We start from the raw sequence: 57,671 nt of genomic DNA, 5'->3' as shown, positions 1-57,671 counted from the left end.
CAAGGTAATATCCAGCTTCTCAGCAGTCTGAACAATAGTCTGGCGGTAGGCTTCGGATACGTTATTCTTTATCGTTGTTTTTGCCTTCGAATAAGATATAAGTCCAAGTGACATAACTACGATTACAGTGGAACATAAGAATATTAGAAATAACTTCACACCGACGGATTGGATAGGATTAACTCTCTTGATTTGGCTTCCCCAACCCAACATCATTTTCTTAGCATCTAACTTTGATGTCTTTCCTGTACCTACTTCATTGCTCTGTACATTTACGGATTTTTTATTGTTCTTCTTCATCTCTCTAACCTTCTCTCTTTATGCTTTTCACTAATACTATTTTGATCAGGATCCCCATCATGATCATCTACCCGCTAATATTAGAGGACATATGAAAGCGCTAACCATATTATATATCGGTTTATTAGGCCTTTTTTCTTAGCTTTACTATACTTTTTTTATAACTTTTAACCTATGTATTCTGAAACAAAAAAACTCCCTTCGTTCTACCCTCCTTTTGGATTTATTTGTTAGTTACTAATATATATATCTTATTGTTAGCTTTGTCAAAAGAAAAACAGGGATGCTCTTATAGAAAGAACATCCCTGTATCTTATTAAGATTTTCTCTTACGCATCATATCAAAGTATGCTACCGGCTGATCTACCTTCATGCGGACACGTTGCAGAGGATGACGAGCTGCGTCAAGCGGGTTGCCTGCTTCATCCCACAATTCCGCTACAGTCTGCTTAAAGAATGTATCATTGGGTCCGAAGAATTCAACTTCCTGCCCTGGCTTGAAGTGATTGCGTTGCTGAATGAGCGCCATTCCACTTTCAGCATCGTATTCTAGTACAAGTCCGGCAAAATCATAAGGAGCGGCTTTTTCTTCAGGCTCATAGATATGATCTTCATGATCCGGAGTATCATAGAAGAACCCTGTGTTAAGCGGACGATTCGCCGCTTTATTCAGCTCATCCAGCCACTCTTGCTTCAACTCGTACCCTTCCGGATCAGCCATGTAAGCATCAATAGCTTTACGATAAGCGTTAACTACAGTAGCTACATAGTGAATCGACTTCATTCGTCCCTCGATCTTGAAGCTGTCAATGCCTACTTCAATGAGTTCAGGGATACTTTCCAGCATGCACAAATCCTTAGATCCCATGGAGAAAGGATTATCTCCTTGCTGATGCAGTGGAATCTGAGTTACACCCGGAAGCAAAGGTGCCGGAGATTGTACTTCTGCTTCAGCTTGATCTTCTTCTGACACCCAAGTGCCTTCAGGACGCGCATCCTCGAACAAATCATATTTCCAACGGCATGACTGACAGCAGCCTCCACGATTGGAGTCACGGTCTGTAAAGTGATTGGATAATACACATCGACCGGAGTATGAAGAGCACATCGCACCATGGATAAAGCTCTCGATTTCAATGTCAACATGCTTCTTAATCTCAGCGATCTCTTCCAGGCTTGTCTCACGTCCGAGTACTACACGTGGCAGACCCTCTTCTTTCCAGAAGGATACCGCTTGCCAGTTCAGTGTAGACTGCTGAGTACTCAAATGTACCTCTAATCCAGGTACTAAACGGCGTGCTGTATCTACAATGACCGGATCAGCAACGATAATAGCCGCAATGCCAACTTCATATAAGTTACGCAGATATTCTTCAATCCCTGCGACATCTTCATTGTGAGCATAAATGTTCGTTGCAACAAATACCTTAGCGCCGTATTTCTTGGCGAATTCAACACCTTCACGCATTTCCTCAAAGCTGAAATTGTCTGCTCCTGAACGCAAACCGTATTTCTGCCCTCCGATATAAACAGCATCCGCACCATAGTGTACTGCGAATTTTAATTTCTCCAAATTACCGGCCGGAGCTAGGAGCTCCGGTTTGTCCAGACGGTAACGTTTGCCCTTGTATTGCGGCTTTGTCATGGTTCCCATTCCTGTTCTCCCCTCCATCGCCCCACAAAGTGATGTCTATGCATGCTTACTGCACCTAGTCTTTGCGGGGAACTAAAAAACTTTCATTAAATTAAACTTAATATACTTGCTCTTTATAGAAAAATCCGAAGCTTAGCTCCCGTTCTGGATCCTGCAACGTTCTGACAGCTTCCATCCAATCCTCTTGGAAAGAGTATGCTTCTGGATCAGCTACATAGAGATCAATAGCTTTGCGATAAGTCTTAACAACCGCCACATTATACGCTGTTGATTTCAACAATCCTTCAATCTTAAAACTCTGTACGCCTGCAGCCATAAGGATATGAAGATCCTCCAAAATACAAATATCTTCCGAACTCATAATATGTGTACCGTTCTCGTCTTCATAGATTGGGAACTTTTGGTCATCTCGTTCTGCCTCGATCAAAAATAGACCACGTTCCTTACCAAGACTGCCGCCCTCGCTTGGACGTCCTTGATGTGACATATAGCTTTCTACAAGCTTACGCTTGGAATGGTATATATTGGTCATGCCATGAACCTGAACCTGTGCCTCTACCTCTAAAAGCGGAACCATTTCCGTCATTTCATCCATATTCAGCTCACGGGCAAGAACGACGCGAGTAGCACCTTTACGCCCCCAATAATTCGCGGTTGCGTAATTGGTAGAGGTCATTTCCGCATTCCAATGCAGATTCATGCCCGGTGCTTCCTTCTTCACTGTGGTTAACACAGCAGGATCACCGAACTCAACACCGTCAACACCAACTTCACCTATCGCCTTCACATAGGCAGGGAGCTCTTCGAGAAGAAGGTTGGACATGAGTCCACCTAGTCCAGCATATACTTTGCAGCCACGCGCATGTGCCATTTCTACAACAGCAGCTGTATCCTCCAGAGAGAAATGTCCGGCAAGACGCATGCCAAAACGGTCATCCCCGATGAGCAATGCATCTGCTCCGGCATCCAGCAAAGCAGCAGCTTCCTCTAAGGATGCTGCTGTCGCCAACAATTCCGGTTTGTTAATCATGTTGTACCTCCTACTTGTACAGTTATTTCAACCGCACCACTCTTCATTTTAATATTTTATTTCGATTCTTGCTTACTTTTTTCGATATTGGCTAAATGTTCCTTGTAGGTCTTAGCAAACAAATGGCCCTGTGTACCATCTTTCTTAGTCACATAGAAGTAGTATTCAGATGCCTCAGGTTCAAGTGCCGCCTGAATGGAGGCCAGCCCCGGATTACTAATAGGTCCCGGAGGAAGCCCAATATTTCTATACGTATTATAAGGACTGTCAACTTCCAAATCTTTATATAACAGTCTTTCCTTCTGTTTGTCGAGCAAATATTGAACCGTAGCATCAATCTCCAGCTTCTGCTCTTTCTTTAAGCGGTTATAAATCACGCCAGCAACTAGTGGTCGTTCACTATCTACCACAACCTCACGCTCGACTAACGAGGCCACTGTCAACAGCTCATGAAGTGTCATTCCACGCGCTTCTAGCTTTTGCTTCCAATTCGGAATCGTGTCCAGTTTCTTCTGGAACTGATCCAATAATGCCTCTACAACTTCCTGCGGCGTACTATCCTTGGCTAGTTCATACGTCTCAGGGAACAAATACCCTTCAAGCCGATGACGAAGGTTCTTATTCTGTGGGATACCTAGAACATCAATTCCCTTCAAGCCCGCACCGGTATCCATTATTTCGAGAAAAATAGCAGCATCCTGATTCCAAGCCTCAGCAAGCTTCTTGGCAATCTGCTCAGCAGTATATCCTTCCGGAATCGTAAAAGTTACGGTCTCTTCCTTAACAACATCACCCGCATTTAGCCTCTCGATGAGCTCGTCATAGGTGTCTCCTGGACTAGCAACATAAGTACCAGCTTTGAAGCTGGAACCTTCTTTGGTCCATTTCAAATACCCCTTAAAAAAAAGACTGTTCCTAATAATGCCATTTTGTTCGAGCAGATCAGCAATTTCAGCGCTGCCCATGCCCTTCTCTATCGTAAATGTTACGGCAGGTCCTGCAGGTTCTACCGGCTGCATCCCGTTCCAAATGTACCAAGCGCCTCCGCCTCCTGCTGCTACCAGCAAAAGAATAACAATAAGCACAGTACGGATTGCGGATTTCAAGTCAGGTTCCTCACTTTCCGACTATAAAGTATAAAAGTGTACTACTTAAAATTCAATACATATTTCATGATCATGATTGTTGTTTTAATTATATTGATCGTATTCCAAGCAAAAAGAGCGCGGAATTCTCCGCCCTCTTCCGTACTCATCATAAATGTAACGTACATGTTTAAAGCTTATTCTGCATCGTCCACTGGAAAAGTCATCTCATCATATAGCTCAGAGATGTCTTCCCACTCTTCATCGTCCACGATGTTCTCTAGTTCCGGAAGTCCGTTAGGAGAGACAACGATACGCAGAATTTCATATTCCACGTCTTTACCGGTGCCTTTCAGCACCGCATAGCCAATACCACCGACTTCAAATTCGGCGATAATATCGTAAATGGAAGACTTGCCCTGCTCATCTTCCAGTTCTACTGTTTCTCCATAGGCTTCCTTAAGCCGCGAAGTCCATACCGCTTGATCAGCGGATAAATCAGTCATTCTCAGATCCTCCGTCCAACTCGTCAACCAGTGTGTTGAAAGTCTCTTCGACAATCGCCCACTCCTCGTCATTATCGATCATGAACAATTGAAGATCGTCGCCTTCTTCCACATAACGGAACGCATAAACCTCATCGGTTTCCTCGTCCTCGGAATCAAGCGGAACCACCATCATGTACTTAGCGTCCGAGCCATCAACCTCAAACTTCATAATGACCTCGAATTCCTCTTCATTACCTTCCTCATCAGGAATATAGATAATTTCCGGTTCTTCCTCTTGGCCAATCTGTTCGTTTGTCATATCCTCGCACCCCTCACCTTTTACTGTTAGCATCCAAAAAATTTTGCAAAATCAGGGCTGCAGCCATTTTGTCCACAATCCCTTTGCGTTTCTTCCGGCTGACGTCCCCTTCAATCAGCACCCGCTCTGCGGATACCGTCGTCAGACGCTCATCCCAAAGGTGTACGGGCATTGCAAATTGCTCCCGTAGCTTGTCAGCGAACTCTATGCAGATTTCGCCCCGGGGTCCTACTGAGCCGTTCATATTCTTCGGTAGACCAACTACAATCTCTCCAATTTCGTGCTCCGTAACAAGTTCACGAATACGTTCGAACTCATTACCAGTACCGCGGCGCTCAATCGTTTCAAGAGCTTGTGCCGTCCATCCAAAAACATCGCTTGTGGCTACACCGATTCTACGGTCGCCGTAATCCAATCCTAACTTCTTCATCATCTGGGATTATCCACCTTGTGATTGACGAGGTAGAATCTAACCAGCTCTTCAATCAGCTCATCACGTTCTTTTCTCCGGACCAAACTTCTCGCATTGTTATGACGCGGAATGTAAGCTGGGTCTCCGGAAAGTAGATACCCTACGATCTGATTGATCGGATGATACTCTTTCTCCACCAGTGCATCGTATACAGCGAGCAATATTTCCTGGGGAGAAGCTTCCTTTTCGTCGCCCTTCACATTGAATTTGACCGTTTTGTCCATGGAGTCCATTTGTGACACCTTCCTTCTGCAAAATCACCCTAAAAGGGCGGCTTCGCAAAGTTGCTACTGTGCAGCTCACTTGCTTCCTTTATCATAACATATTCATAGCCCAACGAGGAAATCCTGCGCGTGGAATAACGCTTTTTTTGGCATTTCCTCTACAAAAATAATGATATTTTTGGCTTTTAAGCTATTGTCAAGCACAACTATTCATGAAAATCTAACCACCTGTTAATAAAGAGTAGCGGTACTGATGTCAAACTCTCAGTACCGCTATGTTTTTTCGTAATACGTTTAAATTAAGAAATAGTTTCGTAATTTTTATTTATGCTAGGGAAGCCACTAATTCTTCTGCTTTAGCCAGTGCCTCGCCAAGCTTGGAGGCATCTTTACCACCAGCTTGTGCCATATCTGGACGTCCGCCACCGCCGCCACCGCATACTGCTGCGACTTCTTTAACGATCTTACCAGCGTGGAAGCCCTTCTTCACCAGATCCTGTGGTACAGCTACAACAAAGTTCACCTTGTCGTCCATGGCAGCACCCAGAACAAGTACAGCATCCGGGAGCTTCGATTTCAATTCATCTGCAGTAGAACGCAGAGCGTCCATATTTCCTGCTTGAACAGCAACAGCAAGAAGCTGTGTACCTGCACCAACCGTCTTCACACTGCTTGTTAGTTCAGCGGCAAATGTTGCGCTCAGCTTAGATTGCAAGGATTCATTCTCACGCGAAAGCTCACGCACTTGGTTATGCAATGCTTCAATCCGTTTTGGAACGTCGTTCAGAGAAGACTTCAGTAGACCCGCAGATTGCTTGAGCAGATCCAGTTGGCTCTCAGTGAACTGATAAGCGTAACGTCCAGTCACTGCTTCGATACGGCGCACTCCGGAACCAATACCACTTTCGCTAAGCAGCTTGAAAATTCCAATTTGAGACGTGTTGGATACATGGCATCCACCACAAAGCTCAAGGCTGTAATCGCCGACTTGAACGACACGGACAATATTGCCATATTTTTCACCAAATAATGCCATAGCGCCCATAGCCTTAGCTTCGTCAATTGGCTTGTTCTCAATGACTACATCAAGGCCACGCCAAATCTGTGCATTCACACGATGCTCGATGTCGCTTAGTTCTTCCGGTGTAATCGCTCCGAAGTGGGAGAAGTCAAACCGTAAACGTGCACCTTCTACTAAAGATCCTGCTTGGTTGACATGACCGCCAAGAACCTCTTTGAGCGCTTTATGCAGTAGATGAGTAGCTGTATGGTTCTTCACGATATCTTCACGCTGTGCACGATCCACTTCAGCGCGAACCGATTCGCCTACTTTCAATTCTCCAGCTTCCACAGTTACCAAATGTACATGTTGACCATGTGGAGCCTTGAACAATCCTTTAACCTTAGCTGTAACTGAACCGCCAGTAAGCAGACCTGTGTCACTTACTTGTCCACCACTTTCAGCATAGAACGGTGTTGCCTCAAGAATTACTTGGCACTCTACGCCTTCGCCAGCGGTATCGACCAATTCATCACCCACAACAATAGCCATGATTTTCGACTCTGTTACCGAGTCATTATATCCAACAAATTCACTTTTAACCGTCAGATCCGCTAATGCGCCACCTTGGATCTTCATGCTGCCACCGTCATGACGTGCAGCTCTTGCACGATCACGCTGTTCTTGCATAGCGACATCGAAGCCTTCACGGTCTACAGTTAATCCTTGCTCTGCTGCGAAATCTTCAGTCAGGTCAAATGGGAATCCGTAAGTGTCATATAGCTTAAATGCATCAGCTCCAGCAATCGTGCTGTGCCCATCTGCTTTTGCTTTAGCGCTGATCTCACCCAAGATAGCCAATCCATCAGACAATGTCTCATGGAAACGTTCTTCTTCTGTACGGATAATCTTGGCGATATATTCCCGATTCTCGACAACGGATGGATAATATACACCCATAATCTCACCAACGGTTTCCGTCAACTCATGCAGGAACGGACGATCCAGACCCAGGGTCTTTCCGTAACGAACAGCACGGCGTAGCAAACGGCGGATAATATAACCACGACCTTCATTAGAAGGAAGTACTCCATCCCCTACGGCAAAAGTAACGGTACGCACATGGTCAGCGATAACTTTAAGCGCGATATCCTGCTCAACATTATCTTTATAAGTTACACCAGCAAGCTCAGCTGTTTTTTGAATAATCGGTTGGAACAAATCGGTATCGAAGTTGGAATCTACATCTTGAAGAATGGATGCAAAACGCTCCAGTCCAGCACCGGTATCAATGTTCTTGTTCGGAAGCGGCGTATAGCTGCCATCCTTGTTATGGTTGAATTGTGAGAACACAAGGTTCCATACTTCAAGCCAACGTTCGTTTTCTCCGCCTGGATACATTTCTGGATCACTCATGTCGCTGCCATAAGCTTCGCCGCGGTCATAAAAGATTTCCGAACAAGGACCACAAGGGCCTTCGCCGATATCCCAGAAGTTCTCATCTCCCAGCTTAATGATGCGTTCTGCTGGCAAGCCCACTTTTTCATTCCACAGCTTGAATGCCTCTTCATCCTCAGCATACACAGTGACGGAGATACGTTCTGGATCGAAGCCGATCCACTCCTTGCCAGTCAAGAATTCCCAAGCCCATGTGATAGCTTCTTCTTTGAAATAATCGCCGATAGAGAAGTTACCTAACATTTCGAAGAATGTATGGTGACGGCGTGTCTTCCCTACATTCTCGATATCATTGGTACGAATACATTTCTGCGAGTTCGTCAGGCGCGGATTCTCAGGAATCTCACGGCCATCGAAGTATGCTTTCAGCGGCGCCATACCTGCGTTGATCCACAACAGCGAAGGATCGTTATGCGGTACGAGAGATGCACTAGGTTCAATCTTGTGACCTTTACTTTCAAAAAACTTAAGCCATTTGGAACGAATTTCACTTGCTTTCATTGTTTACAGCTCCCGTCTCATCTTTTTAATTCGGCTCATGCGCCAGATTGTACAAATTTTCTAAAAAATAAAAACAAAAAAACGCCCCTGAATAATTCAGGGACGATTAATATCGCGGTACCACCCTGGTTATCGCCTTGACCCAATTTACGGGAAAGTTAAAGGGCGATCGCCTTGTCGCGGCTGATAACGGGTGCCCCCGGTGAGTTTGTGATCTCACACTCCGAAATTAGCTTTCCACCGGCCTGTCTTCAAGGTTCTCCCAGCCATTACGAAATGCTTTCGTAAAGGAACCTGTTCTCTGATCAAGCCATCCTCCGGCGTACTTCATTTTCATCAACGTTTTATCCGATTTACATTTTAACATTTCAAGTATAGCCAGTGCCCCTTCATCTGTCAATCTAAGGAGGAGTTAAGGATAACGTGAGAATATATGATTTTTGTAATGGTGAACTCGGGCACTTAAAGAATATAGTAAATCTCAGATATCATTTGGAAAATTATGTATTAAAAATAATGCTCTAGAATACGCAATGCTCGGGTAAAACCTAAGGAGGATTACAAATCATGCTGCGCAATAAAGTAACTGAGGAGCTATCGATTGTTAAAGTTAAGCCTACATCAATACGCTTTATCGTCAGTCTCATTTTTATTCATATTCTCTTCACTCTAACGGTTAACCTTGTCCTTTTTGCAAATGGAACTTTAAGCGTTATTGCCAAAAGCACAAACGGATGGATCAACGAAACGTTAGCTGCAAATCTGTTCGGTCTTGTGTTAGAAGTGGTTATTTTCTTATGTATAATAGCTAAATTATCACCTAAGGATTTGGGGTTAACAAAAAATAAGTTATTAGCAGGACTTTTCGGTACTTTATTATTTTGGCTCGCAATTAACATTGTTGATTTAGGTATGACATTACTGACTCACTCAAGTTTAACATTCAATAATGATATCTTTACGAATTCGAACGTCGTCTTTGGTGAATTCCTGGGTCAGATTTTCGGAAATGCTTTACTGGAAGAAGTTTTGTTTCGGGGCTTTCTGCTAGTTCAAATCTATCTCTTATTAAAAAAAGTCAATAACAATCCTTCACGCATTGGTTATGCAATGCTTATCTCACAATCTATCTTTGCCGCTATACATATCCCCAATCGGATCTATTCAGGATTAGTCGGAATGGATTTTGTTTATGATTTTATCGTACTAGTAATTCTAGGGGTCATATTCTCATTACTCTATGTCTTAACCAAGAATCTATTTTTCGTGATTGGCGTCCATTCCTTAATGAATGTTCAGATTATGTTTTGGAATAGTAGTTTTACTCATACAGCAACGTTAATCTGTGTGTTGTTACTGACTTGTCTTTTAATTTGTTTCAAAAGGAAGGAATTCCGAGCGCAGAAATCAGAGAGGGCAGTGCCAAGCTGAATAAATGGAATCAGAGAACTTTCTAGAATCGAGACTGACCCAATTGTAATCATAATCAGCTAAAGCAAGCAGTCGATAACCAAAACGGAGGGCAGCAATTCTCTAGTAAATATGAGAAAAGCTGCCCTGTGCTGTATTTTTACGTTTTTAATATAAAAGAGCTACGTTTCCGTCAGCTGGCGTAGGCAGTACGTATCCTTAACAACAATTCTAAATCAGCTTGTGTGCAAACCACTTTTCGCCCCTGAATCGCCAAAGAAAAATACCCCCGCGAACGGCCCACTCGCAGTTCATCGCCAGCCAGACACCCATGACGCCGTAGCCCAGTACGATCCCAAGGATGTATCCAAAAATCACCCGAAACAGCCACATCGTCAGCATTGAGGTAATTGAGGTGAAGCGGGAATCTCCCGCTGCCCGCAGTGCGGACGGCAAAATAAAGCTGACGGCCCACAGCGGAACTTGGGCAATGGAATTCACCAGCAGCACCACAAACAGATCGTCAATGATCTCGGGAGGTGGGGAAAAGATCGATACCAGCGGGTGGAATAGCGGCATCAGAATCAAGGCGATCAACGCCAAAGAGCCAGACCCGATCCAGAGAAAGGACTTGATGAACTTTCTGGCTTCTGAGACATTCCCCCGCCCAATACATTGGCCGACCACCGTTACAATAGTAAGCGACAGCGCGCTGGCTGGAATTTGAAACACCAGAGCCAGCGAGCCGGCAATGGCATTGGTCGCAATGGCATAAGTGCCTAGGCTGACAATAAACACCTGAGTGAGCAGTTTCCCCCCGTTGAAGAACATCTGCTCCGCTGCGAACGGCACGCCGATGAACATGATTCTCCTCAGCATGGTCAGAGGGATTCGGAATAGGTCACGAAAACGCACCCGCAGGGCCGTATCCACCTTGAACAGATACACCAGGGCACAAACCATACCTGCATACCGCGCGATATTAATCGCAAGCGTCATCCCCAGCACACCCATGTGCAACAGGTTAATGAAGACCACGTTCAGGATAACATACAGCAAGTTCATGATGAGCGACAGCATCAAAGAAGCCCGTGTCTTGCCCACTCCTCGCAGAGCTCCGCATACCGCCTGAACCACCGCGATGCCCAGATATGAGATGCTGCTGCCGATCAAGTAGATGCGGGCATTGTCAAGCACTTCGGGTGAGGCGGTGCCGAACAAAAGGTTCAATATAGGAGTATGTAAGCCCATCAGGAGCAGACCGATTCCCAAAGCGATCAGCGACACCGAAGCGACCGAAGCGGCCGTAGCCTGGGACACCATCCGGTCGTTTCCGCTCCCTTTGTACTGCGCGACTACCACTGTCCCCCCGGTTGCAACCGCCACGAACACATTGATCAGAAAAATATTCAGCGAATCCACCATATTCACTGCACTGACCGCTGCCATCCCGGACGAGCTGATCATTGCGGTATTTACCAGATTAAGTCCAATAATGAAGGCTTGGTCAATCAGAATTGGAATAAATAAAGCTATAATTTGCCGATAATCCATCCCCTCCCCAGAAAGATATTTCTCCAGCAATCTTTTCTTCTGAAGACTCGCGCGAAGCTGCATAACATATCACATTCTTTTCTGTAAAATGGAAAAAACTCTTCATCCGAAGAGCTTTTCAACAAATTATACCCATTATACCGTGGGCACTTTACATTCAGTTTACTATAGATACACTTTTAAGTCTTTAATCAGGAGTCAAAAAACAGCAACTGTCCTCTACATATTTGGAGAACATAAACTTCATCAGAATTATGCAACTTCGGACCATCAGACCATAGAATCATTCGTTCATCAAAAGTATTGGCAAAAGTCTTTAAGCAGATTGCGTTATGCTTGATGTTTATGATCGATCTTTGCATTTACGCAAGAAAAACGCCTGACGGCTTCCTTGGAGATAGAGTAGAGTTACAAGCTGAGTACATCCGTAATTCCATAATCGTATCTATATACACCTTCGTAGTGAGGTTCCGAGAGACGGACCATATTGCACTTATTCCCTAATAATAAACCTATTCCCGGGTGACTTGGGGCGGATAACGGCGCTGGCTCGCTTACGTTACCATCAGCACATTGTATTTGGTTTTTCGCATACATTCGGCTCGTTTACGTTACCATCAGCACATTGTATTCGGTTTTCCGCATACATTTGGCTCGTTTACGTTACCGTCGGCACATTGTATTTGGTTTTTCGCATACATTTGGCTCGTTTACGTTACCATCAGCACATTGTATTTGGTTTTTCGCATACATTCGGCTCGTATACGTTAATGGCGGCACATTGTATTCGATTTTTCGCATACATTTGGCTCGCTTACTTACCGTCGGCACATTGTATTTGGTTTTTCGCATACATTTGGCTCGCTTACGTTACCATCAGCACATTGTATTTGGTTTTTCGCATACATTCGGCTCGTTTACGTTACCATCAGCACATTGTATTCGGTTTTTCGCATACATTTGGCTCGCTTACGTTACCGTCGGCACATTGTATTCGGTTTTCCGCATACATTTGGCTCGTTTACGTTACCGTCGGCACATTGTATTTGGTTTTTCGCATACATTCGGCTCGTATACGTTACCGTCGGCACATTGTATTCGATTTTTCGCATACATTTGGCTCGTTTACGTTACCATTAGCACATTGTATTCGGTTTTTCGCATACATTTGGCTCGTTTACATTAGCGTCGGCACATTGTATTCGATTTTTCGCATACATTTGGCTCGTTTACGTTACTGGCGGCACATTGTATTCGGTTTTTCACATACATTTGGCTCGTTTACATTAGCGTCGGCACATTGTATTCGATTTTTCGCATACATTTGTCCGTAAGCTTGACTAAAACATGCATTTCGAAGGATATAAGGTCCGCTCGGCCCGTTATACATCCTAAAGAGGCGTGTGCTCAATTAAAAACAGGGCTCCCCATGGCCACCAGTTGAATATAGGCCATCCCATAAATTCATTTCACATTTCTCCGCAATCTCGAAATTTTATAAATTCTATTCCATAAAAAAAACCGCGCTAGGCGCGGATTCTTAAAGAAACTATTAAGCCTTGTATTATTTTGCACTCTCGGCAATCGTCTTATAAGCCGCTAAATCTGTATACACTTCCACCTTAAGCGGATTGCGTTTATGTTTGGTAATTTTATAGAAGTGATAGACAAACACTGCAATATTAGCTGCTAAAGATAATGCACTCACAACCCAAAGCGCCGTTTCGCTGTGAGAAGATTGTACGGAGAACTTTGAATCGCCAACAAACGCCGGGAACGACATTGTAAACATCATCCAAATCGCCAAGGTTTGTGCACGGTGCTGTAGCCATGCTCCTTTTTTGAAGAAGAATGCTGGAATTGTACAAGAGATTAGAAGAGCTGCACCTGCATAGAAGGAATGGTCAGAAACTGCGTTATATACATAGGCAAAGTTCCAAATGTCATAAGCAATGATCCAGAACCACAGCTGGTCCGGCCACAACATATCCTTACTCTTGTCTTTACTAATAACAATACCCATCCAACCAGAAATCGTAATAATGTTCAGAATACCTGCGATCCCGTTCATAATGTTCCAAGGACCACCTACCATCATTACGCCATCCACCATGCCTTGCAAGCTGTACACTTGGAAATCACGGATAACTGCTTCAAGAATGTTAACTGCAAGGATAATCGCCGGGAACATTAATATATATTTATTTTTGTCCCATCCTTTAACATAACGGATAGCCATAAACCCTATACATCCTGCCAAGGCAGAATATACTTTTACCCAGTGAAACCATGTTCCAGTACTGGAGCCTTCGCCTGCCGTATTCGGCCAGACCGCTATGGTAAGAACAATAGGGACAACGATAAACAGAATGATTGAGAACCACTTGCTTCTTCGAGCTATTTCGTTGAAAATCATTAATCCTGCAAGTACCACTAACCACATTAGAGCAGAGTACCAAGGAATCGATTCGAATAAAAACATAATGTATTCCTCCTTCATATTTTGTATATAAGCTATGTCTTGAGTCCAATATATCCCATCCTCCTTCGAACGATCAAACCACTCAAAACGTTGATTTATCAAGGTTTTCATAGTCTCATTTCGAGTTGAGTTTACACATCAATAGGACTGGAATTCATCCAAGGTCCTACCCCAAGTAAGGGAATCTATTAGAAACTATGTCTACAGAACTACAGACTGTAAACCTAACTCGAACGTAAAATAACCCCACAAAGTGGAGTTTTGCTTTAATGCTTACTCAGTTAATTTGTGAGAGGCCCAAAATATATACTTTATGCAATATAAAAAAAACCTTGCCGACAAATTTCTTTGTGGACAAGGCTTACTACTCACGCATTTTTAAAAAAATCTTTCAACTAAGTATTTCGAATATACGATACAGTTCTCCAGTGTAGGAAAATTCATGATTTCTCCAGCATAATAGATCTTATCTCTTCCCTGCATCTGATCAAGCCGTTCATAGAAGCCTTCACGAATCGCATTAGAATCTACATGGGGGAACTGCTTCCAGCGCTTCATCATATACAGACGGATATTCTCGCCGCCAAGCTCGCGAAGTTTATTTTCTACCTTTTCCCTCATCTCGAGATCTGTCATCTCATCATTCTCCGCTACATAAACCGTAACTAGATCCGTTGTTCCCATATCTGCCCACCTGTAATACCATGCCATCATATGTCCCTTGCGTTCAGGATTCATATTGCAGGGGATATATCCAGAAAGCTCCGGCAACCCCTTCACTCTGTAAGCATATACCCGAAACCGTTCATAGATTATACACTCAAACAATGCTCTGTCTACCGAAGATAAGTGAATCATATCGCCCAGATGCTCTAAGGAAGCAGTATAAATAACCTTGTCAAAATAAAAGATATCCTGGTTTGTTTCCACCCGAACTTGACCATTTCCCTCTTGCTCCATATGTAGCACTTCACAAGTCAGACGCAGATCCTCTACTTGGTCGGCCATTCTTCTAATGAGTTCAGTAACTCCCTTAGGCCAGGTTATCATGTGAGTGATCTCAATAAAGGATAATAAATTATCATAAGTAAGAAATTTCAATACATAGGCGGCCGGCACATCCTGAATACTCCCAAAACCAAAAGTATTGAAGTAATGCATATATACCTGCCCAATTACAGATAGATCATTCTCCGTACACCAATCTGAAAAGGGCTGACATAGATCTGCCGGTAAGTGTAGAAAACCCGGTTCTTGTAGTGACTTATAACGTTTCAAAATTTCCGGCAACCGTTTGAATTCTTGGGTAAACATCTGAATTTGGTCCATAGGAATCTGAGTAGTTTTTCGCCCATTTGTATCAAAAAATCCCCGTTCCAAGAGTGGCCCCTTATCCATAAGATCAAACTCCCTCATGAGTTCAATCGTATGTTTATAAGTTGGCAAGCCGATTAGAGTTCCCATTTCATAGGTTTTCCCTTTATATTCAATCGAATGACACTTGCCACCTACTCGGTCTGACTTCTCAAGGAGAGTGATATGGTTATATCCTTTTTTCGCGAGCTGGTAAGCAGCTGTAACCCCAGAAATCCCTGCACCGATGATCCCTATTCTGTCTTCATACTTCATATTAGTCATCATCCGTTATCTCCTTGTAAATAACCATAATGGCAAGGTCTCACGCTGACCTGCATACTCAAGTGCGACATCCGATGGTATTTTACCTTGATTAGGTCCGTCTGTGATCACCCTGCTGAAGTTATAGATCCTTAAATATTCGTGTAAGCGCTTTTCTAAAGTCTCAAAGGAATCAATCGTATCATCCAACCAAGCCTGCTGATAGAACTCTTTCGTCAACACTGCTACAAATTGCTGTAAGGGCTGAAATACTTCTGTCTGATCTGCAGTAATAGCTACTTGATTTATGTTGTTCTTATGTAAAAAATCGCTGTATTTATGTTTACCTCTATCCCAGTTCGTAGTAAATTCACGACTCTTGTTCGTAACCAGATTATTAATTTGGAATTCTAAGGTCTTCATCAATGGGATGACCTTCAAATCCATAAAATCGATAAAATGAATGGCGGACTTCCGATTATATAGCTTAACTAAGCCTAATCTGGAATAGGCATCGTAGACCACGTATTGATACACCTTTCCTACCCTTGGGAACACTCCCATATAGCTAATACTCTGTTGGCACATATACCCGGGATGAGCATTTTCCGGATTTTTCATCCTATAGTCCAGAGGTTTTGGTTTCTCTTTACACCCTCTGCTGTTAGCCGCTTGCGCGCCGTCCCGCTTCTTTGCTTTAACTTCTTTGGCGTAAGCCTCCCGTTCTATTCTCTTACTAAGTCCATTTCGACGTAGCACATTATAAATACCTGACTCCCCTATGTTCACACCCTCATCCTGCAGTTCGTAAAAGATTCGCTTGGGTCCATCTTCAGGGAATTTGGCAACGTATTGTAAGATCAATCTTTCCGTTCGCTTATCCACTTTATTAGGCATTACCGGCTTTCGTTCCTTCTCTGCCAGTCCATCCATCCCCTGCTCTTGGTAAGCTTTACACCACTGATAATAGATCGTCCGGGATATGCCAAACTCCTTGCAGGTTTCGCTCACATTGTTGCTGATAGTCCCTTGCATGAGGATATGATATTTGTTGTTTGCATTCATCTATTACACCCCCTATTCTTTATTTTAAACATAGTTGGCGTTAAATACAGTGCTATTCTACAAAGGATAGGTGAAAAACTTATACTTTCTAATATTTTTAAAAAAGAGAGACAGCTCAAGGCTTCTCCCCATTCCGAACAAAATGTGTGATGTATGCCCCACCGGAAATCTCCAAACAGTTCAGACGTTGACCATAGGCACATCCACCATCCACACCAATCTTATCGCCCAGCGGACTAAACCAGATGTCTTCCGAATCATGTAGATCCATCGTCGAGGTATGACCGAAAATAACCGTTTTGTCAGTGCTAACTACAGGATTCGTATAAAATGGCTCTCTGATCCAGATAAAATCGTACGGCTCCTGCTGCTTCCAATCCTCTATTAATGGATTAATGCCCGCGTGGACAAAGATATGGTCTTCCGTCTCATGATAAAGTGGCAATGAACTTAGAAAGTCCAAATGATGTTTGTATTTCTGTCTAATTTCTTCTTTCAGCAGCATATAATCATGCCAGCCAAAATCCTCTTTAAAAAAATCAGAATTCGCCTCACAATAGCTCATCAATGTATACAAACCACCGTTGTTTAGCCAATGCGTATCCAGTTTATCATCCTCGCTGGTGAGCGCGTCATAGGCCATTTTATCATGATTGCCTTTTAGAACTGTGACGTCCCATTCCCGCTTTAGGGCCATAACTTGATCCACAATTCCTTTACTATTGAGACCTCTATCCACATAATCCCCCATCAGGATGAGCTTGTCCTCGGATGGCCGATAGTTTATTTTTTTTAATAATGCGTTGAATTCGGAATAGCTTCCGTGAATGTCGCTAATCGCTAATATTCTGATTGTAATTCCTCCTTGCTCTGGATGCTGCAAGCTAAAACGCCTTCGGCGTCCTTTAAAGGACGGTGAGCGTTTATGCGAGAATTATAAGGATAAAGTATATCGCGAAACTTATACTTTCTTATAATTAAAAAAAGACGTTCCGGGCAGAGGCACCGAAATATCTTTTTTTGTAATGGTCGCTATACGGAATCCATAACGAGCGGATCTTCATCGGATTGAGTAAAAAGCTGGCGGCTTCTGACTTCATGCACCGCTTCTTGAAAACGATCACACAGAAAAATCAACTGGTCGATCTCTTTCTTACCCACCTTTTCCGTAACTTCACTTAGAATACCTGAAAAAGTAGCCATCTGGGAGTCATAAATCTGCTCCCCTTTATTCGTCAGACCAATATATACAACCCGCCGATCGGTATCGGACGTTGTTCGCACCACATAACCCTTCTCTTCCAAACTGTTAACCATTTGTGTCGCAGTAGGTCTGCTAATTTGGAGCAGGTCGCTTAATCTAGAAATCATGACTCCCTGCTGCTCTTCGACTTCGTCTGAAAGCTTCTTTCGCTTCATTAAATTGTTTATGACATACATCATCATAAATTCTCTATAAGAAATCACTTCCTTTGAGGACGGACGAGAGGTCAAACGTTTAATATTTTCAAAGGCTATAATTAGCTTTTGCTCTTGACTATTTTGAGTATCCATAGGGCACCTCCAATTTAACTCAATCTAATTAGATTACTTACCTATTTCCAAAAAATCAAGTCCAAATCACATTCTGTTTCCATAAAAATTAAATAATTAAACAGTTGTGCTAAATGATGAATTTGTGTATTATACATAAATGATAGTTTGGCTACCTAATTATTAAGACGTGAATTCCCAAACTACAATATATAGAAGTTAAAGGAGAGGAACAGCTCTGGAGCATCTTACGCAAAAGAAAAAAGTTACAATTATGATTGCTTTAATGGCGGCTATGTTTTTCGCAGCAATCAACCAGACCATTGTGGGTACTGCAATGCCCCGAATTATTGCGATGTTAGGAGGCATTGAACATTATACTTGGGTAATTACCATCTATATGCTCACCTCTACAATCGCTACCGTACTTGTCGGCAAATTATCCGATATCTATGGAAGAAAGCCATTCCTCTTAGCGGGGATCGTTATTTTTATTATAGGCGCTTTCCTGTCCGGATTGTCGACAAATATTTTCCAAATGATCACTTATCGCGGGATTCAAGGTCTTGGCGGCGGGATTCTAATGTCGGCTACCGTAACCGCTGTAGGTGATTTGTTCGCTCCTAGAGAGAGAGCCAAGTGGACTGGAATTATGATGGCCATATTTGGATTCTCTAGTGTAATTGGTCCTACCCTTGGCGGCTTCATGGTGGATCACATGGCTTGGAAATGGATCTTCTGGATCTTCTTGCCTTTCGGTATCGTGGCTTTCTTCATGATTTGGAAAATGTTCCCTAAAACTGCACGCTCCACTTCAGAATCCATTGACTACTTAGGCTCCATTTTCCTTTCCCTTACCATTGTTGCACTCTTGCTCGGCTTTTCATGGGCGGGTACAAAATATGAATGGGGTTCCCCAGAGATTCTCAGCTTGTTCGGGGCATCTATTCTCGGAGTTATTATTTTAATTCTGATTGAACGAAAAGCTAAAAGTCCAGTATTGCCATTATCCTTATTTAAGAATTCCATCGTAACCATCTCCATGGTTGTCGGCTTCCTGATGAATGCCGGTATGATGGGCGCAATGATCTATCTGCCATTTTTTGTCCAAGGTGTAGAAGGTGTCTCCCCAACCAACTCGGGATTCATTAATATGCCAATGTCATTAGCAATGATTGTACTTAGTACGCTTGTGGGTAGATGGATCTCCAAATCAGGTAAATACAAGCGTTATGCCCTGATGGGTATGCCATTTATGGTTGTAGCCATGATCATAATGGCCTTTATGAGCAACATTGCGATGGCCGTAGTCAGCATGATTGTCTTCGGGATTGGTTTAGGACTATCGATGCCTGTATTTACCTTAACCGTGCAAAATGCTGTAGCTCCCTCCATGCTAGGAGTTGCTACTGCTACAAATACTTTGTTCCGTAATTTAGGTGGAACCATCGGTATCGCTATTATGGGTACCATCATGAACACTTCATTAACGAATAAACTAGAGGCAGCAGTGTCCTCTGGCAAGGGTCCAGATTTAACCAAACTTGACCCTGAATCCGCTAAACAACTTTCCGCATTTATGAATCCGCAAATGCTGCTAGATCAGCCTAAGCTGAAGGAACTGCATACAACGCTGCCAGAGCAGATCCAGCCGCTCTTCAATCAATTGATTGAGATGCTGCGGAACGCACTAAGCGATTCCCTGACGGTTGTATTCTTAAGCGGCACGGCACTGTTAGTCATTGCAGCATTGCTTGTCCTGTTCCTTAAAGAGATTCCGTTACGAAGTGGTGAGAAAAAAACAGAGGTAACTGCAGAGGGAAAAAGCGAAGGCAAAAACCTTGAAAAGTCAGTACCTGCTGCACACTAATCACAAATAAATATACATTAGAGATGTCCGTAAACAGCTTTGGCTGTGCGGCATCTCTTTTTTATGTGAAGGAGATTAGGATTCGGTTGGTTGATCGTTCAATTCTTCGAAATAATCGTAGACTTCGTTTAACAGCTCCATTAACGAATCTGTCTTTTCTCTACCCATATAATCAATCATGCCTTTAAAGGTATTTCGGGATTTCGTCACGGCCATTTCGGCCAAATGCTCTCCTTTTTCCGTAAGCGTGATCTCACTGATTCGGCGATCCTGGGCATCGGCAGAACGCACTACATATCCCTGTGCAATCAGACTATTGACCATCTGTGTAACCGTAGGAGAAGTGACTTTAAGAAACTTGCTGATATCGGATACGGTCTGGCCCTTCTTCCCTTCCCGTTCCTTGCCGAGCTTTAAAGAAACCAACATCCGAACCTCACTTGGCTTCAATCCCCAGACTGTAGTTTTACGCCAATTCATCCTGGAAAATTGCTGGAAAGCTTCCATTAGTCCATCAACATTCTGATATTTATCTTCGTTCATCAGTACACCCCATAAGATCCATTTAACACTAAGTATAGCCTAATCGGGCATAAAAAAGAATTGATAGATGTCAGATATCCATTTTCAAATCATTACTATCGAGATGTATAATGGGATCAGAAGAAAGGGCTTGGTCGTCCTTTACTGACGATAAATGATACATTGTTATATATAAAATACAGGCAATTCACTCCTATTCGAAAGAGGTTATCTATCATGTCCTTTTCTTATTCTACATATGACGCTCTAGGGCTTGCTTCGCTTGTCAAAGCACGTGAAGTCTCCCCTCGGGAGCTTGTCGAAGCCGCTTTCGCTCGGCTCGATGAAGTTAATCCAGTTCTTAATGCAGTTGTACGTACTCGTAGAGAAGCTGCTCTTAAGGAAGCTGACGATATGCCTGTTCATGATAGCACTCGCCCGTTTGCTGGCGTTCCTTTTCTGCTCAAGGATATCTCCCAAGCTATCGCTGGAGAACCTCTTACTTCGGGTGCTTTGCTTATGAAAGACAATATTGCCAGACGTGACTCAAACTACGTAGCACGAATCAGAAACGGCGGATTCATTCCGCTTGGACATACGAATACACCAGAATTCGGCCTCAAAAACATTACCGAGAACGTCCTTCATGGCCCGGCACGTAATCCGTGGAATCCCGAATATTCCCCCGGCGGTTCAAGTGGTGGTGCAGCTGCAGCGGTAGCTTCTGGTATTGTTCCGGCAGCGGGTGCTAGTGATGGTGGCGGCTCGATCCGTATCCCTGCCTCGTTCACCGGCTTGTTCGGACTGAAGCCCACCCGCGGACGTACTCCAGTAGGACCAGGTGTCGGTCGTCAATGGCAAGGCGCTTCTATTGACTTTGCATTGACAAGGTCCGTACGCGATAGTGCTGCGATGCTGGATCTACTACAGGTTGTGCAGCCAGAGGCTGCTTTTCAAACACCTCTATATCCGGGCGTATACTTAGACGATCTATTCAAGCCAACACAGCGAAAACTACGCATAGCGTTCACAACAGCTTCTCCAGTAGGCACTCCTGTAACGAATGAAGCAGTCATTGCTGTGCTCAAAACTGTAAAATGGCTCGAAGCTGAGGGGTATGAAGTTGAAGAAAAGCTAAGTCCAGTAAATGGTGTTAGGCTGATGGAGAATTACTATACGATGAATACTGGCGAAGTGGCAGCGATGTTCGTATCGCTGGAAAAAATGATGGGACGTTCCATTACTTCCAGTGAAGTCGATATCGTTACTTGGGTCCTTGGGGAAGCCGGAAGAAAAGTCTCTGCGGCAGAATTTGTGCATAGTCTGGATGAATGGGATATTGCAGCCGCTCAAATGGCAGGTCTGCTTAACCGCTACGATCTGTATATCACACCAACAAATGCGGATTCAGCTCCTAAGATTGGCGAGTTAACGCATAGCTCTGCTGAAATAGAAAAACTGCTGCATGTACATGAGTTGCCGAAAGAGGAACAAGAGCGAATGATTTACGCTATGTTTAAACCAAGCCTAACCTACACACCGTTCACCCAGCTCGCCAATTTGACGGGTCAGCCAGCTATGAGCGTTCCCGTCCATATGTCGCAAGAGGGTCTACCGTTGGGGGTACAGGTAATGGCTGCTAAAGGCCGGGAAGATTTACTGCTTCAGCTTGCAGCCCATCTTGAACAATCCGAGCTGTGGGTAGGGATGACAGGGAATCCGCTCTTTCCATGATGAAATTCATGAAGTGGTGGCTAAGTCAATTGAGGATCATAGTTCTATTACTTAACTATGCTCGATCCTATTGAGAATATAATGATCGTAGGAAGATCGATAAAGATTTGAATCAAATCAAAATGAGATGGCCAAACAATGACTATGATTGGATCAAAATAGATAATAGTATTAGCGCTAATGTATAGCAGATATATATTAATAAATTAATGATTCTGGTTAGCTTGTCCACAAAAATAAACCGTTCCTCGATGCCCAGTTCCCGACCACATTTTGGAACATAATAACAGACGTTTTTAAAGTGTCCACAAAAGCATGCTTTTACGGCTGCCGATCGATAAGCCGGTCGTTGGATTGCGCTTCAGCTTGCCATTCACCAGGAATGTATTGGCAGCAGCAGCTGCGGTGGATCCGCGAACCGGCCAGCGCCGGGGTAGCCAGGGAATACCTGCAGGCACTCCTGCAGACGGCGGGTATGGCCACCGGTGAGCGCTGCAGCGAGCAGCCTGACGTATGCCCGTTCGCGGTATCCACATCCGGAAGCCGCCGGCTGCTACCGATCGCTGAGCCGGCACCGTGCCGGGTAGTCCGGGAACTGCGGCAGGCACTCCTGCAGACGGCGGGTATGGCCACCGGTGGGCACTGTAGTGAGCTGCCAGGCGTTCGCCGGTCCTGGTGCATCCGCCTCCGGAAGAGCGCCGGATGCTGCGGATCAAAAACCCGATCACCTGGTTGTGCTGCAACTTGCAGCAGCAGCATCTGCGGCGGATCCGCGAGCCAGCACTGAGCCAGGGAGCCCGAAAATAACTGCAGGTACTCCTGCAGACAGGAATGGCCACGGGTGAGCACTGCAGCGAGCAGCCCAGCGTTCGCCGACCACCCAGAGATTGACCTATATTGGAATCCCTCAAGCATAAAAAAGGAACCCGCGCTGGTATCAGCGTGAATTCCCCTCACCTGTAAGATTGTTATTTAGCAACTGCAATCTTCATTTCCAAGTCCTTGTAATAGGTCTTGATCCATTTTTTTCCTGAGTCTTTCAGGATGTCTCCTTTAGCGTCTATGGTGTACGTAAATGGCCTAATTGTGATGGTTTTCGGCACTGCTTTGAAGGAGGCTGCATAGAACAGGTCTTCTTTAATGTTTGCTGTGATCGGTTGCTTGATGTCGATGTCGCTGACGGTTGCCTGAATTAGATTTCCTTTCTCATCGGCAATGTCATACAACATCTTGCTTGAACGCCCTTTGGATTTGGCTGCTCCAGGAACTTTCCCGCTGCTGTGCAGCTTGAGTTCCATCATTAACGGCGTCATCTGGAAATAGTCCACGGTATAGCTAAAATCCCCGCTTTTTTGAGTTGTACCCGGCTGCAAGGTTGCAAGACTATTCAGCTTTTTCACCGGGACGGTAAAGGTAAATGGCTCCTTGACGCTCTTGGTGTACACCTCTATCGTCATTTTGAATTCATCCGCGAGCTGCGGTTTGCCATCTTTGGGGATGTTGAAAGAGAGCAAAGCTGCCCTTTCATCTTCCGGCATAGACGTCACATAGGGAAGATATAACATCCTTTTCCCATTAACAGACAAAACCGGGATCTGCGCGATATCAATAATGATCCCCTTACCCACAGTGCCTCCCTCCTGCCGGAATGCCATGTCAAGACGGTTACCGTCAAACATTACTTTGGATATACTGAGCGTTACGCCCTCGTGGGTAATCGCTAGATTGGAACTGGCAGATTGCCCGGAGGTCTCGGCACTAACGGTTGAAGGGAACCCGCTGCCTGTGACTGCCATTACCAACGTTACTGCCAATGCTGCTCCAGCGAATTTTTTTCTCAATTCAGGTTTCATAGAATTCAATGGATTAGCTCCTGTCCTATTTTTTATGAAAAGAAAAAGGGAGCTATCCCCAGGTCATTATTGATGACCTGCGGGACTGTCCCCTTCTCTAATGGATTAAGGCTTAACAGGAATGGTCAATTCCAGATCTTTCAGATATGTTTTCTCACCCACACTGTTCTTTCCTTGGCCGACAACGCTCCAATCCTTGTTGTTCACAGTAAGAGTAAATGGCTTGATTGTAATCGTTTTAGGTGTGCCAGCAAAAGGAGAAAACAGTTGATCAATCTGATATTCAGTCTTGGGTTCGCTGTTGAAATACTCGAATCTGCTCGGATTCACGACATTTCCTTGGTCGTCTACAAGCTCGTAATAGACCATACTGGCGCTGTAATCACCGGTTTGCCCCGGAGATTGTGGTACTTGGCCCTTACTATCCAGAACGAAACGGGTGGACACCGGCGAAATATCCAGTTGCTTAACGGTATAACTGAACTGTCCGTCAGATTTGGAGGCCTCTGGTTTCACAACAATCGATTTATTCTCCACGTTCACAGGAATCTTGAATTCAAAAGCTTCTTTCACCTGTGTGACATTCGCCTGAATGGTCAGCTCGAATTGGTCAGGCAAATTTAGACCCTTAGTCACTTCAACTACATAAGCATTCTTCTGCCTAGGCGAGTCGCCAAAGCTGCCTCCGCCATATTCAATGGCTTGTCCGTTAGCGAGGATCGTTGGCATTTTAATATAACCTTTAAGCTGATCCTTTTCCTCAACATCTTTTTCAAAAAGGTATGGAGAGCCTGTATTCGGCAAATCTACGCCTTCACGTTCCAAAACGAAGGACAACCGGGTTCCATCATAAAGTAAATTAGCTACCTTCAGCGTGATTCCTTCATGGGTTACACTCAGGTTAGGTTCTGTTACGATTCCTTGTTTAATGGCAGTATCCAAAGCTTCGTTGCTGGTTCCCTCAAAGAGAATTCCAACAATAGGAATTTGCTTTAACGTTGAAGCCATTGCCGGTGATACAAATCCCGTACCCACCACACCTGCACCTAGGATGGCTGCTGCTGCGGCCACTACTGCTGTTCTTTTCATTAAATTAGGTTTGGATGATGTTCTTTTCAATTCACTCGCTCCAATCGTATTCATAATTTGATAACTCATACTTTTCTTTGGTAAAGACGATTCACGAATCATTTGTTCGATGGCATTCATTTCAGCGAATTCCGTTTGTTCCGGCGAATGTCCCATGTGCTATCTCTCCTTTTTGGCTTTTACATTCCATCAGTTTGCGGCGCAATCGTTCATATTTTTTCCGTATGGTTGCGGACTTGAGGCCCATGATTTCGCCTATTTCCTCAAAGGTGTACTGCTCTACTGCCTTAAGGAGTAAAATATGACGCTCTTCAGTTGTGAGAAAAGTCAAAAGCTCATAAACCTCTGACTCATGACGGGAGATTTGCAGCACAGGCTGCTGCTCTTTATAATGATCGATCAGCTTAAGCCAGCGGCTCTGTCTCTTCTTCAAATTGATTAGATGATGGTATGCCATCTTATACAGCCAGGCTGAGAAGGATACTTGCCTGCTGTACTGGTGAAGATTTTGATAGGCGCGAATAAAGATCTCCTGTACGGCATCTTCCGTCTCCGCATGATTTTTCAGGATATAATAGCAGTAGGTATACATTTGCCGTTCAAACTGGATGATGATCGCACTGTATGCCTCTTTGTCTCCTGCTCTGACCTGTTCTACAACCGCTTCAATAGCATTCCATTTTCCTTCCTCTTCCCCGGGGATGGTTGGCTGCAAGAGCTCACCTCCTTTCTTGTTTACCTATATAACAATCTCGTAATGCTATTTTGTGACACTATTTTTTAATATGCAGTTAGATTAGGGACTACAAACGCAGTGAGATTAATTACATATACGAACAAAATCACCCTAACGGGTGAATAACTTTTTAGCCAGCGGTTATTTGTCCGCTGGCTAGAAAGTTATTCACCAAGGTTCCGTTACAGAGACAAACTCTGGGGATTCTCCAGACTCCAGGTCGTAGGCACACTCTCCCACTATAAATTCAGGGACAGGATCTACCGTCCCACATTCTACGCAAACATAATCGATCCATACCTCTGGTTCTTCCTCCCACGGCTCAACATCCGGTGATTGCAGCATGGACAGAGCATCGGGTCTCGCCCATAGCTCTCCAGCATCCGCTGACGGTAGTTCTTCTTCTTTCGTTCTTTCACAGGAAAGGTCATCTCGATTTGTTTATGGATCATGTACCACCACAGATTAATCACCTTCTGTGACTCTTTGTTTTTCCCCCGGCTGTATAGACTATAGCGACCCACCATCCGAAAATGCTTCGGTGGAATGTGCTGCACGAGATCGTAGATAAACTTCATCACCGGCGACACCACATCCACCCGTTTCCCCGTTCGGTGATCTTCGTACCAGTAATGCACCTTGTGGTGGTCGTAGCTGACCACCCGGTACTCTGCAATCGCCGGTCGCGCTAAATAACCCCCTATGTATTTCGCTGCTCCTCGGGCATCCTTCATCCGCTGCTCTGCATTCACATAGAAACCCTGCCGAGAAGTCACTAGAAGTAAATGCTTTCAAATCGTCAGTTGTTCCTTCTTCAATAGTGCCCGAAGCTTTTCCATTAAAAATGGCAAACTCCTTAGTATCTTGGTTAGTATACAATGGATCTACTATTTTATTTATTCGCATTTGAACAAAATCTTTTGATAAATCACTGTTAGCGTAATCTACGATCATTTTTCGGAATTTTAAAATATGATAATTATTTAATTTCGTTGTAAACATAGCTTTCTGCAACTTCATTGTTTTTTTTAAACCAATACTGATCTAAATGCATTGGGTAAGTGCTCCAACTATTAATGCAACAAAGCTCACGCTACTCCTGCTCCCGCCCGCAAATGCCATAGAAGAAGAGATGGATGGCTTCCTCCAGGAAGCCATCTATATCTTCTTGTTTGCTGGCTTCATCTAGCATTTCTCCCGAACTTCGCATATACATTCCTATAAATGAAAGTATCCCTTTGGTGGACACTTTATTTGAAATTTCTCCTCGTGCTTTGCCATCCTCCACCATCTTGACCATCAATGGTAAAACGTCATTTGTGTAACGTTCTTCAATATAATGAAACATTTCCTGGTCCTCAATCATAAGCTCCTTCACAGTCGTAGGAGACAATGAACTGTAGGTTTCTCTCTCCATCGTCATAATATATTCAATAATCTCTTTTAGAGAATGCTCTCCATGAATGTAATCTTCAAATTCGCGAATGGCCTTCTCTATAAAATCCTTAAAGGCCTCACCAAGCAGTGCTTCCTTGCTGCCAAAATAATTATAAATCGTCACCTGTGAGACGCCTGCCTCTTTCGCAATGTCTGCGATCCGGAGACGTTTGGGCTCACTGCTCTTGAGCATCTCCATCGTAGTCTTCATAATTTTGAGTTTTATTTGAGCGGCTCTTTTCTCAAATCCATTCATGCTATCCACCCTTAACTTCATTATATAGTGCGCTTATTTAAATTTAATGAAATATTTATTATCAATTATTTCATAATTCCATTGACTTCACTATTCACTAGGAATAATATAACATATGAAATATCCAATTAGTAATAGTTCATTATTTTGCAGCGGGGGTGGCGGCATGCTTGTAGTTGAAGGCTTAACCAAACGATTTTCGAATGGCAAGGGAATCGAAGATGTTACGTTTACCGTAAATAAAGGTGAGGTGTTTGGGTTTCTGGGGCCTAATGGCGCGGGTAAATCTACGACCATAAGACATATCATGGGATTTATGAAGCCGGACAAAGGTAATGCGAGCATCCATGGACTTGATGTATGGAAAGCACAGGGTACAGTCCAGAAGCATATCGGCTATCTACCCGGTGAAATCAACTTTTTTGACGGGATGACAGGCATTTCTTTCCTTAAATTCATGTCTGGCATGCAAGGGATGAAGAACACTACTAAACGTGACCGCCTCATTGAACGACTGCAATTTGATGCCTCAACTCCGATCCGCAAAATGTCAAAGGGAATGAAACAAAAAGTCGGTATTGTCGCAGCTTTCATGCACAATCCTGAAGTTATTATTCTGGATGAACCAACCTCGGGACTCGACCCGCTTATGCAAAAGGTATTTATAGATCTCGTATTGGAGGAAAAAGCAGCCGGAACCACATTTCTAATGTCCTCTCACAGCTTTCAAGAAATTGAGCGCACCTGTGATCGAGCTGCAATCATTAAAGACGGACGTATAGTCACTGTAAAAAATATCCATGAATTACAATCGATGCAGCGGAAGCTGTTTGAGGTTGTTTTCGCGAGTCTCGAAGATGCAGAACAATTCGCCGCCTCCGGCCTGCAAGTGGAAGTTCGTGAAGGGAATATGGTCCGCATTGCCGTTCAGGGTAATTACGATCGATTCATTCAGGAGACCGGGAAATATAATATCCGCAGTATGGATGTGTTCACGCAGAATCTAGAGGACATTTTCATGGACTATTATGACCGTGAGGGGGCCGTGCAATGAATCTTCCACTCTATAAAGAAATGATGAGGGTGAACCTCAAAGGCATTATGAATTACGCCTTCGGTTCTGCCTTCTATATTCTGTTTATGATCTGGCTATATCCAGGGATCGCCGGAAGCACACAAGCCATTGATGACCTCATTAAAGCTATGCCGGAAGGTGTAGGTAAAGCCTTTGGATTAAACAGCGGATTTACCAGTGCTGAGGCTTTTATCTCAGGAGAATATTATGGACTTATTCTGGTACTGATTCTATCCATCGTATGTGTACAAATGTCGACGCAGCTCATGGCTCGACTTGTGGATCGTGGCTCTATGGCTTATCTTCTGATAGCACCAACTACGCGGAGAAAAGTAGCTACCACGCAGGCGCTTGTACTCACAACAGCATTGCTCCTGATTATGGGCGTAACCACACTCGCCGGATTATTAGGTAAAGCATGGTTCCTCGGCAGTGAATATGAATTTAATAGCGGCCGATTCACTCAGCTGAATAGCGTAGCGTTTTTATTGTTTTTTGCCGTGGGGGGACTCACTTTCCTCGTATCCTCGGTTTGTAATGATGAGAAAAAAGCGCTTGGAATTTCCGGCGCTATCACCTTCGGATTCTTCACTCTGGATCTGCTAGGCAAAATAAGCGATAAACTGGAGGGATTACGTTACATGACCTTGTTCTCCTTCTATCAGCCTGGTAAAATCGTTCAAGGAAACGTGGAGATTATTCAGGTTTCTAGTTGGTTACTGTTGATCGGTATTCTCGCTTTTGCCATAGGGATCGAACTGTTCAGACGACGGGATCTTCCATTATAAGATTAAGGGACGCTCCAATAGCATGTGGCTACTGGAGCGTCCCTCTTTCATATAGAAGAATATAATAAGCTTCTTCACACTAGAGAAGCATTATTTTAAGATTTCGTATCCGGTCTAGGGACACCAAAGTTTGGCGTTCCATCCTCATTCCACTGGATCACTTGCACACGCGCGTGCCGATTAGGATCATATAATGGGTCTCCCACAATTTCCTTATAGCTTCTAGCATGGAACACTAGGATATCCTGTTTGCCATCTTCTGAGACTGTAAAGCTATTATGTCCCGGTCCATATTGACCGTTTTCTTCAGAAGTTGTAAACACAGGTTCTGGTGTTTTGACCCATGATTTCGGATCCATTAAATCACTATCCTCATCAGCGGTTAACAACCCCATACAGTAGTTATGATCTGTTGCACTTGCCGAGAAAGTCATGAAAATACGTCCATTTCGCTTAAGAACTGCCGCACCCTCATTCACCAGGAAGCCGATTTTTTCCCAATCATATTCAGGCGTGGTGATGCACACCTGCTCTCCTTTTAACGTCCAAGGATTTTCCATTTCAGAGATATACATATTAGAATTACCAGGGATATCGGGATCCTTTTGTGCCCATACGTAGTATCTAACCCCTCTGTGTTCAAAAGTGGTTGCATCCAGGGCAAAGGATTCCCATTTCGTTTTGATTTGACCCTTTTCCACCCACTCACCTTCTAATGGATTTACGGATGAGTTTTCTACGGCAAACATACGATGATCAAATAAGCCATCTTTCGTATCGGAGGTATGTGCAGCTGCAAAATACACGTACCATTTTCCATCAATATAATGAATCTCGGGCGCCCAAATATTGGCACTCATTAAGCCTGTTTCATGCTTAACCCAAATGGTCTTACCCTCAGCCTCAGCTAATCCCTGAATGGATTCAGAACGACGAAGCTCGATTCTATCAAACTCCGGAACCGAAGCTATGAAATAATAATAACCGTCAGTATGTTTATAGATCCATGGATCTGCCCTTTGCTCAATAAGCGGATTTTTCGCATTGAATTCTCTCATGATGACAACTCCTATATCTCTCTTTATTTTTAATTTTATGGGTCACCAAAACACACCCTTCCTTATAAGAAGGCAAGGTGTATTTAAGCTATGTTCATTTGATCTACCCTTTAATACCTGAATTCAAGTTAATAGATTGAACGAAGTATTTTTGAGCAAATATAAATAACAGTAGGGTTGGAACGATCGCCAAGATTGCCGACCCCATTAATTGCCCGATCATACGATAGTTTCCGTAGATATCTTGTAGCAAGAGCAACCCAGCTGTGACTGGCATTTTGTCTACATCTGTGTACACGATAACCGGCCAGAGGAAGTCATTCCAAGATCCCGTAAAGGAGAACAATCCGCAAACAATCAGAATCGGCTTAACTAACGGCAATATAATTTGCGCGAAAATTCTAAAGTCACTAGCACCATCAACTTTTGCAGACTCATCTAATTCTTTTGGGATACCGTTCATAAACTGTCTGACCAAGAAGATATTCCCCATACCCGCAAGACCGGGAATGATCATTGCCCAAGAAGTGTTTACCCAGCCCAAGGAATCGATAATTTTATAAGAAGGAATTAAGTTAACTACACCCGGGAAAAAGGAGATCCCTAGCAAAGTAAAGAACAGTGTATCTCTTCCTTTAAAGTTAATACGGGTATAACCAAAGCCTGTAATCGAAATTACAATAACCACCAGGATTGTGTGGGTTGTAGCGATAAACAATGAATTGCCTAGCCAACGTAGAATTGGGGCTGTAGAAGTATTGTTCAGAATCGTAACATAGTTCTCAAAGACCCATGTTTCAGGAAATAGTCTAAAGCCTGAAGAAACCACTTCCGTTTGTGATCTAAAAGACGTGGAAATCCCGAATATTACTGGAATAATCCAAATCACACAAAGGATAAGCAAAAAAGCATATGATACATATTTTGAAATGCTAACATTGGATGATCCTTTTACTTTGCCTGTTCTATTTACAACTGGACGATTATCTAGGCCATTTACCGCCTGATTTGACATTATAGTACACCTACCTTTTCCATTTCCTTGTTAATCAATTAGTTCCCTAGAACCTTATGTAGCATTTCGGTTCATTACATAATATTGCAGCGCTGAGATCACCAAGATTACTAATCCCAATAACACTGCCATCGCCGATGCCATCCCTGCAATGGATTCACCGTTTCCGAAAGCTAATTGACGAATATACATCATGAGTACGTGTGTACTTTGTCGAGGCCCGCCATCAGTCATCATTAACGGTTGGCCGAATACATTGAAGGCTCCGGCAGTTGTCATAACAAAGGTATAGATTAATGGAAAACGAATAGATGGCAAGGTGATACTTGTGAATCTTTTAATTGAACCCGCACCATCGAGCTCGGCTGATTCATATAATTCTTGCGCAACGCCACTTAATGAAGCACGATAAATAATCATGTTGCCCCCAATACCGCCCCATAGTGTGATTACAATGATGATAATCCACGCATACGGCTGATTTGCAGGCCAAGCAATTTGTGATCCGAATAGATTACCAGTAATCCCTAATTGCTTATTAAAGATCAAAAGCCAGATTAGTGCAGCCGCAGAAATCGAAATCAAGCCCGGAATATAGAGAATAGATTGAATTAAGCTCTTCATTTTAACTTTTTTATGTTCTAGTGCAACAGCAACCATTAATGGGATAACTATTAATAATGGAACAGAGAGACCCACAAAGATCAAAGTATTTTTCAGACCTCTGAAAAATTGAGTATGAAACGTTGATTTGCCATCAAATAGAATGGCCTTATAGTTATCAAAGCCTACCCATACCGGGTCACTCATTAAATTCCACTTTGTAAATGAAGCATAAATCCCATAAATCGTTGGCAATAAAATGAAGACAGCAAACAAAATGACGTGCGGACCTACAAAGAAGGCAGGTGCCCAGTTTATTTTCTTTTTCATAGGATTTCATTTCTCCTTTTGCACAAAGTAATGCACCAATATACGGCACATTACTTCGTACAATCTATTCTATTTCGCTTTATTTCGCTGAACTGCTGCTTTCTGCGATCTTATCTTCTACAAACTTCTGCATGGTTGCCAAGGTCTCATCTAGATCAACGTTACCGCGAACGATATCTGCGCAATAAGTATCTACTGCTTCTGCAATGTATGGGTAGTACTCATATGTGTAAATGTAAAGGGATTCAATTTCTTTTTCATTAGAAGTAAAGAAGGATTGCATGTAGTTTTGGTATTCCGGACTTTGGTTAACTACGTTACTTGCGACGTTTTGACCAGCTTTTGCCCATTCCATTGAGTTTGTACGCACATATTCTAAGAAGTTAGCAATCCCTACTTCTTTTTCATCTGTTCTCTTATCGTTCTTAAGCATAGCGAACAAATGAGAAGAAGATCTATTCGTGAATTTATCAGCGGTTGGAGAATAAATGTTAGTCACACCAAAGTTCAAACCTTCAACACCAGCATGTGCGGTAGAACTCCAAGTTCCGTCTGTGGAGAAGAGTACGTTTTGGGATTGGAACATCAAGTAACCGTCTTCACCAAATGGAGTCATCAAACCAGCATCAGCAATTTTCTTAACATCTTCAAAGGCTTGTTTAAATACTGGGGAGTTAACAGCCGGTTTGCCGTCCACCTGAATATCTCCGCCCAAGTTTTGAATTTGAGCCAGGATAACCCATCCGAGCAAAGCATCATTAACTACATAGTCACCTTCATCCAATTTACCTTGTAAGGAAAGCATTTCATCAATCGTAACAACGTTATCATCCAAGAAAGATTCAGCATTATATTTCTTGAGCAAATCTTTATTGTAATACATTACGTTACTGTGGATATCAAGAGGTACTGTGTATTGTGTTCCGTCGATGTTACCAGTGTTCCAAGCTTGTGGTAAGTAATTTTCAGCTTTTAGTTCAGGTTGTGCCGGCAATACAGTATCTTGCATGGGTTCTAAGACACCTTGCTTAACAAACCCAGGAACACGGTCAGCGTGGATAATTGCTAAATCAGGAACACCTTTGCTGGAAGCCAAAACGGTAGAAATTTTCGTGTACATATCAGCTGTAATAACGTGCTTCACTTTAATCTCTGGATTCGTTGCATTGTACTCTTTAACGATTTGATCCATATAAGCACCATCATCACCAGTCAGCGGTGTCCAGAACGTAATCGTCTTACTATCATCTTTACCACCACATCCTGCTAACACTGTCGTTAACATTAGAACCGTTGCTAATACTACTCCAAATTTCTTTTTCATTACTCTCTCCCCCTGCAGCTGTAATGTTAAGATAATCATTCACATTAACTTTGTTGGAAACGATTAACTTAAACTTAGTATACAGTCGCTTTGAAAGCGTAGTCAATAACTTTTAAATAAACTTAATAGATTTTTTTAAAACTTAGTTAACCTTTTAGTTCATTAAGACGAGATGAAAGCGATATATTATTTACTTCAGTTACCTTTCGTGTTACTTTATATAGAGATTAATAAACTTTACAGTATATGAAATTACTTTGAAAGAAGTGGATAAAATGCAATTGGAAATAGACAAGTCCTCTCTCGTTGTTTATGAAGCCTTGGCAAGTGAAGTACGAATAAAAATCATTCAGTTACTCTCCAAAAATAAGATGAACATCAAAGATTTGGCAGAAGAACTTAAAATAAGCAGTCCCATCGTAACAAAACACATTAAAAAGTTAGAAGATGCAGGAATCATAAAAACAGAAAAAGTTCCTGGTAAATCCGGAATGCAAAAAATCTCAATTCTTAGAGTCGACCATATTGAGATTAACTTCCCTAAAAAAATCTTTCATTCCTTTGCCTCCTATGAGACATCGGTGCCGATTGGTCATTATACGGATTATGATCTGAAGCCTACATGCGGACTTGCCACAGAGAAAGAGTTTATCGGCAGAGTAGACGAACCTAAATATTTCATGGATTCTAAAAGAGTCGATGCAGAGATTCTATGGTTTACCCAAGGTTATGTTCAATACAACATTGCCAATTTTCTGAAAAAAGATGAAACCTTGCAGCAATTTGAAATTAGCCTAGAGCTTTCTTCCGAATTTCCATTTGCCAATGACGTATGGCCTTCAGACATCACCTTTTCATTGAACGGCTTGGAATTAGGTACTTGGACAAGCCCTGGGGATTTTGCTGATGCAAGAGGTAAATTCACACCTGAGTGGTGGCCGCACAATATTAACCAGTATGGATTACTAAAAACGATTAGAATTACTAATCACAATGGAACATACATTGACGGTGACCCCATGTCTTCCGTTTCGATTGAGGATTTAGATACGACCTGTGACCGATGGACTTTCCGGATCGAAGTGAAGGAAGATGCAAAACACGTCGGAGGCGCGACAATTTTCGGAAAAAAATTCGGAAATCATGATCAAGATATCATGTTCAAAATGTATTACCTTTAAAATCTTCTAGTACGCACATGTATCAAGGTTGGTTCTTTCATGGGGGCGAACAACTAATTAGTATTTATTCTTCCTTAGCCCCCCTATCTGTACTGTGATATGAACCAGTTATCACTTTCCCCTATCCATCTCTTTATCGCCCACATCTCCCACCTTCTTTCACTTTCCACAACTCCAGTAGTAATCTGCAGTACTTTTCATACGCTATCCAAACCCAACTACCTTTTGTTAATAAAAATATAAATAGATTCATCGTTTCATAAATTTCTATTTGACTATATGCTAATATCATGCTTAAAATGAGATCAACATAAAACGTTTTCCACGATATGGTTTGTATAAACATAAAACAAATCCATTCTGATTTGTGAAAAACGTTTTTTTAGTAGCTCTATTGTAAGCGTTTTACATTTTTCGTACCGCCGCAATCTCTAATCAATAGAATCGGAGGATCATGAATTTGAGGAAAACAACTCGTAAGCTAACCGCTTCACTTCTTGCACTCACGCTGCTAGTACCTGCACCATTCATTTCAGCAGCTTCTGCAAGCGATTCCAAAACAATCCCACCACCCACGCAACAACAGGCTGTCGATTATTCGGGCCACTGGGCACAGAAAGATTTTCAATCCTGGGTGGATAAGGGCTTGATTTCAGGCTATGGAAATGGAATTTACAAACCGAATCAAGAGATCACCCGCGCGGAATGGGTCACATTGATCAATCGGGTCTTTAATTTGCAGGAAAAATCAGAAATTGCCTTCACGGATGTACTGGAGTCAGGTGCTTATTACAGCGATATCCAGAAAGCTTCGGCTGCAGGATATGTATCAGGATATAGCGATGGCACCTTCCGACCAACACAGGTAGTAAGTCGTCAAGAAGCCGCGGTTATGCTGCACAGACTATTCCAGCTCAATTCTTCTGCAAATACCTCTGCACCAAAAGATGTTGAAGATTTACCCTCATGGAGCCAAGAAGCTGTATTATCTTTATTTGGTGAAGGTTATTTGAATGGTTATAGTGACGGCAGCTTTAAAGGCGCAAAAGCCGTAACAAGAGCAGAAGCACTGCGTATGATTGAGAAGTTGGCCGGGGAAATCACTTCTAAGAGCGGGAGTTATACGGGGATTACCACTCAGAATATGGTAATTAGTAGCCCAGGTGTTGAGTTGAACAACTCCACCATCTCCGGAAACCTGTACCTTACCGAAGGTATTGCAGAAGGCGATATCACGCTGAATAACGTCACTGTTAAAGGAACAATATTCGTATCCGGCGGCGGCGAAAATAGTATCGTACTTAGTAACTCTAATGCAGGTGACATGGTTGTAGATAAGCGTAATGGGAAACTCCGCGTCGTTACTAAAGGAACGAGTGCCGTACCAAGTGTACGTGTACATTCCGGTGTAATGCTTGAGGAAGATACTACTTTGACGGGTGCAGGCTTCGGCCGGGTCGTTATAGAGAATACGCTCCCGAACGATTCAATCATCAGGCTGAGAGGAAACTTTGATTCTGCTGAGGTACGAGCGTTAGGAGTGCCTACACTACATCTAGCTGCAGGCAATATTACTGAAGTTACATTGAACCAATTAGCCAAGCTACGTGTAGATGCTGGTGCAGCAATCAAGAATCTTATCCTTGGTATAAACGATATGATTACTATCCAAGGCACCGGGAAGGTTGGCTTTGACAGTAAATACAGTAACCTAATCAAATTTGAAACACCTACTCCGACAGCTACGGCAACGTCTGGTTCTGGTAGTTCAGGTTCTGCTGGATCGGACGGCGGCGCTGTTGCTACACCTACTACTACTCCGGTTCCTACAGCTACAGTGACTCCTACTGCTACGCCGGGTCCGTCAGCAACGGCACCAGCACTCACCAATGTTTCTGTACATGATCCGTCAGTGGCTGTAGACAAAGGAACGTATTATGTATTCGGGTCTCATATCGATGCGGCCAAATCGGATGATCTGCTGAACTGGACTCGTTTCACAAATGGTTATACAACACCAGGCAACGTACTCTTTGGTGATCTTTCCGCGAATCTGGCAGAATCCTTTAAATGGGCTGGAGAGAACGATTCTGACAGTAAAGGCGGATTCTCCATATGGGCTCCAGACGTTTTCTGGAATGAGGATTATAAGAATGCGGACGGAACCACTGGCGCTTACATGATGTATTACAGTGCTTCTTCCACTTACATCCGCTCAGCGATTGGCTTTGCCACTTCGCAAAATATTGAAGGTCCTTATACCTATGGAAATACCGTAATTTATTCCGGCTTCACCAAGGAAGAAGATTACGATACTAACAGCAAAATTAACAAAAAATGGACAAACACAAATATTCAAAAGCTTATTGATAACGGAACACTAGAAGATGCCAACCCAGATTGGTTTGACGCAGGCGGTTCATATAAGAACAAAACGTATACAAACGCAATTGACCCGACGTTATTCTACGATAAAGACGGCAAGCTGTGGATGACTTATGGATCATGGTCAGGCGGTATATTTATTCTAGAAATCGATCCAGCTACCGGCGATCCAAAATATCCGGGTAAAGATGGAACGACTGCTGATGGACGTCTAATCGACCGGTATTTCGGTACCCATATTTCTGGTGGTATGACCAAATCGGGCGAAGGTCCGTATATCGTTTACGACAAGAATACAGGTTACTACTTCTTATACGTAACTTATGGAGGACTTGCGTCCGACGGTGGTTACAATATGCGTCAATTCCGTTCAATGAATCCGGATGGTCCTTATGTGGATGCTACCGGACAAAGTGCAGTGCTGGCAACGACCAATGATCATTCGGCCATTGGCAACAAAGTTCTTGGTAATTTCATGTTCACGAACGTGAATAGTGATCCAGACTTCCAAACTTACGGCTATGTTGCATCAGGCCATAATTCAGTCAATTATGATGAAGAGAAGGGTAAAATATTCAACTTCTTCCACACTCGCTTCCCGCAGCGTGGTGAAACACATGAGCTTCGTGTGCATCAAATGTTCACCAACGAAGATGGATGGCCGCTCACTTCTCCTCATCGTTACACTGGTGAAACTATCGCAGCTGTTATACAGGAAGATGTTATTGGAGCTTACCAGTTCGTGAATCACGGGAAAGATACTTCTGCTAAAATTAAATCCACAACAGCTATCGAACTGCGAAGTGATGGAACCATTACAGGGTCCGTAACCGGTTCTTGGGAGCTAAAAGGAGAGTATTATGCCGACCTGCTCATCAATGAAATAGAAAACGGAGCTACTGTACAAAATCTCTACAAAGGTGTATTCGTAAAACAATGGGATTCCACTCGTCAGAGCAATGTTATGACTTTCACAGCCATGTCCAATAAGGGTGTTACCGTCTGGGGCAGCCAAATTGAACTGCTGAGTACAGATCAAATTGTATCCAATGTTAAAGATAGTTTAAGCTTGGGCAACACAAGTAAAGTATACAAAGATCTTACGCTCCCAACTGAGGCCGTAAGAGGAACAGTCATTACGTGGTCGTCTTCCAATGAAGCCGTAGTAGGAAACGATGGTTCAGTTGTTCGTCCTGAAAAAGGACTCGGAAACGCAACGATTGAACTTACTGCTACGATTGCGCTGGGTGAGTCTACTGCAACTAAGACCTTTACTATCATTGTAATGGAACTGACTGGAAATATACTGGAAGACGGTTTGGTGGCAGCGTATGATTTTGAAGGAGATCTTTCAGAGAACGGAGATCGTACTGATAAGGGTACAATTACCGGCAATCGGATTAACAATACTGGTGGGAACATCACCTATGAGACAGGTGAAGTTGGTCTTGCAGCTAAATTCGACGGTAGCTCCGGTATTCGCCTACCAAATGGTTTGATTAAAGGCAACACCTACACAATAGGCATGTGGCTTAACCCACAAGAACTGACTCAATTCACTACAGCCTTCTTTGGTGCTACAACAGATACGAATTGGATTAGTCTCTTGCCTTATGGAAACGGTGGAGCTACTACCCGGATGTGGTTTGGTAGCCAAACCTTCCACGATGCAGAAGCAGGCATGCAGATTCCAGTTAACCAATGGTCGCATATAGCTTTCACTTACGATGCCGGGACTGTGAAGCTCTATGTAAACGGAGTATTGAAGTACACTGGAAAAGGATTTACGGATGTATTTGACAGCGCAGATGCAGTATTCGCACTGGGTGTAAACTACTGGGATATCCCTTACAAAGGTTTGATTGATAACCTGCGTATCTACGAAAGTGCACTTTCCGCTGAAGCTGTAGACTTGCTGGTAAACGGTGAGCCTGACAGTAATGTAAAAGTAAGTACGATAACCATCCATGATGCTGAAATGGATGTGGCTGTGGGGAATACCTTTACCCCTCAAGTAAAAGTACTGCCTACCAATGCAGGAAATAAGAAGCTCACTTGGAGTTCTAGTGATCCTAGCGCCATTTCAGTTGATGCTACAACCGGAACCGTAACAGCGCTAAAAGTAGGTGGCGAAGCAGTGATTACAGCCACTGCGGCTGATGGTAGTGGTGTCTCAGCAGACTATAAGGTAAACGTTACGGATGGAAAAGTAGCCTATTATGCTTTTGATGGAAACCTTGATGACTCCCTCCAATTGGTCGGTACTGGACAGGTTACGGGAATAAAAATCGAGGCTCCAACTGTAGGTAACATCACTTACGGTAACGGTATCACTAATCAAGCAGCAGTATTTGACGGTGTTTCCGGAATCCGGTTACCTAATGGATTAATTGACAGCAATACCTATACCGTATCTATGTGGTTAAACCCTGAGCAGCTTACTGATGCAACAACAACCTTCTTCGGTGCTGCTTCGATAAACAGCTGGATTAGCTTCGTTCCACAGAACGGCGCAGGTAAAACACTGCTATGGTCTGGCGAGGCATGGTATGATGCTGTTTCCGCTATGAAGATTCCAGAGAATAAATGGACGCATGTAGCATTTACGGTCAACAACGGTACCGTGAAGGTATACCTCGACGGAGTTGAGCAATTCTCCGGTGAGGGCTTCCCGAATGTGTTTAAGAACAAGAATGGTGTGTTCACTCTTGGTGTAAACTATTGGGACGTACCTTATAAGGGAATGATTGATGAACTGAAGATTTATAGCAGAGCACTCAAATCAGACGAAATACTGACTGAATATAACTCAAATGTAAATTAAGAGAATCATCATTTGGAAAGAGAGCGGAGCCTCAGGCTCCGTTCTTTTTATCTTAAATCACGCGATCAAAGTGAATGAGCGTCCATAAAATTTCTCACCTTCGTATTGTAAAACAAGCATTTAAATAATATAATCATTAACTATACGTCTTGAACTAAATTGGAGGCCATCTATGAAACTTGACCTGTCGGAAGAATCTCTTCCCGTCTACGAAGCTTTAGCCAGTTCAGTTCGTCTGCAGCTGCTGCGCTTGCTTGCCGAGAACCCAATGAATGTCAAGGAATTGGCCGCAGCGGTAAATTTGAGCAGCGCCATTATGACAATGCATGTGCGTAAGCTAGAAGCTGCAGGACTTATCCAGACACATATGGCACCTGGACGAAGTGGTCTGCAAAAGATCTGTACGCTGGCTGCTGAAAGTGCCGAGATCACCTTTCCAGGCAGACAAATTAATGAGCGCAAAAGCTACCGCAAGGAGATTCCTGTTGGGCATTATTCCGACTTCATGATCGAGCCTACCTGCGGTCTTGCCACTACAGAGCAAGTGATTGGCAGCTTTGATGATCCCCGTTATTTCTGGGATCTCGAGCGTATGAATGCTGGTATTCTCTGGTTCGGCAAAGGATATATCGAATATAAAATTCCTAACTTCCTTCTCTCCAGTCAACAGCCCGAGGAGCTAATCATTACGATGGAGATTGCCTCCGAAGCGCCTTCCATTAATAATAATTGGCCCTCCGACATCACTTTCACACTGAACGGAGTACAGCTTGGATTCTGGACAAGTCCTGGTGACTACGGAGATAGACGTGGTAAATACACGCCAGCTTGGTGGCCAGCACTCACGAATCAATACGGCCTTCTTAAGCAGCTGCGCATTACATCTAAAGGCACGTTTATGGACGGCCTGAAACTGTCCGACGTTACGCTGGATCAAGTGAACATTCGCAACAAGCAATGGACTTTCAAGCTTTCCGTCGATGAAGAGGCCGAGCATATTGGCGGCATTACTCTTTTTGGCAAAGGCTTTGGCAACTATAATGATGATCTAATCGTTGAGCTGTTCTACACAGATACCCATGAATAAAGCCGCATTCATCTCCCGTTGGAGAGTCGAATGCGGCTCTTATTTTACCTTATTTCATGTTCAATGAAGGGTCCCCATAATCCGCCACCAGGCAGTGGACAGCCACGTTCCTTAAGCTTAGCTACAACAGGAATAATGCATCCACAAGCTACGCAAGTCACACTCTCATGCAGCTTAGGACAAGTCCCGCAAAGAGAAATCCGTTCAGCATAAACCTCATCTGGAACACAAAGCTCTGTCTTAAACATGGATGATGACAAGATTCGCTCTATCTGTGCATCGGTAACCTTATAATCGTCGCGACACCCCTTGCATGCAGATGTTGTTGACATGATAACACCACCTTATGCCTTCGGCGTAATCTCCAGCACAGTTACTGACATTGGAGCCAGCTCTACATTAAGAAGATCACCTTCAAGTGTAAAGGCTGTAAAAGCTTGCGGTACGACAGCATCTGGCTGACTAAATGTATTATGAGCATCTATCTTGTTACCTGTGAGCGTAGTGCCTGTCACTTCAACCTTCTGCCCGGAAAGACCACGCAGCTCGAGGGGTACAGTAGCTAATGCAGCGTGATTCAAGTTGCAAAGACTGACATGAATGATCCCAGCGTCTGTTACGGAAGCTGAAGCAGATACTTCAGGAATCTCGCTGCCCTCAAAGCTGTAAGTCCCACTATCGATTGTTAAATCCAACAACTCAGCATCCTGATGGACTTTAAACATATTGAATACATGATAGGTAGGCGTTAGCAGCATTTTTTCTCCTTCGGTTAAAATCACTGCTTGAAGCACGTTAATGGTCTGCGCAATATTTGCCATCCGTACCCGGTCACTGTGTTTATGGAAAATATTCAGGGTTACGCCAGCTACAAGGGCATCCCGAATTGTATTTTGTTGATATAGGAATCCTGGATTCGTACCCGGCTCAACATCATACCAAGTTCCCCATTCGTCAACGATAAGGCCTACTCTTTTATCTGGGTCATATTTGTCCATAATAACACCATGTTTAGTAATCAGCTCATCCATGCGAAGGGCCTTCTCTAAAGTACTAAACCATTCACTAGTTTCAAAGCCTGTTGCTGCCCCTTTATTCTCCCATGCTGGACCAGGAATCGTATAATAATGAAGAGTAATCGAGTCCATAAAGCGTGTAGCTTCACGCATTAAAACTTCCATCCAGTGATAATCATCCACGTTAGGACCACAAGCGATCCGGTGAATACGATTCTCCCCGTAATTACGTACATACGTCTGATATTGGCGATAAAGATCTGCATAATATTCTGGACGCATATTCCCGCCGCAGCCCCAATTCTCATTACCAACGCCAAAATAAGTGACAGCCCAAGGCTCTTGATGACCGTTCTGCTGGCGAAGCTCAGACATCGGTGAGACACCGCCAAAGGTTAAATACTCTACCCATTCGGACATCTCTTGAACCGTACCACTTCCCACATTACCATTGATATAAGGTTCACATTCCAGCATCTCACATAATTCCATAAATTCATGTGTACCAAAATGGTTGTTCTCAACCGTGCCGCCCCAATGCGTATTGATCATACGTTTACGAGCTTCGCGATCACCAATACCATCTTTCCAATGATATTCATCTGCAAAACATCCACCCGGCCAGCGAAGTACTGGAATTTGTATTTCTTTAAGCGCTTTCACAACATCATTACGAATACCGTTAGTGTTAGGAATCGGTGAATCTTCTCCGACCCAAATGCCTTCATAAATACAACGTCCTAGATGCTCAGAGAAGTGTCCATAAATATTTTTGTTTATCGTACCTTTGCGAATGTCTGTGTTAAGGATTGCGCGATCTGCCATGAATAAACTCCGCCCTTCAACATTTATATTTTTATTAACTAATTAATAATTATACAAACATTATAGAGCGGTCCTCAGCGATCCGTCAATCTCCAATATGAATGAATCTATTCTTTATCAATCGGTTTGTTTATCCCGTCTTCATAATAATCAAAAACGAGCTGCCGCTGCGTTCCTCTTACCCCGTAAAATACGTCGGAGATCCGTTTCCCCTTCCGTCTTAATTCGCTCTCCAGCCATTCTTTGGTCAGTCCATTATTCTCAAGATTCTCTTCAATGAGGACGCCATCCATAATTAACTCAACGGGAAAGCTCTGAGGAACCGAAAGAAGCTTCAAATCTTTTCGAGTAACATATTGATACTCTTGTTTCTTTAAGACGGATACCATTCCGTTATCTTCTAATACGGCATACTCTACTACCTCCAGATTAAAAATTTCTTTTTCCCTCAGTGCCTGATCCAAGGAGTCTAGCGAATACCTTACCTTTTTCATATTCCCTTCAAGAATTTTCCCGTTTTCAATAAGTACCGTAGGTGATCCTGAGATCCAGCTTCTCATTCTACGACTCTTTATAGCGATGATAGATAGTAGAAAAGACGTAGCAGTGATAACAATGAGCGCCACGATCATATATGACGACTTCAGGTCTTTATTAAAAGCCAGGTTTGCCGCAAGCGATCCTAATATAATGCCTGTCACGAAATCATGAAACGTCAAATTAGAAATCGTTTGTTTACCCAATATCTTAGCTATCACAAGCAGCATGATCATAGCGACCACAGTACGAAGAACAATATCCATATGCGCCTGCATCTCTAATGCTCCTTTCTATTCAATCCCCTATTATTCACAAACCAAGGTGAAATGAAACGTCATTACAATCGGTTTAATTTTAAGAGGTCATCCGGAGACTTCTATAAACGTCAAAAGGGCTCTGGAATGGTTCTACTGAACCGTCCCAAAGCCCTAGCTACGAATGCTTATTTTTCAGTCTTGATTGCAAGCAGATTGTGCAGAATCATTGCGCTTTCAGCTCGAGTTGCTGAGCCTCCCGGGTCGAATTGCCTGTCACTTCGACCCGGGATAAGTCCAAGGGCTTGAGATTGACCGAACTATAATTGACTGCAGCTTTCGATTCTCCATTGATATACGCATCTTCAGAAACATACAGCTTCGTCTGGTTCCGAATCGGAAGGCTCGGTGCAGTACCATCCCGATCATTACCGCCATGTGACCGTACAGTTCATCTATCGACGGGATCATTTCAAGACAAGCGCGTTCCATAAATTTATCGAATTATTGCAGCAAAAACCCTGAAGACTCGTATGATGAGTTTCTTCAGGCTTTTTTACATGGCACCGTTATGATCACCTGTGCGCCGCCTTCGACACGGTTTCCTGCTTCGATATGCCCTCCGTGCTTTGTAATGAGCAACTGTGCTGTATACAATCCAAGCCCGGAATGACCTTTGTCTAGAGATCTAGACGGATCCCCCGTGTAGAATTTATCGAACATCCGCCGCAAATCAAGAGCGCTGAACCCCTTCCCCGTATCCTTCATGTCAAAGGTAATCTGCGTCTCCTCTACGATGACCGTCCACTCGATCCTTCCCTCCACTGGCGTAAATCGCAAGCTATTGGTAATCACGTTATCGAATACTTGCTCCAACCGTGATGTATCCACAAGAAACTGCTGTTCTTGGTCGCATCGCCTATTCACATAAGAGAAGTCAAAAGCAATCCACTTCTCACGGCATAACAATGCGTATTCATCTTTTTTCCGCTCACAGAAGGCGAGTAAATCCGCTCTCGTATACTGGAGGACAAAATCAGGCGTGTCGATTTTATTCATGAACAGCAATTCCGTCAGCATTTTGTCCGCACGCTGCGTACTGTTCTGAATGGTTAACAAGTACTTCTCCAGCCGTTCGGGACGGCGTGCACCGCTCTCGATTAAATTGTCTACATGACCTTGAATGATCGTCAGCGGCGTCCGCAAATCATGGGCAATCGCAGAGATCATGTCGCGTCTCTCCTGCTCCAGCTTCCACTCCCACTTCAAGGATTGCTCCAGCGCGATCCGCATCTCTTCGAAGGCATCGGAGAGCTCGATCAGCTCCTTCGACCCACCTGCTCCTGCGACGGAGAAATTCAGGTCATTCTGCTGGATTCGTCTAGCTCCCCCGATGATCCGTGCGATCGACGGTTCGAGCCGTTTACCCAATTTTCTCGCGAAAATAAAAGAGAACAAGACGATGAAGAAGAACGGTGCGATCAAACTGCACAAAATAAGCATAACGAGCAGCCCGTTTCCAGGGTTGTTGGAGGATACACTTAAACTGTATCGTAGCACCAGCATCCCCTTTAATTTTTTCTGCGAATCAAGGATCGGGTGGTAATTGATATATTTCCCGCCCTGTTTCTCGCTACGGTTCAGCTTGCTTAGCACATCCTCCGGGCTGTTGACGAAAGTCTGCCCCTTCCAGCCGTAGACGATTTGCCCCTTCAGATTCACGATTTGATACTGCATGCCTTTCGTCAGAATAACATGTTCCAACGCATTCTGCTTTGAAGGAGATAATAAGGCGTCTTTTTGCTGATCTACATAACCTAGAATCTGGGGAATTTGCTGCTCATAATAGTTGGCTGGTAGAATGCTCTTGTCCGTTTGATTAATCAAAACATAAAGCGTACCGCCCCAAACTAGCATCGAGCCGATGAAGCTATAGAAAAGAACGAGTGTAAATGCGCCCATAAACTGTCTGCGCAGCGGTTTTCGACTTGCCTTTACTTCCTTTCGAATCTGTACCCTACCCCCCATACCGTTGTAACAAAGGTCTTCTCCGGTGCTGCGCACGCCAGCTTCGCCCGGATATTTTTGATATGTTCGGTAATTGTGGCTGCTTCTCCCTCCGCATCGAATCCCCAGATCTTCTCATAGATTTGTTCCCGCGAGAATACTTGATTCGGATGCATGAAGAGAAGCCGGAACAATTCGAACTCCCGGCTGGTCAGCGGAATCGGAAGGTTCTGGTAGAATACCTGATGGCTGTCCAGATCCATCGTGAGATCGCCATGGTGCAGCAGCTTCGGTTGATGATCAAGATGGCTCCGCTGCTCCCGACGAAGATGCGCTCTTATTCTCGCCTTCAATTCTTGCATGCTAAAAGGCTTCACGATATAGTCATCGCCACCGACGGCGAGTCCTTGGATCCGATCCGCTTCATTGGAGCGCGCGCTTAAGAACAGAATCGGACACGAGACCCGGTCACGTATCGCTTGGCATACTTCGAGCCCATCGAGATGCGGCATCATAATATCCAGGATGATTAAGTCGGGCGTCTCTCCCAGTCGATCGAACACTTCCTTGCCGTCATAAGCCACTGATACCTCATACCCATCATCCTGAAGCGCATCGCGCATAAATCCGACGATTTCTCGCTCATCATCGGCGATTAATATCTTTTCTCTCATCTCTTGAATTTCCTTTCGCGTCTATCAATCTAGCAGCTTTATCCCCTCATTGTACCTTTTTGTGCGCCAAAAATCCCCTGCAGCGGCACACACGGTGTTCACGACAGGGGAACAATTAAATTTTCAGGTATAACCGAGTTAGAGCTTCGTTGTCGGTTCTTTGACTTTATCGAAGACGATGATCCCGTCATATTGCTCTTTTGGAATGAATCGCATCGACATCGGCATAATGATCTCGGACGTCATGCCATCCTCGGCTGCATAGATCGGTTTGAACATCCAAGCATTATTTTTGTTCGGAGACTTGTGCTTGGATAGATCCGCAAACGCAATCTTATAACCGCTCTGCATCATCAGTTGTTCCAGACTCCCCTTCGGCATCGGCTGAATATCGAAGATCTTCTGTGTCGTAATCGTGCTCGCCTTACCGCTGTTCATGTACAGACCCAACACGTAGACCTTATCCTTTAGCTTCTTATGTAGCAATTCTCCCATACTTGTAAAGCTGTTAATCCATTTCCCTTGTTCTTTCGTTTCGATTTTGGACGTATTCTTCGCCAGATGATCGTTATGCGCCCATAAAATCACTTTCTTGCCGGGATACATCACCTTCATTAACCACTCCACGTTGTCAGCCATGATTCGATCACGGAATTCATAGCTTTCCTTCGTATCGTACATCCCCATCTCGATGAATTTGACCCGATCCTCCAACGTCTTGACAGCGATATCCACCATCCGCGGGTTCGTAGGGTAGGCGGCTGCAAGTTGTTCTTTGTTCTCTTGGATGAATTGGATCAACGCCTTGTATTTCGGTTCGTACGCATTCTTCACCTTCTTGATTTCTGCTTTCGCCTCCGGATGACTATCGTCCATGCCATATTGGTTGAGCACCTTATAGAAATCCGTCATCGCTTGCATTTCGAAGTTGAAATAATTCTCGCCCTGATCCTTGTCTACCTTGGCAATCCAACCGGCAATAAATTGCGTTAAGTACCCTGATGTGAACTGCATGTCATAACCTGCTAGATATAAGGGATCGTTCGTCCCTTGCTTCTTCTTGATGTAATCGAATAAATTCAGAGTCTCCTTGGAATGCCAGATGGGAAAAATTGAACGTTCCATCATTTGTTGCGATGTCCATGTTCCTGCATTATCGTACGTCATGAATGAATCCCCAAGGCCCGACTCAAATGCAATCACGTCAAAATCCAGCTCTTCGTGTAAATATTTGATCAACCTTGTCTTCATGCTGCTGTATTCTGCGACACGGTGAAAGTTCTCGCCAAGGCTAATGACCGTCTTATCTTTCAAGATCGGCTTCAGAAACGCTAAATCTTTATAGTCCGATGACGTCAAAGATTTAATCTCTTGAATATTCTCCTTCGACCCCGTAATTTTCTGCGCGGTCGCCGAGGCGCTCACTGGCGATAGTAATAGTGAAAATGCTAGGCCCAGGGAAATGATACCTGTTAATCGTTTCGTTGCTTGCATGTTGAATGTTCTCCTCCTTCGAAATCTGTTATTACGTCGTTCTCTTACCATGCAGAGACATCGTAACAGGAACTTCTAAGGAATCTATAAAGATAAGAGAATAATTCCTCAATGCGCGTGCCAGAACCGCTTCTTCACGAATCTCACTGCCATATTTAAGACGAGCATGATCATCCCGATGTTGATCGCATAATCCGCTAAATTGAGAATGCCTCTCCCCGATCGAGACATGATAAAATCCGTGACCTGCCCGAACACCAGTCGATCAATCCCGTTGCCAACCGCACCGCCGACCAAGAAACCAGCGATCATATCCGCCAATCGGCCTTTCCAGGCACCCATGCTGCGATAATAGAACACACCGATGACGAACAAGATGGCGATCACCCCGAATAACCACGCATAACCTTGGAATAAACTGAAAGCCATCCCGCTATTCTCATAATGTGTAATCTCCCATCGTCCGAAGAACAAGCTATCTCCGATATCCAGGTTCATCCGAATCCAAATTTTCGAGACCTGATCGATCAAGATCACGACCATCGCGATCATACAAAACCACATAGCGACACCCACTTTCTTCTCAGCCTATGAACAACCATGTAACTCCCTTGTGCTCATCATACTACAAAACCATGTGGCATCGAAAAATAAAGGCACGCCCGAAGGAGTGCCTTTCAGGTATTCTTATATCGACTGCTCGTCTTCATTTTTTTTGTAAAATAATGAAAGAAACCGCAGGTTTCTTGTGTCTAATGGCTGAGAGGATAGGGGAATGATTTCTATGACGGCAAAGCTAAAAATGTCTACAAGTTATCTTCTTGCACAAAATTCAGCACGGCATCGTCGACGGCTGAAGTTCTTCCCAGATCAGGGCAATTCACAAGCTCAATTTCACAAGTCTCCGCACAGCCGTGCAGTTCAAAAAGAACCAGTTCATTACAACCTTTGCGCAGCAATGGACCGGGGATATATAGGGCCCTTTGCGGTCCTGCGTTCCAGTAGCGGCCCAGATTAAATCCGTTGATCCAGGCAACCCCTTTTTTCCATCCATCGAACCGTAGAAAAGTATCGCCAATTTCCTCCGCCTCAAAGCAGCCCCGGTAGAATCCGGGCAAACCCGAAAGTGCCGCAGCTTCTTGCTTCTCCACCGGCTGCTCCTTGTACTCAAGTGAAGCCAGCGTTCCCGGTTCTAACGGAAGTGTACGGATCGTCCAGTTATATTGCAGCTGGTTATCGATTCGAACCCCGTCCAGAATTCCTTTCGGATCACGAATGAGCGGCCCATAATTAATCCGACCCATATTCTCGACGAGAATATCCAGCTGTGCTCCTCCGGCAGGAATGGAAAGTTCAAGTGGCTGCGGATTCCAGCGTTCAATGACCCCAAGTACCTGTCCATCCAGGAAAACCTGCGCCCGATCACGCACACCTTCGATGTAAAGCTTCTGCCTGGACCGTGGTCCCTGCACATAAGTGCTGTACAATATAAAACCATAGGATTGTCCCAGCTTTTCCATCGGCTGCACACACACACTGTTCACCGGCTCGGATAACTTCTCCAGATTGGAAGCTGTGAATAGTTCCGCTCTTTCCGTCAAGGCAACTTTCCCGTAGGAGATCTTCGGAATCGGCTCAGGGAGCGGACAAGTCGGTGCAAATCCATGTTTGCCCAGTACCGACCGAACAGCTTCAAATTTCGCTGTCGTATCTCCCCATTCCGTGAGCGGGGCATCATAATCATAGCTTGTAGTCGTCGGCTCGTAGGCGACGATATGATTCGCCCCATTATAGAAGCCAAAATTGGTCCCGCCGTGGAACATGTACATATTGAGTGAGGAGCCGTGCGTCAGGATATCATCCAGAACGCCAGCTACATCTTCGGCATCGCGCACATGATGATCCTCCATCCAATGATCGAACCAGCCGTTCCAATATTCCATCACCATCAGCGGCTCTTCAGATCGGTACTCCCGGTATTTGCGGAAGGATTCGTCTGCACAGGAGCCAAAATTAACTGTAGCATGCACATCTTCCAGTGTTCCGCCGAGCAACATTTCATCGGTTGGTCCGTCGGAGGTAAAGAGCAATACATCGACCCCTCTGCTGAGAAGTCCATTACGCATATATCTCAGGTAACTATTGTCATTGCCATAGCTGCCATATTCGTTCTCTACCTGGACGGCCAGAATCGGCCCGCCATGTGTGGACAGTAGCGGAACCAGCCGAGGAATCAGCTCATCGTAATACCGGTCCACCTTGCTTAAATAAAGAGGATCACAGCAGCGAAGCTGAAGTTCACTGTAAGCCAGCAGCCAGGCCGGCAGACCACCGAATTCCCATTCCGCACAGATGAATGGACTCGGTCTGACAATAACATGAAGCCCAAGCTCTCCGGCCAATTCAATAAAAGAGACCACATCGGCCATGCCATCAAATACGAACTCTCCTTCCTTGGGTTCATGCATATTCCAGGCGATATAGGTCTCCACGGTATTGAATCCGCAGGCTTTCAATTTCAGCAGCCGGTCTTTCCAGTATTCAGGCACAACCCGAAAATAATGAATGGCTCCCGATACGATCCGGTAAGGCTGTCCGTCCAGCAAATAGTGTCCGTCGTTCCAAGTGAGTAGGCTCATTATCGACGACCTCCTTTTTAGCATTTATTCTAACGATTCCCCACAGTGGTAGACGGCAAGCCGTCTAATCTTAGGGCTTGCGGCAGCTACTGGCACCCGTAGTCGTATCTTCTCTGCGCATACCGGAGGGAAGGCGTCGATTTTCTTATGGCCAATCGCGCTGCCACGTTTCAACTCCATCCACGCTCCGCCACTGAATGCTTCCAGTACATATTCGCTCACTCTCTCGCCATAAGCGATGTCTTCCATTATCTCAGCGTGGTCAATCACAGTAGCTGCAGCAGGCAATTCCAGCTCAATAAGATCTCCAGTGCCTGCCGTTACGGCTAGTGCCTTGCCGAATCTACGCCCTATTTCCTTGCCAAATTCCAGCAGTCGCTGCACATCGGCCTCTGGAAGCAGCCCGCGGTTGTCAGGGGCCACATTGAGCAGCAAAGTCGCCCCATGTCCGACCGAACGATAATAAATATCCATTAGCTGCTCCAGAGACAGCAGCAGATGCTCTTCCTGAGGATGCCAGAACCAGCGGTCTTTACGGATGGGCACATCGCATTCCGCAGGCACCCAGCTCGGTGTTCCGGGAAGCCAGTTCAATGAAGCTTCACTGAACATGCTACCCCGAGCGGAATCCGCAGTGTTCCAGCATGGATAAGGAGCAAGGCCATCCTCATTGCCAACCCAGCGAATCGTTGGTGCCCCCATATTAAACACCATAGCACTTGGCTGATATTGTTTGATTAGATCCATAATTCGCCGCCAATCGTAATTACGGCCCTCCGATCCTGCACCGTCGAACCAAATCTCCGTAAGTGGGCCATAGCCCGTAAGTAGCTCCTGCAATTGCAGACAATAGAAATCATCATACGCTTGCGGATCCGCATAACATGGCTCATGTCTGTCCCATGGAGACAAATAAATGCCGAAGCCTAGTCCAAATTCACGGCAAGCCTCCTCGCACTCCTTGACAACATCGCCTCGCCCTTCTTTCCATGGGCTGGAGGCAACAGAATAAGTACTCGTTGCAGTCGGCCACAGGCAGAAGCCGTCATGATGCTTAGCGGTCAGTATAAAATAACGGAATCCAGCTTCTTTAGCTGCACTAACCCATTGGCGGGCATCCAGATGAACTGGGTTAAAGACCGTAGGTGAATCGCTACCTTCTCCCCACTCCTGATCGCAAAACGTGTTCATTCCAAAATGGCAGAACATCCCCAGCTCCAGATCCTGCCACTCCATCTGTTCCTTAGAAGGCAAAGCTACTTGCTCTTCGGACTTGTTCTTTGAAGAAATGCTTTCCATCATTTTTATACTCTCCCGTATATTTGTGTAAGCCCAATGTATAAATAAGGGCTTTGGAAAGCCGGTTGATGACCTTCCAAAGCCCCGTCCCCAACTTGGGATACCTCGCTTATTGCCTATTTACTTGATGACACCTTTTTCGTTGATAATTTTCGTTGCTTCATCAACCATCCATTGCTGCACCTTATCAATCGATTCATTTCCAAGCATGAATCTGCTGAAGCCGTCATCGATAATTTTGGTCAATTCGGAAGTTGCCGTCGTCATCACCTGCGCACCGTCAAGGAACTGAATTTCTTTATCGAAAAGTGTGTATTTGAGTGAATCCATATCATACATATCTTCTTTGCCAGCGACCAATTTAGTCAGTAAGGTCTCATTGTCAGCTTTTTTATATCCGGAGAATTCCAGTCTGTTATCACTAACAGCCGTAGACATAAATCTCATCAATTTGAAGGAAGCCTCTTTGTTCTTTGAAGTTGCGCCCATCGCCAGCATGTTGCCGCTGGTGAAGTATTTGCCTTCATAGTCTTTCGGTTCCGATCCTGCAGGAGGCACCGGTACCGGAGCAAAGGCTGTCTTGAATTCATGCGGATACTGCTCGGTGTTACCTGGATCGGCAATCGTCCAGTTGCCAGCCAAGATCATAGCAGCTTCTTCATTGAAGAATTCGGTACGATAGTTAAGCTTAGCGGCAAGAGCGTCTGCATAAGATTTCGCAGATTTATCAGCAGACTCCATATCTTTACGCAGCTGGAAGAAATACTTATATGTCGGATCCGCGAAGATTGTCGTCCCGTCATCATATACGAACGGGTCTTTCATCATCGTTTGAGCTGGAGCGTTCATGTATAATTCCCAGGTGTGGAAATAAGTACCGTAACGTTTGTCCACGCCTTCGCCTTTGGTCAGTTTTTTGGCATAGTCGCGGTAGTCATCCCATGTCCAGCCAAAAGTAGGTACAGGCAGACCCGCTTCATCCAGTGCATCTTTGTTCAGCATCACGTAGTTGCTGCTCTTCGTATATTGCAACCCATAATAGTTGTTGTCGACCTTAGCATTCACATAATATTCATCCTCAGGAACGAGGTTATCTTTCTCATAGAATTCATTCAGCGGGGCAAGTGCTCCCCGAGTCGCCCGTTCAAGCACACCTCCCAAGCTTGGCACCTGAACAACATCAATCGCTTCGCCGGAAGATATCAGGAAGTCGAGTTTCTTCAGCATCTCCACAGAATCACCGGGAACGAGTGTCACATGCTCTACCTTGATGCCTGGGTTCTGATCCATAAATTCCTGCAGCATAGCATCGGTACCAGCCGACTGGGCTTCATTATCCCAGTTGTAATACTTGATGGCGACTTGCTTGTCCACCTTGGTGTTCCCGGCATTCGTACCAGCTTCAGCATTCCCATTCTTTTCCGAGTTTCCGGAATTACCACAGGCGCTTAGCGTTAAGGAAACCGCCAGCATGGAGCCCAGTACAACGGATAATCTTTTTTTGCTCTTTGTTTTCATTTTACTTCCCCCCGCACTGAATTTTAAGTATAGTGCCTTGTTCATTTCTTATTATAGGCATCCGCTTTACTGGCCAAGTGCACAATTTTGCTGTTGTAGGATCACATTTTTGACTTTTACTATCTATCGTACACCCGCAGGTCAGCCCTTTACGCCGCCAAGGGAGATTCCGTTAATGACTTGCTTTTGCAGGGCAATGAACACGATGACGAGCGGGATGATCGCCGAAACAGCTGCCGTCATCATAATCGCATAGTTGTTCGAATAATCGTCCCGGAACAGGGTCATACCGAGTGGGATAGTGTACAAATTCTTATTTAGTAAGAAGATCAGCGGATTCTGGTAATCATTCCAGGTCCAGATAAATTTGATGATCGCCACCGTAGCGAGCACCGGCTTGCAGAGCGGAATAATGATAGACCAGAATATCCGTAAATGGCCTGCACCGTCAATTCGCGCCGCTTCAATGTATTCGTCGCTGACACCAATCATAAATTGCCGCAGCAGGAACGTGAAGTAGATGGAGAACATACTCATTAAAATAATTGCAGCATGAGTATCATAAAGACCGAACCAGCGAATCAGCAGAAAGCGCGGAATCAGTGTGGCCTGGTCAGGTATAATCATGAATGACAGCAGCGCCAGAAACACCATATTTCGTCCTTTGAACTTGATTTTGGTCAAGGCGTACGCCGACATAGATGAAATGATAAGTGTAATTAAGGTTGTAATAATCGCAACTTTAAAGGAATTTAAATAGAAATGAGAAAAAGGTACTCGTCCCATCCAAACCATCTTGAAATTATACGCTACATTGATCTTCTCGGGAATCCATTGGATCGGGAAGCGCATAACATCTTTCTCATATTTAAAGGCTGCGGAAATCATCCAGATCAGAGGAATAAGAAATACAATGGACAAAGCCCCCATGATGCAGGTAGTGATCACTCTGGACATATTTTTTCTAATCAGTTGCATGTTAATCTCCCCCCTTTATTCTTCATTTCTCATTTTCCAAGTAGCTGCGGTGATCAAGCCTATGACGGCGAATAGCAGCCAGGAAATTGCAGAAGCATAGCCCATGTTGTAATATTTGAACCCTTCCTCATAGATCCTGAACACAAGCACGGTAGAAGAATTGTTCGGGCCACCTTCGGTCAAAAACGCGATGATGTCGAACACCTTAAACGAGCCAATCAGCATGGTTATAAGCAAGAAGAACGTGGTTGGACGCAGCATCGGAACCGTAATGGCAAAGAATTTCTTCAGTGCGCTGGCTCCATCTATTTCGGCGGCTTCGTAGATTTCATCGGAAATATTCGTCAAGCCGGCCATATAGATAATAATGGTGTAACCCAGACTCGCCCAAGAACTGATAATGGCAATCGATAACAGCGAGGTCTTTGGATCCACCAGCCATTTTGGAGGGCTGGAAATTCCAAGCTCCATCAAGAACTGATTGATCGGTCCAAGGGATGGATGGAACAATGCGCTCCATACGGCGGCAATTGCAATAATCGAAGAAATATAAGGGATAAAGAAGGCAACTTTGAAATAATTTTTAAGAAATACACTATTTTGAATCAATGCCGCCAGCACCAAAGCAATCGCAATCGGTATCGGCACGGTCATAATCATATAAATAGCATTGTTCTTCAAAGCTTGAATGATGCTCGGATCATGGAACATTTTGATATAGTTATCCAATCCGATAAACTCGATCCCTTGAACCCCCGACAATAGATCCCATTTCGAGAAGCTTAAATAAAGTGAGAATCCAAGTGCAAATACATTAAGAAAAAGCATTCCGACAATTTCCGGAGCTAGAAATAGCCACCCGGTCAAAGCCTCTTTCCGTTGCGGAGTCCAGAACTTCCGCTTCTCCTGCAGAATTTTTGGCACAGGTTGTTTTGCAGCCTCCACGTTGTATCACCTCGACAATTTGATTTGTCATTATAGTAATATATCCGCCTCCCGTATGAAGGAGTGATTATGACCCGAGATGTGCAAGATTTTGACCTTTGTCTTTCGACAACAAAAAAACCGCCCAAGATGGGCGGCGGGTTTATTCGGTAGGTTGAGATTTGCACTCTCAGCGTACCGAGTGTTTGGATTTATATTCGCTCGGCGTTGTTCCCACATATTTTTTAAATACTTTTGAAAAATAGGTTCTGTCCGAATATCCCAGACCAACGGCCAACGATTCCAGGTTTTGGGTGGAGATTTTCAGCATTTTGGTCGCAACCTTCATCTTGTGCTGATGTACATAGTCCGTAAAAGTCAGACCTGTCATGCGTTTGAAATAACGCGAGAAATAGCTCGGGTCCAGAAAGAGATAACGTGCCATATCAATTGAAGTGATGTTATCGCCAAGATGCTGATCAATAAATTGCTGGATAAGCTGCAGCTTGGGCTCCTGCGGGGGAGTTCCCGCCACCTGCTGTTTGTTGCCTGTAATCTGCACAAGCTTTCTTTCCACCAGTTCCATCGTATCCTCCAGTGTGCGGGTTTGTACGAGATAGACGAACAGATCCTCATCGAATGTTAGGCTAGTGAACATCAGCTCGATACCGCGGAGCATAAAGGATAAATCCCGGACGAAATCGCCCGGATGGATAGCCATAACTTTTGCAGTCCTAGCGATTTCCTGAAGAGTGCCACGGATGGCTTCAAGATCATTTTTAATCACGGCCCGTTCCATCTGCGGGATATAACTATCCAGAAATCCTTGAGGAGCAGGCTGGAAGCGAGGGGTAGCGATTTGCAGAGTATCCAGAACTGTGTATTCCGCACTCGCATAGAACTCGCACTTGTCCTGGACAATTTGCCGATGAATCTGTCCAATCGCCTGCAGCTCTATTTTCTCAGTGACTGCGATGATGCCCGGTTGAATCTTAAGGAGATGGGAGCACTCGGAACACAATCGCTGTAAATAATCATGAAAATAAAGACTGGCATTCTGCGCCAGATTTACACGGTAATTATACAGAATTACAATATTCTTCTGTTCCAAAAAAGGCGTAATCCCCTCACACGCTTCAGACAGCTCTAGGGCTATATTGTAGATGGCATATAAAATAAGTGGATACTCGCTCTGCTTGTACCTCTTCTCGAAACTGGAAAAGTGAATGCTGACCGTGCCCAGCATGAACCACGAGTATGTCCAGGATATGCCGATTTGCGCCGCATAGGCTAGCGTGGTTTCGGGCGGGGCGCCGCCAATCACCCTTTGCAGCAGATTCTGCCGGAATAACTGGCTGTTGTAACCCGTCTCCCCATGCTTGATTAACCCGATCTTCGATTTAAGCAAGCGTACAGACTTGGCAAGGCTTTTCTCCAGTTGCTCGTCCGTAAGCTGGTCCTTAATTAAATAGTCATCCACCTTCAGCTTTACCGCTTGCTGAGCATAATGGAAATCCTCATGACAGGTCAGGAAAATAATTCTGACCTCCGGCTTCATCCGGGTAAAGTAATCGGCCAGCTCAATCCCGTTCTTTTGCGGCAAGCCAATATCTGTGATCACGATATCGGGTTGTACTTCCTCAAACATTAATAACGCCTTGGCACTGGAATAGGTGCTGCCGACAATCTGCAAGCTATGTGCTTCCCAGTCAATCATCTGCTGAAGCACCTTGAGCATAGGAACATCATCATCTATGAGCATCACTTTATACATCAATATCCCTCTCTCTCTCCGACAGATTAACCTGATGATTGCCTTGCGGCAAATACAGAGAAACGGACACCCCACCTTGCGGCAAATTATGCAGCGACAAGCGGGTATCCTGACCATAGGTCAGCCTCAGCCTTTGAACCACGTTAATTAAACCGACCCTTTGATAAGTTCCATCCTGTTCATCGTCCTTGTAGAGCAATCTGCGGTTCAGTCCTGCCAGAATTTCTGCCCCTGCACCACAGCCATTGTCTTCGACTTCAATCATAATCCCATCAGGGATCGTTCGGGCACGGACGACAATACGCGGTGCCGGGTGGTCAACTAGACCGTGAACGATGGCATTCTCTACGAGCGGCTGCAGAATAAGTTT

49 protein-coding genes (2 of these 49 cut by a window edge) are annotated in these 57,671 nt (G+C 44.3%); 9 read left to right on the top strand and 40 right to left on the bottom strand.

Going from position 1 to position 57,671, the window contains the following annotated elements:
- The 9 genes from MHI27_RS07865 to alaS all read right to left on the bottom strand — a co-directional run.
- Positions 1-300, bottom strand: the beginning of a protein-coding gene (locus MHI27_RS07865; protein WP_076284267.1) for a methyl-accepting chemotaxis protein. The gene continues 1,878 nt to the left of window position 1, outside the view; the window shows 300 of its 2,178 coding nt (coding positions 1-300); the start codon lies at positions 298-300; the stop codon falls past the left edge of the window.
- 316 nt (positions 301-616) lie between these two features.
- On the bottom strand, positions 617-1,954 hold the full coding sequence (locus tag MHI27_RS07860) for a U32 family peptidase (RefSeq protein WP_076284268.1): 1,338 nt from the start codon (positions 1,952-1,954) through the stop codon (positions 617-619).
- 97 nt (positions 1,955-2,051) lie between these two features.
- The gene (locus MHI27_RS07855; protein ID WP_405175983.1) at positions 2,052-2,984 is read right to left on the bottom strand and encodes a peptidase U32 family protein; all 933 of its coding nucleotides are present in this window, start codon (positions 2,982-2,984) and stop codon (positions 2,052-2,054) included.
- Between the two features lie 56 nt (positions 2,985-3,040).
- Positions 3,041-4,090, bottom strand: coding sequence for an endolytic transglycosylase MltG (gene mltG, locus MHI27_RS07850; protein WP_339316583.1), 1,050 nt, complete (start codon positions 4,088-4,090; stop codon positions 3,041-3,043).
- A gap of 176 nt (positions 4,091-4,266) precedes the next feature.
- A complete protein-coding gene (locus MHI27_RS07845) occupies positions 4,267-4,575 on the bottom strand; it encodes a DUF1292 domain-containing protein (protein ID WP_076284270.1) in 309 nt (102 codons plus the stop codon).
- Positions 4,568-4,876 carry a DUF1292 domain-containing protein gene (locus MHI27_RS07840; RefSeq protein ID WP_038569507.1) on the bottom strand — a complete coding sequence of 103 codons (309 nt, stop codon included), beginning with the start codon at positions 4,874-4,876 and terminating at the stop codon, positions 4,568-4,570. The genes MHI27_RS07845 and MHI27_RS07840 overlap by 8 nt, the downstream gene beginning before the upstream one ends.
- Before the next feature lie 13 nt (positions 4,877-4,889).
- Positions 4,890-5,306 carry a Holliday junction resolvase RuvX gene (gene ruvX, locus MHI27_RS07835; RefSeq protein WP_042193474.1) on the bottom strand — a complete coding sequence of 139 codons (417 nt, stop codon included), beginning with the start codon at positions 5,304-5,306 and terminating at the stop codon, positions 4,890-4,892.
- A complete protein-coding gene (locus MHI27_RS07830) occupies positions 5,306-5,581 on the bottom strand; it encodes an IreB family regulatory phosphoprotein (RefSeq protein ID WP_042125473.1) in 276 nt (91 codons plus the stop codon). Before MHI27_RS07830 ends, ruvX begins: the two co-directional genes overlap by 1 nt.
- A gap of 316 nt (positions 5,582-5,897) precedes the next feature.
- The gene (alaS, locus tag MHI27_RS07825; protein WP_076300047.1) at positions 5,898-8,531 is read right to left on the bottom strand and encodes an alanine--tRNA ligase; all 2,634 of its coding nucleotides are present in this window, start codon (positions 8,529-8,531) and stop codon (positions 5,898-5,900) included.
- A 567-nt stretch (positions 8,532-9,098) separates the two neighbouring features.
- Here alaS and MHI27_RS07820 point away from each other — a divergent pair.
- Positions 9,099-9,962, top strand: a complete 864-nt coding sequence (locus tag MHI27_RS07820; protein WP_405175982.1) for a CPBP family intramembrane glutamic endopeptidase — start codon at positions 9,099-9,101, stop codon at positions 9,960-9,962.
- Positions 9,963-10,172: 210 nt separating this feature from the next.
- On the opposite strand, the gene MHI27_RS07815 is transcribed toward MHI27_RS07820, so the two are convergent.
- From MHI27_RS07815 to MHI27_RS07790, 6 genes are all read right to left on the bottom strand, one after another.
- Positions 10,173-11,558: an MATE family efflux transporter gene (locus tag MHI27_RS07815; protein ID WP_405175981.1), complete on the bottom strand. Its 1,386-nt coding sequence runs from the start codon at positions 11,556-11,558 to the stop codon at positions 10,173-10,175.
- A gap of 1,501 nt (positions 11,559-13,059) precedes the next feature.
- Positions 13,060-13,977, bottom strand: coding sequence for a DUF5692 family protein (locus MHI27_RS07810; RefSeq protein ID WP_042186069.1), 918 nt, complete (start codon positions 13,975-13,977; stop codon positions 13,060-13,062).
- Positions 13,978-14,355: 378 nt separating this feature from the next.
- Entirely contained in the window at positions 14,356-15,618 is a 1,263-nt protein-coding gene (locus tag MHI27_RS07805; protein WP_405175980.1) for an FAD-dependent oxidoreductase, read from the bottom strand.
- A 3-nt stretch (positions 15,619-15,621) separates the two neighbouring features.
- Entirely contained in the window at positions 15,622-16,659 is a 1,038-nt protein-coding gene (locus MHI27_RS07800; RefSeq protein WP_405175979.1) for a helix-turn-helix domain-containing protein, read from the bottom strand.
- 115 nt (positions 16,660-16,774) lie between these two features.
- Complete coding sequence (locus tag MHI27_RS07795) at positions 16,775-17,542, bottom strand: metallophosphoesterase family protein (protein WP_405175978.1); 768 nt, start codon at positions 17,540-17,542, stop codon at positions 16,775-16,777.
- Between the two features lie 149 nt (positions 17,543-17,691).
- Positions 17,692-18,213 carry a MarR family winged helix-turn-helix transcriptional regulator gene (locus MHI27_RS07790; protein WP_052404196.1) on the bottom strand — a complete coding sequence of 174 codons (522 nt, stop codon included), beginning with the start codon at positions 18,211-18,213 and terminating at the stop codon, positions 17,692-17,694.
- Positions 18,214-18,466: 253 nt separating this feature from the next.
- On the opposite strand from MHI27_RS07790, the gene MHI27_RS07785 reads away from it, so the two are divergent.
- Entirely contained in the window at positions 18,467-20,062 is a 1,596-nt protein-coding gene (locus MHI27_RS07785; protein ID WP_262495798.1) for an MDR family MFS transporter, read from the top strand.
- Between the two features lie 75 nt (positions 20,063-20,137).
- Here MHI27_RS07785 and MHI27_RS07780 read toward each other — a convergent pair whose 3' ends face one another.
- Entirely contained in the window at positions 20,138-20,605 is a 468-nt protein-coding gene (locus MHI27_RS07780) for a MarR family winged helix-turn-helix transcriptional regulator (RefSeq protein WP_149647903.1), read from the bottom strand.
- Between the two features lie 216 nt (positions 20,606-20,821).
- Here MHI27_RS07780 and MHI27_RS07775 point away from each other — a divergent pair, with 216 nt between their 5' ends.
- Both MHI27_RS07775 and MHI27_RS07770 read left to right on the top strand, forming a co-directional pair.
- Positions 20,822-22,318, top strand: coding sequence for an amidase (locus MHI27_RS07775; protein ID WP_076284279.1), 1,497 nt, complete (start codon positions 20,822-20,824; stop codon positions 22,316-22,318).
- A 647-nt stretch (positions 22,319-22,965) separates the two neighbouring features.
- A complete protein-coding gene (locus tag MHI27_RS07770; RefSeq protein ID WP_405175977.1) occupies positions 22,966-23,163 on the top strand; it encodes a hypothetical protein in 198 nt (65 codons plus the stop codon).
- Positions 23,164-23,286: 123 nt separating this feature from the next.
- Here the strand turns inward: MHI27_RS07770 and MHI27_RS07765 are convergent, their stop codons facing one another.
- The 6 genes from MHI27_RS07765 to MHI27_RS07740 form a co-directional block, all read right to left on the bottom strand.
- Complete coding sequence (locus MHI27_RS07765) at positions 23,287-24,171, bottom strand: DUF5643 domain-containing protein (RefSeq protein ID WP_405176704.1); 885 nt, start codon at positions 24,169-24,171, stop codon at positions 23,287-23,289.
- Positions 24,172-24,276: 105 nt separating this feature from the next.
- Positions 24,277-25,416 (bottom strand): DUF4179 domain-containing protein, encoded by a 1,140-nt coding sequence (locus MHI27_RS07760; RefSeq protein WP_076284283.1) that lies wholly within the window; start codon positions 25,414-25,416, stop codon positions 24,277-24,279.
- Positions 25,382-25,975: an RNA polymerase sigma factor gene (locus MHI27_RS07755; protein ID WP_076300054.1), complete on the bottom strand. Its 594-nt coding sequence runs from the start codon at positions 25,973-25,975 to the stop codon at positions 25,382-25,384. Before MHI27_RS07755 ends, MHI27_RS07760 begins: the two co-directional genes overlap by 35 nt.
- A gap of 189 nt (positions 25,976-26,164) precedes the next feature.
- Entirely contained in the window at positions 26,165-26,341 is a 177-nt protein-coding gene (locus tag MHI27_RS07750) for a hypothetical protein (protein ID WP_339801801.1), read from the bottom strand.
- Positions 26,272-26,730, bottom strand: coding sequence for a transposase (locus MHI27_RS07745; RefSeq protein WP_256716354.1), 459 nt, complete (start codon positions 26,728-26,730; stop codon positions 26,272-26,274). The genes MHI27_RS07750 and MHI27_RS07745 overlap by 70 nt, the downstream gene beginning before the upstream one ends.
- A gap of 359 nt (positions 26,731-27,089) precedes the next feature.
- A complete protein-coding gene (locus MHI27_RS07740; protein WP_405175976.1) occupies positions 27,090-27,689 on the bottom strand; it encodes a TetR/AcrR family transcriptional regulator in 600 nt (199 codons plus the stop codon).
- 166 nt (positions 27,690-27,855) lie between these two features.
- Between MHI27_RS07740 and MHI27_RS07735 the strand changes: the two genes are divergently transcribed.
- Both MHI27_RS07735 and MHI27_RS07730 read left to right on the top strand, forming a co-directional pair.
- Entirely contained in the window at positions 27,856-28,743 is an 888-nt protein-coding gene (locus tag MHI27_RS07735) for an ABC transporter ATP-binding protein (protein WP_405176703.1), read from the top strand.
- Positions 28,740-29,552: an ABC transporter permease subunit gene (locus MHI27_RS07730; RefSeq protein ID WP_405175975.1), complete on the top strand. Its 813-nt coding sequence runs from the start codon at positions 28,740-28,742 to the stop codon at positions 29,550-29,552. Before MHI27_RS07735 ends, MHI27_RS07730 begins: the two co-directional genes overlap by 4 nt.
- A gap of 95 nt (positions 29,553-29,647) precedes the next feature.
- On the opposite strand, the gene MHI27_RS07725 is transcribed toward MHI27_RS07730, so the two are convergent.
- The 4 genes from MHI27_RS07725 to MHI27_RS07710 form a co-directional block, all read right to left on the bottom strand.
- Positions 29,648-30,610: a family 43 glycosylhydrolase gene (locus tag MHI27_RS07725; protein WP_405175974.1), complete on the bottom strand. Its 963-nt coding sequence runs from the start codon at positions 30,608-30,610 to the stop codon at positions 29,648-29,650.
- Positions 30,611-30,713: 103 nt separating this feature from the next.
- On the bottom strand, positions 30,714-31,625 hold the full coding sequence (locus MHI27_RS07720; RefSeq protein ID WP_042186041.1) for a carbohydrate ABC transporter permease: 912 nt from the start codon (positions 31,623-31,625) through the stop codon (positions 30,714-30,716).
- Positions 31,626-31,679: 54 nt separating this feature from the next.
- Positions 31,680-32,558: a carbohydrate ABC transporter permease gene (locus tag MHI27_RS07715; RefSeq protein WP_042186039.1), complete on the bottom strand. Its 879-nt coding sequence runs from the start codon at positions 32,556-32,558 to the stop codon at positions 31,680-31,682.
- Between the two features lie 79 nt (positions 32,559-32,637).
- Positions 32,638-33,882 (bottom strand): extracellular solute-binding protein, encoded by a 1,245-nt coding sequence (locus MHI27_RS07710; protein WP_405175973.1) that lies wholly within the window; start codon positions 33,880-33,882, stop codon positions 32,638-32,640.
- A gap of 275 nt (positions 33,883-34,157) precedes the next feature.
- Here MHI27_RS07710 and MHI27_RS07705 point away from each other — a divergent pair, with 275 nt between their 5' ends.
- The 3 genes from MHI27_RS07705 to MHI27_RS07695 all read left to right on the top strand — a co-directional run bounded on the left by MHI27_RS07705 (position 34,158) and on the right by MHI27_RS07695 (position 41,359).
- The gene (locus tag MHI27_RS07705; RefSeq protein WP_042186035.1) at positions 34,158-35,063 is read left to right on the top strand and encodes a transcriptional regulator; all 906 of its coding nucleotides are present in this window, start codon (positions 34,158-34,160) and stop codon (positions 35,061-35,063) included.
- A gap of 460 nt (positions 35,064-35,523) precedes the next feature.
- Positions 35,524-40,272: a LamG-like jellyroll fold domain-containing protein gene (locus tag MHI27_RS07700; RefSeq protein ID WP_405175972.1), complete on the top strand. Its 4,749-nt coding sequence runs from the start codon at positions 35,524-35,526 to the stop codon at positions 40,270-40,272.
- A gap of 172 nt (positions 40,273-40,444) precedes the next feature.
- Positions 40,445-41,359: an ArsR/SmtB family transcription factor gene (locus MHI27_RS07695; protein WP_379422717.1), complete on the top strand. Its 915-nt coding sequence runs from the start codon at positions 40,445-40,447 to the stop codon at positions 41,357-41,359.
- A gap of 44 nt (positions 41,360-41,403) precedes the next feature.
- Here the strand turns inward: MHI27_RS07695 and MHI27_RS07690 are convergent, their stop codons facing one another.
- From MHI27_RS07690 to MHI27_RS07625, 14 genes are all read right to left on the bottom strand, one after another.
- Positions 41,404-41,691: a hypothetical protein gene (locus tag MHI27_RS07690; RefSeq protein ID WP_042186032.1), complete on the bottom strand. Its 288-nt coding sequence runs from the start codon at positions 41,689-41,691 to the stop codon at positions 41,404-41,406.
- Between the two features lie 12 nt (positions 41,692-41,703).
- Positions 41,704-43,200, bottom strand: a complete 1,497-nt coding sequence (locus tag MHI27_RS07685) for an alpha-N-arabinofuranosidase (protein ID WP_405175971.1) — start codon at positions 43,198-43,200, stop codon at positions 41,704-41,706.
- A 107-nt stretch (positions 43,201-43,307) separates the two neighbouring features.
- Positions 43,308-44,015, bottom strand: a complete 708-nt coding sequence (locus tag MHI27_RS07680; RefSeq protein WP_339246099.1) for a DUF421 domain-containing protein — start codon at positions 44,013-44,015, stop codon at positions 43,308-43,310.
- Positions 44,016-44,540: 525 nt separating this feature from the next.
- Positions 44,541-46,058, bottom strand: a complete 1,518-nt coding sequence (locus MHI27_RS07675) for a sensor histidine kinase (protein ID WP_405175970.1) — start codon at positions 46,056-46,058, stop codon at positions 44,541-44,543.
- Complete coding sequence (locus tag MHI27_RS07670; RefSeq protein ID WP_076284294.1) at positions 45,989-46,675, bottom strand: response regulator transcription factor; 687 nt, start codon at positions 46,673-46,675, stop codon at positions 45,989-45,991. The genes MHI27_RS07675 and MHI27_RS07670 overlap by 70 nt, the downstream gene beginning before the upstream one ends.
- A 138-nt stretch (positions 46,676-46,813) precedes the next feature.
- Positions 46,814-48,169: an erythromycin esterase family protein gene (locus MHI27_RS07665; RefSeq protein ID WP_405175969.1), complete on the bottom strand. Its 1,356-nt coding sequence runs from the start codon at positions 48,167-48,169 to the stop codon at positions 46,814-46,816.
- A gap of 108 nt (positions 48,170-48,277) precedes the next feature.
- The gene (gene lspA, locus MHI27_RS07660; protein ID WP_256721618.1) at positions 48,278-48,721 is read right to left on the bottom strand and encodes a signal peptidase II; all 444 of its coding nucleotides are present in this window, start codon (positions 48,719-48,721) and stop codon (positions 48,278-48,280) included.
- Between the two features lie 254 nt (positions 48,722-48,975).
- The gene (locus MHI27_RS07655; protein ID WP_405175968.1) at positions 48,976-50,808 is read right to left on the bottom strand and encodes a glycoside hydrolase family 35 protein; all 1,833 of its coding nucleotides are present in this window, start codon (positions 50,806-50,808) and stop codon (positions 48,976-48,978) included.
- A gap of 24 nt (positions 50,809-50,832) precedes the next feature.
- Entirely contained in the window at positions 50,833-52,110 is a 1,278-nt protein-coding gene (locus tag MHI27_RS07650) for an alpha-L-fucosidase (RefSeq protein WP_405175967.1), read from the bottom strand.
- A gap of 117 nt (positions 52,111-52,227) precedes the next feature.
- Positions 52,228-53,625 carry an extracellular solute-binding protein gene (locus MHI27_RS07645; protein ID WP_341061506.1) on the bottom strand — a complete coding sequence of 466 codons (1,398 nt, stop codon included), beginning with the start codon at positions 53,623-53,625 and terminating at the stop codon, positions 52,228-52,230.
- A gap of 141 nt (positions 53,626-53,766) precedes the next feature.
- Positions 53,767-54,603 carry a carbohydrate ABC transporter permease gene (locus MHI27_RS07640; protein WP_042186014.1) on the bottom strand — a complete coding sequence of 279 codons (837 nt, stop codon included), beginning with the start codon at positions 54,601-54,603 and terminating at the stop codon, positions 53,767-53,769.
- A gap of 15 nt (positions 54,604-54,618) precedes the next feature.
- The gene (locus tag MHI27_RS07635) at positions 54,619-55,548 is read right to left on the bottom strand and encodes a carbohydrate ABC transporter permease (RefSeq protein ID WP_042125419.1); all 930 of its coding nucleotides are present in this window, start codon (positions 55,546-55,548) and stop codon (positions 54,619-54,621) included.
- A 169-nt stretch (positions 55,549-55,717) separates the two neighbouring features.
- Positions 55,718-57,301: a response regulator gene (locus MHI27_RS07630; protein ID WP_405175966.1), complete on the bottom strand. Its 1,584-nt coding sequence runs from the start codon at positions 57,299-57,301 to the stop codon at positions 55,718-55,720.
- On the bottom strand, positions 57,294-57,671 hold the 3' end of the coding sequence (locus tag MHI27_RS07625) for a histidine kinase (protein WP_405175965.1). It continues 1,353 nt past the right edge of the window; 378 of the gene's 1,731 nt are visible here — the last part of the coding sequence; its start codon lies beyond the right edge, outside the window; the stop codon is at positions 57,294-57,296. The genes MHI27_RS07630 and MHI27_RS07625 overlap by 8 nt, the downstream gene beginning before the upstream one ends.

The sequence above is a fragment of the Paenibacillus sp. FSL H8-0261 genome (assembly GCF_045040645.1).
Taxonomy (GTDB): Bacteria; Bacillota; Bacilli; order Paenibacillales; family Paenibacillaceae; genus Paenibacillus_AQ.
Note: the sequence above shows the minus strand (reverse complement) of the source record. Positions and strands in the feature narration are given on the sequence as shown.

What these genes read in the sequence shown, in the direction of transcription:
- ruvX (WP_042193474.1), bottom strand. Translation starts at nt 5,306, where the DNA reads ATGAAGAAGTTAGGATTGGATTACGGCGACCGTAGAATCGGTGTAGCC.
- MHI27_RS07665 (WP_405175969.1), bottom strand. Translation starts at nt 48,169, where the DNA reads ATGCAAGCAACGAAACGATTAACAGGTATCATTTCCCTGGGCCTAGCA.
- MHI27_RS07730 (WP_405175975.1), top strand. Translation starts at nt 28,740, where the DNA reads ATGAATCTTCCACTCTATAAAGAAATGATGAGGGTGAACCTCAAAGGC.
- MHI27_RS07815 (WP_405175981.1), bottom strand. Translation starts at nt 11,558, where the DNA reads ATGCAGCTTCGCGCGAGTCTTCAGAAGAAAAGATTGCTGGAGAAATAT.
- MHI27_RS07735 (WP_405176703.1), top strand. Translation starts at nt 27,856, where the DNA reads ATGCTTGTAGTTGAAGGCTTAACCAAACGATTTTCGAATGGCAAGGGA.
- MHI27_RS07685 (WP_405175971.1), bottom strand. Translation starts at nt 43,200, where the DNA reads ATGGCAGATCGCGCAATCCTTAACACAGACATTCGCAAAGGTACGATA.
- MHI27_RS07715 (WP_042186039.1), bottom strand. Translation starts at nt 32,558, where the DNA reads ATGAAAAAGAAAATAAACTGGGCACCTGCCTTCTTTGTAGGTCCGCAC.
- MHI27_RS07805 (WP_405175980.1), bottom strand. Translation starts at nt 15,618, where the DNA reads ATGATGACTAATATGAAGTATGAAGACAGAATAGGGATCATCGGTGCA.
- MHI27_RS07785 (WP_262495798.1), top strand. Translation starts at nt 18,467, where the DNA reads ATGATTGCTTTAATGGCGGCTATGTTTTTCGCAGCAATCAACCAGACC.
- MHI27_RS07670 (WP_076284294.1), bottom strand. Translation starts at nt 46,675, where the DNA reads ATGAGAGAAAAGATATTAATCGCCGATGATGAGCGAGAAATCGTCGGA.
- MHI27_RS07720 (WP_042186041.1), bottom strand. Translation starts at nt 31,625, where the DNA reads ATGTCAAATCAGGCGGTAAATGGCCTAGATAATCGTCCAGTTGTAAAT.
- MHI27_RS07790 (WP_052404196.1), bottom strand. Translation starts at nt 18,213, where the DNA reads ATGGATACTCAAAATAGTCAAGAGCAAAAGCTAATTATAGCCTTTGAA.
- MHI27_RS07750 (WP_339801801.1), bottom strand. Translation starts at nt 26,341, where the DNA reads ATGCTGCAATCACCGGATGTTGAGCCGTGGGAGGAAGAACCAGAGGTA.
- MHI27_RS07630 (WP_405175966.1), bottom strand. Translation starts at nt 57,301, where the DNA reads ATGTATAAAGTGATGCTCATAGATGATGATGTTCCTATGCTCAAGGTG.
- MHI27_RS07710 (WP_405175973.1), bottom strand. Translation starts at nt 33,882, where the DNA reads ATGAAAAAGAAATTTGGAGTAGTATTAGCAACGGTTCTAATGTTAACG.
- MHI27_RS07845 (WP_076284270.1), bottom strand. Translation starts at nt 4,575, where the DNA reads ATGACTGATTTATCCGCTGATCAAGCGGTATGGACTTCGCGGCTTAAG.
- MHI27_RS07725 (WP_405175974.1), bottom strand. Translation starts at nt 30,610, where the DNA reads ATGAGAGAATTCAATGCGAAAAATCCGCTTATTGAGCAAAGGGCAGAT.
- MHI27_RS07830 (WP_042125473.1), bottom strand. Translation starts at nt 5,581, where the DNA reads ATGGACTCCATGGACAAAACGGTCAAATTCAATGTGAAGGGCGACGAA.
- MHI27_RS07695 (WP_379422717.1), top strand. Translation starts at nt 40,445, where the DNA reads ATGAAACTTGACCTGTCGGAAGAATCTCTTCCCGTCTACGAAGCTTTA.
- MHI27_RS07640 (WP_042186014.1), bottom strand. Translation starts at nt 54,603, where the DNA reads ATGCAACTGATTAGAAAAAATATGTCCAGAGTGATCACTACCTGCATC.
- MHI27_RS07860 (WP_076284268.1), bottom strand. Translation starts at nt 1,954, where the DNA reads ATGGGAACCATGACAAAGCCGCAATACAAGGGCAAACGTTACCGTCTG.
- MHI27_RS07705 (WP_042186035.1), top strand. Translation starts at nt 34,158, where the DNA reads ATGCAATTGGAAATAGACAAGTCCTCTCTCGTTGTTTATGAAGCCTTG.
- MHI27_RS07775 (WP_076284279.1), top strand. Translation starts at nt 20,822, where the DNA reads ATGTCCTTTTCTTATTCTACATATGACGCTCTAGGGCTTGCTTCGCTT.
- MHI27_RS07765 (WP_405176704.1), bottom strand. Translation starts at nt 24,171, where the DNA reads ATGAAACCTGAATTGAGAAAAAAATTCGCTGGAGCAGCATTGGCAGTA.
- MHI27_RS07680 (WP_339246099.1), bottom strand. Translation starts at nt 44,015, where the DNA reads ATGCAGGCGCATATGGATATTGTTCTTCGTACTGTGGTCGCTATGATC.
- alaS (WP_076300047.1), bottom strand. Translation starts at nt 8,531, where the DNA reads ATGAAAGCAAGTGAAATTCGTTCCAAATGGCTTAAGTTTTTTGAAAGT.
- MHI27_RS07780 (WP_149647903.1), bottom strand. Translation starts at nt 20,605, where the DNA reads ATGAACGAAGATAAATATCAGAATGTTGATGGACTAATGGAAGCTTTC.
- lspA (WP_256721618.1), bottom strand. Translation starts at nt 48,721, where the DNA reads ATGATCGCGATGGTCGTGATCTTGATCGATCAGGTCTCGAAAATTTGG.
- MHI27_RS07840 (WP_038569507.1), bottom strand. Translation starts at nt 4,876, where the DNA reads ATGACAAACGAACAGATTGGCCAAGAGGAAGAACCGGAAATTATCTAT.
- MHI27_RS07645 (WP_341061506.1), bottom strand. Translation starts at nt 53,625, where the DNA reads ATGAAAACAAAGAGCAAAAAAAGATTATCCGTTGTACTGGGCTCCATG.
- MHI27_RS07760 (WP_076284283.1), bottom strand. Translation starts at nt 25,416, where the DNA reads ATGGGACATTCGCCGGAACAAACGGAATTCGCTGAAATGAATGCCATC.
- MHI27_RS07855 (WP_405175983.1), bottom strand. Translation starts at nt 2,984, where the DNA reads ATGATTAACAAACCGGAATTGTTGGCGACAGCAGCATCCTTAGAGGAA.
- MHI27_RS07650 (WP_405175967.1), bottom strand. Translation starts at nt 52,110, where the DNA reads ATGATGGAAAGCATTTCTTCAAAGAACAAGTCCGAAGAGCAAGTAGCT.
- MHI27_RS07810 (WP_042186069.1), bottom strand. Translation starts at nt 13,977, where the DNA reads ATGTTTTTATTCGAATCGATTCCTTGGTACTCTGCTCTAATGTGGTTA.
- MHI27_RS07655 (WP_405175968.1), bottom strand. Translation starts at nt 50,808, where the DNA reads ATGAGCCTACTCACTTGGAACGACGGACACTATTTGCTGGACGGACAG.
- MHI27_RS07820 (WP_405175982.1), top strand. Translation starts at nt 9,099, where the DNA reads ATGCTGCGCAATAAAGTAACTGAGGAGCTATCGATTGTTAAAGTTAAG.
- MHI27_RS07740 (WP_405175976.1), bottom strand. Translation starts at nt 27,689, where the DNA reads ATGAATGGATTTGAGAAAAGAGCCGCTCAAATAAAACTCAAAATTATG.
- MHI27_RS07800 (WP_405175979.1), bottom strand. Translation starts at nt 16,659, where the DNA reads ATGAATGCAAACAACAAATATCATATCCTCATGCAAGGGACTATCAGC.
- MHI27_RS07690 (WP_042186032.1), bottom strand. Translation starts at nt 41,691, where the DNA reads ATGTCAACAACATCTGCATGCAAGGGGTGTCGCGACGATTATAAGGTT.
- MHI27_RS07745 (WP_256716354.1), bottom strand. Translation starts at nt 26,730, where the DNA reads ATGAAGGATGCCCGAGGAGCAGCGAAATACATAGGGGGTTATTTAGCG.